The sequence below is a fragment of the Flavobacterium sp. UGB4466 genome (genome assembly GCF_903469665.1).
GTDB lineage: Bacteria > Bacteroidota > Bacteroidia > Flavobacteriales > Flavobacteriaceae > Flavobacterium > Flavobacterium lipolyticum.
Map to the genome: position 1 here is coordinate 1 of NZ_CAGKLC010000026.1, position 55,181 is coordinate 55,181.

The following is a 55,181-nucleotide window of genomic DNA, read 5'->3' on the forward strand; positions in this document are numbered from 1 at the left end:
AAACTAGATGGGGAGATTAAAAAATTTTGCGTAGTCGAACTAAAGTTGTCACAAAGATCTGCAAGGTAATTCCAATTACTATTTTCAATTAAAATTTCTTCATCAATCTGCATATTATTAATACCATCCATTAATTCTTGAGGCAGATTAGTCAATAGCTTTTCTTCCCAAAACCAGGTTATTATTTTTTTAAAAATTATGATACAATAATGTATATCATGTTCACTAGGTATCGAATTACACCCTGTCGTATCATGCGAACCTTTATTTGTATATTTTCTTAAATCTTCAAATTTATGATATAGATTCTCGTTCAATTTCACTTGGTTATTAAACCACTTATGAAATTTACAAGTTTCTATTAATTTAAAAAGATCTAAAGACTTTGCCCCACTACTAACTATGGAAAAATTTGTATTATTCAAAGCTCCATTAATAATTTTCATACCATCACTTCCACCTTTTCGTTGCATAATAATAATCTTGCACATCGCTTCGCATCCTTTTCTAATATAAGTCAATGCACTATCATCATTAGATTTAGCATGCTTAAATGCTTTTAAAATATGTACTATTAAATCACTCGTTTTCTCAGCTACTTTTGATGCCATAATTTTTTTTTATTTATTTATTTTACTTTTAATACAAGCTTTTTTCTGTCTTGATCGTTTCAAATGTAATTAAACAAAAAGCCTTTAAACCAAGTAAAAACACCTGATTTAAACAAGAGTTTTTTCTCAAGTTCCAAAATAAAAACACTGCTACGCAATTATTTTGCGCAGCAGTGTTTTTTGTCAAATTATTAGGCTTTATAATTAAAGTTTATTTAACTTGAGATCACCATTTGCATCCGAATTTCCAAAATTATAAGTAACATTCAAAAAACCAAGAAAATTAGATTTCTCAATATCATACTTGATCGTTAAAGGAATCCAAATATCTTTAGTTACACGAATTCTGAAATCGGAACTCGCTAAAAAAGTATTCTTTTTTTCATTAGCTAATTTATTTTTCAAAATCGAATTATACTCCATATATAATTTTATTTCAAATACACTTTGGTCATTTCTTTTAAGCATTTTATAGTTAAGACCGGCAGAATTTCTCGATTCTAATCTTTGAACACTCTTCTCTATTAAAGTGTCGGAGTAAATTAAATTTGATCTAATATCTAATTCCAGGTTTTTAAAACCTTGCAAAAAAACAGTCCCGAAAGTAAGTTTCTTATTATTTCCCTTATCGTTAGTAGTTCCATTTAAAGAAACCGTCCATAATGCCTTTTTTTCAAGATCGGAATATTTATCTTTTCTTAATTCATGAATTCTATCAATATAATCTTGCAATTTTATCGATTTGTTTCGGTTTTCAAACTCAGTAATGATTTTATTAAAATAAATATTTGATTTACTTAATTCCTCTATTTTATCAAATTCTTTATTTGTCAGTATAGTGCTTGCTATACTTATAGCTTTTATATTTGCACTTAACTTCTCGTCATCTGTTTTATCTAATTCATCAATAAATTTGTTTCTTATTTCAGATAATTGACTCCTCCAAAATTCATATTTAAGTTCAAGTGCAGTTTTTGCAAAATAAGCAACTTCTTTTTCTCTCTGATTAATTAAAGCGTAAGTAATTCCGCCAGAAAATCCTTTGTAATTAAATTGTTCATCAAAATTAAGCTTTGTATTGAACTCAAAATTTCTTGAAAATTTCTGTTTAGAAAAAACTATATCTGTTGTGATATTCTCGCAAAAAATAGATTTGATACCGTATAAGGTAGAATTAAATTCGACACTTTTGTTTGGCCCCGTTAAATTACTAGTTCCTAATTGAAATAAATTAGATAAAACTTCTTTGTAATTTCCCGATTGTGAATCACCTACTTCTTTTCTGATTTTTTGTACTTCTTTATCTTGCGCAAACACAACATGAACAGACATTAAAAGTAGCAAGCTTATAAAATATTTTTTCATGATCTGTTTATTTAAATTTCGAAATAAAATAATTCAGTAATGAATGGCTTCGTTGTCACTCTTTTAGCATTATAAAATGGCCCTCTGGTAAAACTACCCACTACCTCAATTTCTGTTTTTCCATTTATAGAGTTCATTCCAAATAATTGAAGGGTATATCGACCGCTTTCTATATTAAAATCTTGATTAAAAGAAGTTGGAGATTCATACTCAATTTCTTTACGAGTGTCTATATTTTTGATTTCAACTCTAATTGGCAAGGGGGCTAATCCACCACTAATTCTAACTTTTACCTTAATTGTTTTCATGATTCCTATGTTTTTAGTTAACCTTTCAAAAGTACCCTGATAACAGTATATCAATCAATTACCCTTTTGGGTGATATTTTATTTTTTACAATTCTCACTTTATTTTTTGTAAGTTTATTCTATAAATACCATTTGTCTTTTTTGAGTTAATTTCTAATATCACCCAAAAGGGTAATTGCGGTCAATGAACTTATTGTACAACTTTGTAAAAGAAAATGTAACGCCATGAAGATACAAGTAGCCATAGTAGAGGATGATAAGAATTACAATCAGGCCTTAAAAAATATCATCGATTTCCAGCAGGATATGGAATGTGTGGCTCAGTTTTTTAACGGTAAAAATGCTTTGCAAAAACTGGAAGCCCTGGAACCAGACGTGGTTTTAATGGATATTCAGCTGCAGGATTTATCAGGTATTGATCTTGTTTTTAAATTAACAGACGTAATGCCAGGCACCACCTTTGTTATGTGCACCAGTTTTGAAAATGACGAAAAAATATTTTCGGCATTACGTGCAGGTGCAAGTGGCTATCTGGTAAAAGGAGATCCGCTGGACAAGATAATTCAGGCGATTCAGGAAGCTCACAAAGGCGGTGCCCCTATGAGTTTTGCGATTGCAAAGCGCGTTTTACAACATTTTCAGGAAACAAAAGTACAAGTACAAACCTTATCGTTACTGACTGTAACCGAAAAAGAAGTTCTTGACTTGCTGGCGCAGGGACTTCTCTACAAAGAAATTGCCGATAAAAAAAATGTCACCATCGACACCATTAAAAAACACATTGGCAATATCTACCGAAAACTACAGGTTAGTAACAAAATTGAAGCAATTAACAAGTTTAACACCAAAAACTAGAAACCATGAATGAAATCGACACTATTAAAGAAAAAGAAACTTTAAATTTTTCAGAAGTTTACAACGACCTGTTAACAGAATTATCGGAAAATCTTGAAAATAAGGGTTTGAAGTTTGGACCAATCCCTGAAATACTAAAAAACAGCCTTACGAATAATTTTAAAAAATCAATTCTGGCGGCTAATGAAAAGCTTAACCAAACGTATTCAATGAACAAGGCAGTTATTAATTTTATAAGGGAACAAGACTTTACCTTCCTTCGTTTAGAATTAGTAGAGTTTGATGATGCTTTTAGAAATAATTCATTACAACTTAGAAAAGCAAGATTAGAATTTGCCTGCTCTTTTGATGATCAAAAAGAGAAATATCTGCTAATGGATGTACAAAAAGAAATATTATTAACTGATAGAACAACCGGAAATTTTAGGTTTAACAATCTATTTAGTTGTAGTTTACAGCCAATATTAGATGAGTATGTAAAGGAATATGATGAGCAATTAGGAAGTAAAACTTCAAACACAAAAATTATCAGCATAAAGAAAAGTGATTTCACCGGTTTATTGAGAAATGTAGATCCCTCTGCGGAAGATTTTCAAATTGTTTTTCATCCCGCTATAGTAAAAGACAGAGATCTTGTGCTTTATGAAGAACAACGTCGCCAAAATCGCACTACTGCTACCAATTTCAGGGATTATAAAGATCAGTTTAGTTTATTTATGATAGCTGGAAATTCAACTAAACTCGGAGAACCAGGTGCATACGACACTTTCTGCTTAAACCCGCCTACTGTTACATGTCCTACTATTGATAAAACTAAACTTGAATAATTTAATTCAGTCAACTGCACAGGACACTTTTTGTTTAAACTCACCTGATCACTGTTAATCTATGTTTTTAATCCATTTATATCTTTTTACAATAGCAGTTTGTCTTGCCTTTTCTATTCAAAATAGACTGGCAAGACAACGCTATTTATGGCTTTATTTCGGTGTAGTTCTTATTATTGAAACCACTAAAATTTTTGGCTGGGGAAATTTCTCCTCAGAAATTTACACCTATAGTTCTTTAGCCTATATTTTATATTTTTCAAATTATTATCGAATCGTAAAAGTCAATACCACTTTAATTGGTGTTTTAGCCATAACCTCAATTGTATTATACTTTTATTTTGTGGCAAGTTCTAAAAATGATTATCCAACGGCTGTGGGTATTTTAATGAGTACAATATACATCATACTGTCATTAATATGGTTTGTAAACCAGTTATTACATACAGATTCGGTTCGGATATCTCAAAAACAGACTTTTTGGATTAGCTTTTCTTTATTGATTTGGTCAACATTTTTCTTGTTCAGATTGATTCCTATGTACTGGCTCGATCTTCATGATAAAGAGTTTCTAAAAGATATAAATTTTGGATACCAAATAATTACGATCCTGTCTTATTTTATTTTTATAAGAGGTTTATTCTGTAAATTTTAAACCAATGAGAGAGCTTCCCCCCGAAATAAAACTAACCTATATTATCGCCATTATTATAATGCTGTTGTTTGTATGCTTCATTATTATGATAGTTTTTATTTACAACAAAAAACAGCTTATTCAGCAACAGGAAAACCAAATCAAAGAAACCGAGTTTCAAAACCAGTTGCTGCAGAAAGAATTAGAACGTCAGAAAGCGATTCAAGTAGAAAGAGAGCGTATTTCGCAAGATATGCATGATGATTTGGGTGCCGGAATTTCGGCCATAAAACTTCAGGCAGAATTTTTAAAATATAAAATGCCTGAAGAAAGTTTTTCGGAAGATCTGGAAGTTATTATAGCTACTTCAGAAGATATGAATTTAGCCATGAGAGAAATTCTCTGGAGTCTGAATTCTCAAAATGATACTATTGGTAATTTTATAGAATATGTGAGTCTCTATGTCAAACGTTTTTTAGACAAAACGACTGTAACATTTCAGCTAGATTCGAATATCATTGAAAAAGAAACCAATTTATCTGTAAAAGCCAGAAGAAATCTCTTTTTGGTAGTAAAAGAAGCCGTTCACAATGTATACAAACACAGTGAGGCAAGTACTCTGCAAATTCAATTTGAACAGACTGAGAATGATCTTAAAATTACAGTGAATGATAACGGAATTGGATTTTCTGATACGATTCAAAAAGGAAATGGTATCAACAATATGTCGCTTCGAATGGAAGCCATACGTGGAACTTTTAAAATTGTTCCTGCTCAAAAAGGGACACATTTATTGTTTGTGTGCCCCTTAGAAGATCAAATTTTAGAACAGTACAGTAAAGAATCTTTTTAATACATCAAAAGCAGGCTTTTCCTTATTTATACAATTCTTCTCTGATTTTGATTAGAGTTCGAAGGGCCTTTTCTTCATCAGGTTTTTCAGGAAGATTTGAAGTTACGTAATGACTTTCGATTGAAGCAATTAATTGATCGGCCATTTCTAATAAATCATCGTATTCTTTATTTCCTGCTTTTATATCTAATAATTCGTCCCGATTAGAAACTCTGATATTTAATTTTCCAGTGGACAAAATCTGTTCCGCAGTTTGTAAAAGCCTGATAGTATGCATCATGTTTTTACTGTCATAATTTTTCCCGTGTTGTTGGTTCGTATTGTAACGATCTTCGTTGCGCTTCTCAATCCAATTCCAGTATTCAGTATATTCTTTGCAATACTTTGAATAGCCATCCTGATTACAAGACAAGTAACCCATTAGCTTTTCATCTTTTGGAATTGATGAAAGCGAAACTTCATTGGAGGTTTCTTTCTGAATAATTCCTTTATAACCCAAAATTTTATTTTCGTCATAAAACATGGCAAACATTCCTTTTGAATTAGGAAGATTTACTAAACCTATTTGTTCCTGATTCCAGTTATTCTCTTTTAAAAATGCCAATAAAGAAACTGTTTCATATCCATTTAAAACATAACAAAAGTCCAAAAGGTTTTTCTTTTCCTTTGGCATTGGATTTACAATTTTCTTGTTTAAACCTCTCGCCTTTTTGATCTGAGTTATGGCATAACCTGCAAAAGAATCCTTGCAGAGTTTAGACAAAAAATCTCCTAATTGTAAACGCTCCATCAGCGGATGTTTGTACAAAATACAATCTTCCGGTGAAGCTAAAATTTCCAAAATATTAGGATTATTTTTAAGCAATAATTCTACAAAACGCCCTATTTCGTAATAAACCTCATCATTCGTCTCATTACTAACCTGCGGAATATAATCTAACCCAAAGAATTTTTCTTTTGGCAGATAATAGACCCCTTTAATATCGGTATCGGATGTTGGTGTATTTAACCCAAAAGATCTACTACCCGAAATAACTTCGAATAGGATTAGGTTTTGGGATTTTAAATTTTGGATGGTCATTTTACTGAAATTTTAAACTAAACTATTCTTAAATGTTTCTCTTCTAAAAAACAAATCCAACTCTTCATTTATCTTATTCCCACTTCCTAACTTACTAGCATTCTCTTGATTAAATTGTATTGTTTCCAATAAAAAATCGGTTATTAAAGTTTCTTTAGGGTGCAAATATTTTTCATCCTGACCGGCTTTTATATTTTGCAACTCTATTATTTTCTCTTGTATATTTTGTGGTGCAATTGGCAATAAATCGGCAAAAGCAACGGGTGGAAAAGTATTCTTTTCTATAATCCATTTTCCTGCTAAAGCTGTTCTTAAAGCGTAGAAATAATTCTTTAGTTTTACTTCTTCCATTTCGCATACTTCCATAAAGTTTTTCGTTGTTCCTAAATAGTGGTGTAAAACCGCTATTGGTGAAAAACATTCAACGGCTAAATCTTGCATTTGTTTTACAAAATCATCCTCCTGAAAATATACAACTGGCGAAAACAACCACTCAATCAAAGCTGTATTAGATTTTGCTAATAACTTTACAGATTTACGTAAATCCCAGCCAGAACCATCAAGGTCATCTTCGGTCATGAACTCGATAACGTCCGGTTGTTCCCAAAGCGACAAATAGTATTCTGGTTTGTGTTTGTATATAAAACGAATATCATAATCGCTGTCCGGAGAAGCAAATCCCCACGCACGACTTCCAGATTCTACTGCAAAAAGTACCTCTACATCTTTCTGCTTTTCTATTTCTTTTAATTTTTCTAATATTTTTTCTTTCATGATTGTTTTCAATGTAAATAAACAAAAAGCCTTCAAATCAAGTACGAATACCTAACTTTTTTTACTACAAAGACGTGTGATTACATTTTTTCTCGTGATGTTTGTCATTTCGACCGAAGGGAGAAATCACATTAGAAACTCCGCACAGAATGTCTCCAATCTTTGTCGAATCCTGTGTGTGATTTCTCCCTTCGGTCGAAATGACAAAAACAGTTCTTTGTCTCTTTACAACTAAATTCCAAAAAAGCTCTTAGAATTTCGAGTCGTTTCTTCCGCCACTTGAGCTAAAGTAATTCCTTTAAACTGGGCAATGGTGCCGGCCACATACGGCAGAAATGCAGGTTCGCAACGGCGTTCGTGGTATTTCTTCAAAAGGCTGTTCGGCACATTTTTAGGAAGCATAAAGGGCGCATCGGTTTCGATCATCAGGCGGTCGAGCGGTACGTACTGGATCACTTCTTTTAAATGAGCAAAACGTTTGGTGTCAGAAATCGCTCCGGTAAAACCCAGATAAAAACCGTTATCGAGATAGGTTTTGACTTCTTGTAAACTTCCTGTAAAACAATGCACCACGGCTTTGGGCAATTGCGGTAAATAATCTTTGGTAATGTCCATAAACTTGGTAAAAGCAGCTCTTTCGTGCAAGAACAAAGGTTTCTGTACTTCAATCGCCAATTCTAGTTGGGCTTTATAACAGGTTTCCTGTACATTTCTGGGCGAAAAGTCACGATCAAAATCGAGTCCGCATTCGCCAACAGCCACTACGTGTTTTAGTTCTAATAGTTTTCGAAGTTTCGAAATACTTTGTGCATCGAAGTTCTTCGCATCATGCGGGTGTATTCCCGCCGTTGCATACAGCACACCCGGGTACTGCCTCGCCATCTTCGCGGATTCTTCGCTGTTTCGTATGCTTGTGCCCGTGAGGATCATCTGCGATACGTCGGTATCAATTGCGTCTTGTACGACATCGTCTGTGTCGTTTTGGAATTGTTTATTCGTTAAATTAATTCCTATGTCTATATATGTCATTTTTTTTTAAGGTGCTAAGGTTCTGAGAGGCTAAGGTTTCTTCCTCTTTGGAACCGATTATTTTTTTTTAAGGGGCTAAGGTTCTGAGAGGCTAAGGTGCTAAGGTTTTCTTCCTCTTTGGAACCGATTATTTTTTTTTAAGGGGCTAAGGTTCTGAGAGGCTAAGGTGCTAAGGTTTTCTTTCTCTCTGTTGCCTTAAATTATTATTGTTTTTTTGCCCCTAAGGCACAAGGACGCTAAGTTTTTTGTTTCACGCAGATTTTACAGATTCTAGCAGATTCAAAATGATTTTTATAAATAATCCGCTAAAATCTTTTTAAATCTGCATTAAAAAATTCTTTGCTACCTACGCGTAAATCTTAGCGTTCTTTGCGGTTAAAATCACCACAAAGTTTGTCATTTCGACGTAAGGAGACTCGAGCGATAGCGACTGACGAGGTAAATCTTCGCGAGAAACTCCGTATAGAATGTCATCAATCTTTGTCGAATCCCGCGTGTGATCCTTCGTTCCTCAGGATGACATAAAATGCGGAAAAAACCTTTGCGAACCTTGCGTAAATCTTAGCGTTCTTTGCGGTTAAAATTACCACAAATCGCTAGACACACTACTGTGCGCCCCTACACTGAAAACTGTGACCGAGACTGATCACTAAAAACATGCCTCCACACTGAAAACCGTGACCGAGACTGATCACTAAAAACACGCTTCCACACTGAAAACCGTGACCGAGACTGATCACTAAAAACACGCCTCCACACTGAAAACTGCGACTGCGACTGAACACTAAAAACTGATCACTGACCACTAATCCTCCTTACTCCCATCATCCGCCATTCTCACTAATTTCGGTGTAAATTTAGCCACTACATCTACTAAATCCTCCTGCGCTTTCATCACCTGATGAATGTCTTTATAGGCCATTGGCGCCTCGTCCAGACCTGCTCCGATAAGCGTAACGCCATGATCGCTCAGGATTGATTTCATCTCGGATGGTGTAATGTTTTTAATCGCCTGAGTTCGGCTCATTTGTCTTCCCGCTCCGTGCGAAGCCGAATTGATCGCATTCTCCTCACCTTTTCCTCTCACCAAAAATCCCGGTGCGGTCATACTTCCCGGAATGATTCCCATAACGCCTTTCCCGGCCGGAGTTGCTCCTTTTCTATGCACGATGACTTCTTCGCCGTTCCAGATTTCTTTCCAGGCAAAATTATGATGGTTCTCGACTTTGGCTAAAATCGTCGCTCCCAAAGCGCGTTCCATTTTATTATGAATGATCTCGTGACAAGCCGAAGCGTAATCTCCCGCCAAATTCATCGCCATCCAGTATTCCTGACCCAATTGGGTGTTCATATCCAGATAGGCTAAGTTTTTCGCTACTTCCGGAAGTTTACAAACCTCTTTGGCTATTCTAGTATAATGTCCGGCGATTGTAGCTCCCATTCCGCGTGAACCCGAATGTGTTAACAAAGCGACATATTTTCCTTTTGGAATGTTCAAAACAGCATCGTCCTGAGCAAATTCCATGATTCCGAATTCCACAAAGTGATTTCCACCACCTGAAGATCCTAATTGTGACCAGGCTTTATCTTTTAAGTTTTTCACAAACGGATTCCTATTGAAAGTCTCGTTCTCCAAAACCGCATGATCCGATTTGTACTGACCATGAAATCCGTGGCCCGCTCCAAAAATAGAATTCTTAATCAATTCTTTTTTGAATTTGGCTTCGTTTTCAAAGTAAAAAGCTTCCGGAATATCATAAACCGACAACGCCATTCTACACCCAATATCAACCCCAACACCATACGGAATAATGGCATTTTTTGTGGCCAGAACTCCACCAATCGGTAATCCGTAACCTTGGTGCGCGTCGGGCATTAAGGCTCCGGCAACGGTAACCGGTAATTTCATGGCTACTTCCATTTGTTTTCTGGCTCCGTCTTCGATATGATCCAGTCCGTAAGCCGAATACGCATTTGGATTTTGATTTAAAGCAATGAAATCTTCCGGTTTCTCGTTTGATTTTTCGATTAAAGCAACAGCCAGTTTGCTGAACACTTTATCGTCTATATAATTCTCCGGAGTTTCTAAGACGTTTTTGTAATAAGCGATCATTTCGTCTCTTGTAAATCCGTTTCTTTTGCTGTTTATTTTTAAGGCAATCCCGATTATTTTCCCTTCTGGAAATCCTAATTCTAATATTTCTGTACCGTTTATTTGTGTTTTCATTGTTTCTTTTTTTAAGGGACATAGGTCCAGAGGTTCATAGGTGCAAAGGTTTTTTACTGCTGCGCAGTTATTTTAAAATCGACCACCATTTTCTTGTTGGAGTAACAGCATTTCATGAATTCTATTAATTTCTGCTATTATTGGTTCTATTTCAAATTCCACATTTAGCATCTTAAAAATATGTTTATCATAAAAATATGCTCTGAAAAATGTTCTAAAATCATTTACATAACTTATCGGTCCCACATATTTTGGCATGACCGTTCCACTATTAAATTCTTTCAAAAAATTATCTAGTTTCTCATCAAAATGTTCGATAAGATTTCGCATATCTCTATTTTTTAAAATACTTGAATCACTAACATCATAAATTTTACGAAGTTTTTCTCCTCTAATTCTATAATATCCTTTATCCTTTGAAGGCCAAAAAAATCGAGAAATTGCTCCTACATTCCCAATGATATTTTGAAGTATATCTAAAATTGCATCGTCATTTTTACAATGATGAATTCCATTTTTCCAAAATTTATTTAATGACTTAACATCATTCAAAATTGAGCGTGTTTTATTTAATAAAGATTCTATGTAGAAAACTTCATTAAAAGGATGGATTTCAAATTCTGAATTTTTCATATCTATTAATTTGTTTTTCAAAGATTCAAATAGTAATGCGCAATTATTTTGCGTAGATGAATTTAATTCTAAGTTTTTTGCTCAGCAAAGACATATTTCTCGCAAAATCGAAGAGTTTTATAGGTGCTAATTGTCATTTCGACGTAAGGAGAAATCACACTAGAAACCCCGCAAAGAATGTCATCAATCTTTGTCAAATCCTGCATGTGATTTCTCCTTACGTCGAAATGACAAACAATGTGATCAATCATTGCTCTCTATAAACCTTTGAACCTTTGCCTCTCTGAACCTCTGTACCTCTGTACCTCTGTACCTACAAACATTAATCAATTAATAATTGTGTCACTGCAGCTGCGTTCATTGCCCATTGTGCGGTATAAACCTCATCGGCAAATTTATCTTCGGTGATTGTTAGACCTTGAGCTTCCGCTTTAAGCTGTAACAAACTACCTATATTCAATTTACTGTTCAATTTGGCAAGCAAAGCCTGAACTCCTTTAAAGTCCAAACCTTGTACGACCTGACCTCCGAAAGTCATTTCCAGCCAAACGATTTCTCTTTTGGCTACATCCAAAACTCCAAAGACCAAACCTTTCGCCACATTCTGCGTCACACGAACCTGATGATCCACGCAAGACGGATCGTAAGCAACTCCTGTTTTCTCCGAAATTTTCATCGGGTATTTGCTGTTCATCCAACCTACTATCAAATTTGGCGTGATACTCCCGTTGCTGTAGGCATTGCAGGTAAAAGTCACAAACTTAGCTTTGGCTTTTGCCAATTCGTCGATATTGATGTTGATATATTCGGCAGTTCCAATTTTATTCGGAATACTTCTGATATCTCCACTATGCTGACAGCCCGTAGTCGTCAATCGGCTGAACGAACAAATATCAGAACGGTCTTCGTAGGCAATATGGCAGCTTAAATCCATATCCAGATGTTGAGCCGGTAAACCTGCACCCCACTGCATAAACAATCGCACTTCGTTGCCTTCAATCGGGAAACGCGTTCCCATCAAAGCCACCGGTAAATCCTGAACCGTATCGCTACGATCTCCTATTGAAACCGGAATGTTAAACAATTGCGGATCAATGTAGATAGTTTTATTGGTATTTTTAACCGCTGCGAATCTTTTTCTCATCGCCAAAAGACACAAATCCTCAATCTGATTTTTCATCTCCTCTAACTGTGATTCGTCATACAAATTCAACAATGCGTTTGGATTCACTCTTTTATTGGTTCCTCCTAAAGGTTTTACACTTCTTTGTATGTTTTTATCAAAATAATTTGATGCATACATGTTCAGCGTAAAGATCAGTCTAGCCGGAACTTTATCGATAATTTCAGAAAAATGAGCAATGGTTTCATCAGCCCCAAACCAAAGCATATTCGAAAATAACGAACGGGCAAACAACCCCGGACGTTGCTTTAACAACGCAAATGTTTTATCGGCATCAAACTTTAACCTTGACGAATTTACTTTCCCCTGCCAAACGTCATATACCTGATTGTAAAATACATCCAATAAAAAATTCAATTTCTCAAATCCTTTTCTTTTGCTGTATTCTGCCAAACGCAAGGCACGGATAAAACGAACCCACATTCCTCTTTTTGGATGCATCGTTTCGCACATGGCTTCAACTTCCATATCCATATTATTCAACCAGTTGGCAACCATCAAACATCCTTTTCTTGAATATTTCAATTTCAAATCTTTCTGAGACGCCATTCTCGCCTGCACACTTGTATCCAAAACAGTATAAAAATGCTGTCCATTTTTAGCGGCTCTTTTAACAATGGTTTTTGGCTCAATGATCTGAAGCATTCCCGTATTCTTAAACCATAAATATCTTAAAATATCTGTTGGTGTTTTCAAAAATTGCGATACTTCTTCTTCTTTACCGTTTTCAATCAAAAGATCGATTACAAGCATTAAAGTTTCCTTCATTGCTACCTCAGTTTTTCGTAAAGGCAAGTACTGCATAACCATTTTTAAGCTATCTGTCTGAGTAGCATCTAAAGCAGTTTTGGATTGCAATAAGGATATATAGAAATCATTTAAATCTTTTTCGGACCACAATTCCAGCATTTTTAATTTGCTTCCCTGTCCCACTTTTTCGATTTTACCAAATTCAAAAGGAGTTCCACAAAATGGACAACCGTTGTATCTTTCTAACGGAAAAGTATTATCAGGAATGATATGTCCACAGGATAAAGTTGTTCCGTTTTTAGTTTTAAAAACATTTCCGAAATATGTAATAATATGATCCAAAACAGATTCTCCAGTTGGAACATTCCATTCTTTCACCAATGGAGTCCAGTTTTTATCCGTTCCTAAAACTTCTCTCAAAACTTCTAAAACCTCAACTTTGTAAGTCGGGCTTACGTTGTTTAAAGCCTGAAGCAATGACTCCGAAAATGTAAATCCCAATTTTGAAACATTGGCTAACAAAACGGATGTTGTTCCTGATAAATTTTTAACGTCATTCGCAATCATTTCTGATGGAATAAAAATAGCGTTCTGACGTAAACTGATTTTTAATAATGCTGTTGTTTTCATTTTTTTAATTTTTAAAATTTAGATAATGGTGCTTCTGATTCTACCTAAAAGATTTTGAAGTAAGAAGCACTTGACCTGAAATTGGAGTGTAATAGACTAACTAAGCTAAAATGGAGCGGGCGACCGCGAAGAAGTAAGTTAATCTTGACCCTCATTTTATTAATGATGATTTTAAAACTTGCCGGACTCGAACCGGAGTAACCTATTGTCTGAAGTAAGTTTTAATTGATCATCAATAGTGAAACAGATGGGATTCGAACCCACGACCCGGACATTAGAAGTGTACGAAGTAAGTTTTGATTGACCTTTTACCGATAATCTCAAAACTACCTGCTCTACCGCTGAGCTACTGCTTCATAATAATTGAATAAAAAGGTAATGGTGTAAGTGTGTACGTTGGAAAGTTTTCTGAAGTAACTCAAACTTGACCTGTTTTATTCTTTATTTAATTTATATGAACGTTTGTTTTTATTTCTGAACAAAGATTTTAAAACCAGTGCGCAGTTATTCTGCGTAGTAATTTTTTTGTTTCATTTTTTAGAAATACTATTCGTTTTATTTCCTGAGCAAAGATTTTAAAACTACTACGCAATTATTTTGCGCAGTTAAAAAAGAATTTTAAATTTGAGTAAATATTGATTTGAAAAAAGTCTATAAGTCCCGGAGAGACGTTATAACTATAGTTTTTTCAGATTACAAAAGTATAAGTCCCAGAGGGACGACATATTTGTACATTTTTTTCACATGCATTTGAAGAGCCCCAGCGGGGTGACATATTCTATTAATGAAAGGAAAATAAAGGTATCGCTCCGCTGGAGCTTTTGATTCTCTGTTATAATTTGGCCATAAATATTCAGCTCTTATAGAGCTTTTCATTAGATTAAAATAAAAAATACCATATGAATTTAGAAAAAATCTATTCTGAATTACTCTTGAACATTGGCTTTCCATTAAATGAAATTCAGCAAAACTGGATGGTTTTAGAAAAGGCCTATTCTAAAAAATCAAGACATTATCACAATCTCACGCATTTAAAACAAATGATGGAGAGTTTTGAGGTCTATCGGGATAAACTTGAAAATCCGAATGAAGTATTGTTCTCCATTTTTTATCATGATATTGTTTACTCTTCTTCCAGAAAAGACAATGAACTTAAAAGTGCCAAATTCGCTTTGTCAATTCTTCCCGAAAATATCACCCTAAACAAACCATTCATTTTTGATGCGATCTGTGCTACACAACAGCACCTTCATCATCACAATGAAGATATTAACTGGTTAATCGATTTTGACTTGAAGATTTTGGCCTGTGATTGGGAAGCATATCAAATCTATTATGAACAAATTAGAAAAGAATACCACATTTATCCTGATTTTCTCTACAAACCCGGACGTGCTAAGGCGCTGAAACATTTTCTGGAAAACGACTTTATTTTTCAAACGGATGAGTTTAGGAATTTATATGAAAAGAAAGCCAGATTGAATATTGAGAAAGAGATTTCCCTATTAACGTAAACGCGCGTAAGGGATTGAGGCGGTATCCTTTTGTGAAGAGAAACGGAACAAAAGATATAGCCGAAAGCCCGACCCGGAGGGACACGCCCAAAAACACGAACCATGTCACAAAACAAAAACGCCCTAATTCGGTACAAAACGATAGACAAATGTCTTCAAAACAAATATCGGCAATGGACTTTAGACGACTTAATCGAATGCTGCTCTGATGCTTTGTTTGAATACGAAGGTCGAGCCAACCCCATCAGCAAGCGAACCATTCAGATGGATATTCAGCTCATGCGAAGTGAGAAACTGGGGTACAATGCCCCAATTGTAGTATATGATAAAAAGTACTATAAATATGAAGACGACGAATTCACCATAACCGATATACCCCTAACCGAAACAGACATGAATGTGCTCACCGAAACTGTTTCGATGTTAAAACAGTTTAAAGATTTCTCCCTCTTTAATGATGTATCGGATATTCTACAGCGTTTGGAGGATAAAATCTACGCCGAAAAATCGCATACCAAACCCGTTATCTATCTCGACAAAAATGAAAAACTAAAAGGACTTCATTATCTGGATGAGATTTATCAGGCCATCATCAAAAAGGTGACCTTGGTTATTACCTACAAATCGTTTAAATCTCAGGAAGAAACCAAATTTCATTTTCACCCTTTTATTTTAAAGGAATTCAATAACCGATGGTTTTTGGTAGGAAAGAAAAAAAGTTCACAACCGATTACCAATTTAGCCCTGGACAGAATCATTGCCATAGATTACGATTTCAACATTCCCTATTTAGAAGAAAACTTTGATGCAGAGCTCTTTTATAAAAACGTAATTGGGGTAACCGTTAATACAGGTTTACAACCCAAAAAGATCGAACTTTGGGTAGACGCAACTAATGCACCTTATGTGTTAACCAAACCTCTGCATCACACACAGCGGCTCATTAAAGAAAATGACGACAAAAGTATTATCGTTCATTTGTTCATTTCTCCAAATTACGAAATGGAACGTTTGCTTTTAGGATTTGGCCACGGCATCGAAATTATCAAACCTGAAGATCTGAGAAATAGGGTAAAAGCTATACTTCAAAAGGCAGTTTCAAGATATGAACACAAAAATACCATTGAATTAAAGCCATAATTTTTTACAAAATGCAGAATTTTATCTTATTTTAAAACCATAAAACAATTTTTACAGCATTAATTTTGTTAAAACATCAAAAAAGAATAGTATATTTCAATTAAATTTTAACCGTAAACCCCTATAAATCAAAGGGATTTTTTAACTAACCAAAAAATTATTAAAAAATAATATGCATGCATAGTATTTTTTAATTATATTTGAAATCGATATAGTTACATATGAAAGAGAAAACAATAGATTATATTCTGCGTGCTACATGGCAAGCTGTATCAAGAATGTACAATGAAGAGGCTGCTAAGTACGATGCCACAATGGCTACCGGGTTTGCCCTTTTGAGTATAGATAAGGAAGAAGGAACCCCATCGACAGCTTTGGGTCCCCGAATGGGCATGGAGGCCACAAGTCTTACCAGAACATTGAAATCTATGGAAGATAAAGGTTTGATTGTTCGCAAAAAAAACCCAACTGATGGTCGTGGTGTTTTAATTTACCTGACCGAATTTGGAAAAGAAAAAAGAGATTTATCTAAAAATACGGTTCTGAAATTTAATGAAACGGTAAGAAAACATGTTTCTGATGAGAAACTAAACCATTTTATAGAGGTTTCTGAAATCATAAACGAATTAATTCAGGATAAAAACATATTCAATCAAACAGAAAAATCAGAAAATGAATAACCTTAATTCATAAGGAACATTCAAATCAAATAAAAAACAAAATATTAACTATGAAACGCACAATTAAAAAAGTCGCTGTAATTGGATCCGGAATTATGGGTTCGGGAATAGCTTGCCATTTTGCCAATATTGGTGTTGAAGTTTTACTGCTTGACATCGTACCCCGCGAGTTGACAGAAGCTGAAGCTAAAAAAGGATTAACGCTTGAAAGTAAAGCTGTTCGCAACCGAGTAGTAAATGAGCATCTGGCGAATTCATTAAAATCAAAACCATCTCCTATTTACAGTCAAAAATTCGCAAACCGAATTACCACTGGAAATACGACTGATGATATGGCAAAAATTGCCAATGTTGATTGGATTATTGAAGTTGTTGTGGAGCGTTTGGATATTAAAAAACTAGTATTCGAACAAATCGAAAAATTCCGTAAACCGGGAACTTTGGTTACATCAAATACATCTGGTATTCCAATTCATTTTATGAGTGAAGGAAGAAGCGAAGATTTCCAACAACACTTCTGCGGAACTCACTTTTTTAACCCTGCGCGTTACTTAAAGTTATTTGAAATTATTCCTGGTCCAAAAACTTCAACTGAAGTATTGGATTTCTTAAACGAATACGGATCTAAATTCTTAGGAAAAACTTCGGTTGTTGCTAAAGATACTCCAGCGTTTATTGGAAACAGAATTGGTATTTACGGAATCCAAAGTTTATTCCACCTGGTAAAAGAAATGGGATTAACGATTGAAGAAGTAGATAAATTAACCGGACCGGTAATTGGCCGTCCAAAATCGGCTACTTTCCGTACGGTTGACGTGGTTGGATTGGATACTTTGGTACACGTTGCCAACGGTATTTACGAAAACTGCCCAACAGACGAACAACACGAATTGTTTAAACTTCCGGATTTCATCAACAAAATGATGGAAAATAACTGGTTAGGAAGTAAAACAGGTCAAGGTTTCTACAAAAAAGTAGACAAAGATATTCTTTCTCTTGACTTAGACACCTTAGAATACCGTGCTGCCAAAAAAGCAAATTTTGCGACTCTTGAACTGACAAAAACTATCGATAAACCGATCAATCGTTTTAAAGTTTTAGTAAAAGGAACTGACAAAGCAGGAGAATTCTACCGTAAAAGTTTCGCCGGAATGTTTGCTTACGTATCCAACAGAATTCCTGAAATCTCAGACGAATTATACAAAATTGACGATGCCATGAAAGCTGGTTTTGGATGGGAAAATGGTCCATTCGAAATCTGGGATGCTATTGGTGTTGCAAAAGGAATCGAAATCATGAAAGCCGAAGGTTTAGCGCCTGCTGCCTGGGTTACTGAAATGTTAGCTTCCGGAAGCGATAGTTTCTATTCTGTAAAAGAAGGAGCTACTTTCTTCTATAATATTCCAACAAAATCACAAACTAAAGTTCCTGGACAAGATTCATTCATTATCCTGAACAACATTCGTGAAAGCAAAAAAGTTTGGAGTAATAGTGGCGCTATTATCGAAGATTTAGGAGACGGAATCTTAAACTTAGAATTCCAGTCTAAAATGAATACCATTGGTGGCGATGTACTTCAGGCCATCAATAAAGCCATCGACTTATCTGAAAAAGAATACCAAGGTTTAGTGATTGGAAATCAGGCAGCGAATTTCTCTGTTGGAGCCAATATCGGAATGATTTTCATGATGGCAGTGGAACAAGAGTACGATGAATTAAACATGGCGATCAAATTGTTTCAGGACACCATGATGCGCGTTCGTTATTCTTCGATTCCGGTTATTGTAGCGCCTCACGGAATGACTTTTGGCGGTGGATGCGAAATGAGCTTACACGCTGATAAAGTAGTTGCTGCTGCTGAAACTTATATGGGATTAGTGGAATTTGGTGTTGGTGTACTTCCTGGTGGTGGTGGATCTAAAGAAATGGCTTTAAGAGCTTCTGATTTGTTCCGTAAAAATGACGTTGAATTAAACGTTCTTCAGGAGTATTTCCTGACTATCGCTATGGCTAAAGTTTCGACTTCCGGTTATGAAGCTTTTGATACCGGACTTTTACAACACGGAAAAGATATTATCGTAGTCAACAAAGACCGTCAGATTGCAGAAGCTAAAAAACATGCCTTGTTAATGGCTGAAGCGGGTTATACACAACCTATCAGAAGAACGGATGTAAAAGTATTAGGAAAACAGGCTCTTGGAATGTTCTTAGTTGGAACTGACCAAATGCAAGCTGGAAAATACATTTCTGAGCACGATAGAAAAATCGCAAACAAACTGGCTTACGTAATGGCTGGTGGTGATTTATCTGAAGCTACTTTAGTATCTGAACAATATTTATTAGATATCGAACGTGAAGCTTTCTTGAGTTTATGTACAGAAAGAAAAACTCTGGAGCGTATTCAATATATGTTAACTAAAGGAAAACCGCTTAGAAATTAGAAAATAGAACAAAGATAATAGAATATAGATTTCAGACTTGGTAAAGTCAATTTTCTATACTCTATCTTCTATACTCTTAAAAAATAGAATAAAGAAAAAAGAATAAAGATTTTGAGACAAAGTAACAGTCTATTTTCTATGATCTATTTTCTATAATCTTAAAAACACAAAAACAAATGAAAACAGCATATATAGTAAAAGCATACAGAACCGCAGTTGGAAAAGCTCCAAAAGGGGTTTTCAGATTCAAAAGACCTGATGAATTAGCGGCTGAAACCATTCAGTTTATGATGGATGAACTGCCTGATTTTGACAAAAAGCGCATCGATGACGTTATGGTAGGAAATGCCATGCCGGAAGCAGAGCAAGGTCTTAACGTTGGACGTTTAATCTCGTTAATGGGATTAAAAGTAGAAGACGTTCCCGGAGTTACAGTAAACCGTTATTGTGCATCCGGATTAGAAACTATCGGAATGGCAACTGCCAAAATTCAATCCGGAATGGCAGATTGTATCATCGCTGGTGGTGCAGAAAGTATGAGTTATATTCCGATGGGAGGTTACAAACCAACTCCGGATTATAAAGTAGCTGCTGCCGGTCATGAGGATTACTACTGGGGAATGGGTTTAACTGCCGAAGCGGTTGCCAATCAATATAAAATCTCCAGAGAAGATCAGGATGAGTTTGCTTACAACTCTCATATGAAAGCGTTGAAAGCACAAGCAGAAGGGAAATTTGACAAACAAATCGTTCCAATTACTGTTGAACAGACTTTTATCAATGAAAATGGTAAAAAAGAAACAAAATCATACGTTGTAAATAAAGACGAAGGTCCAAGAGCAGGAACTACTAAAGAAGCTTTAGCAGGTTTAAGACCCGTTTTCGCAGCAGACGGAAGTGTAACTGCCGGTAACTCTTCTCAAATGAGTGACGGTGCTGCTTTTGTTTTAATCATGAGCGAAGAAATGGTAAAAGAATTAAACCTGGAGCCAATCGCACGTTTAGTAAACTTTGCTTCTTCTGGTGTTGAACCAAGAATCATGGGTATCGGACCTGTAAAAGCAATTCCGAAAGCCTTGAAACAAGCAGGATTAACATTAAATGATATCGAATTAATCGAGTTGAATGAAGCTTTTGCTTCTCAGGCTTTGGCTGTTACCCGCGAATTAAACATCAACCCGGAAATCGTAAACGTAAACGGTGGAGCTATCTCTTTAGGACACCCACTGGGTTGTACAGGAGCTAAACTTTCTGTTCAGTTATTCGACGAAATGAAACGCAGAGGTAACAAATACGGAATCGTAAGTATGTGTGTAGGTACCGGACAAGGTTCTGCAGGGATTTACGAAGTGTTGTAAAAAGAAAATAGAATATAGAATAAAGAGAATAGATGTTTTTTTTTAGAGTAAAGAGAAAAGAACAAAGATTATAAAAAGTAATAAAAAACTTACTTTACGTTTGTAATTTCTTATCTTGGCTCGAAAAACATGAGACATAATTATAAGAACTTAAAAATTTGGCAGCTCGGAATTACAATAGCCAATGAAATTTCAGATGTATTAATAGAATTTCCGAAACACGAAAGATACGATTTGAGTTCTCAGATTAGCAGATGTTCAGTTTCTATGCCTAGTAATATTGCTGAAGGTTCTTCAAGAACTGATAAATCTTTCAGTCATTTTTTAGACATTTCTCTCGGTTCTTCATTTGAATTAATTACGCAACTATTAATTGCAACACATAGAAAGTATATAAACGAAAAACAATTTAACCAATTAGAAATTAAAATAGAAGAATTTCAAAGAATGACAATGAGTTTTCAAAACGGACTGAAGTAAAAGTCTATTTTCTTTACTCTATATTCTATTTTCTTTCATAAAAAACAAAAACAAAATGGCAGATACTATCGAAAAAAACGTGACTCGTGGTGGTCAGTTTTTAGTTAAAGAAACAAAATGCGAAGATATCTTCACACCGGAAGATTTTTCGGAAGAGCAATTGATGATGCGTGACTCTGTAAAAGAGTTCGTAGACAAAGAATTATGGGCGCATAAAGATCGTTTCGAGAAGAAAGATTATGCTTATACAGAATCTTCTATGCGTAAAGCTGGAGAACTAGGACTTTTAGGAGTTGCTGTTCCGGAAGAATACGGTGGATTAGGAATGGGATTTGTTTCTACAATGTTGGTTTGTGACTACATTTCAGGAGCAACGGGTTCTTTCTCTACAGCTTTTGGTGCACATACCGGAATTGGAACTATGCCAATTACGCTTTATGGTTCTGAAGAACAAAAGAAAAAATACGTTCCTAAATTGGCTTCAGGGGAATGGTTCGGAGCTTATTGCCTGACAGAGCCTGGAGCAGGATCTGATGCTAACTCAGGAAAAACGAAAGCCGTTTTATCTGAAGATGGAAAATACTACTCGATCACAGGTCAAAAAATGTGGATTTCGAATGCAGGTTTCTGCAGCGTTTTCATCGTTTTTGCCCGTATCGGAGAGGATAAAAACATTACTGGTTTCATCGTAGAAAATGATCCGTCTAACGGAATTTCTATGAACGAAGAAGAGCATAAATTAGGAATCCGTGCTTCTTCTACACGTCAGGTTTTCTTCAACGATACAAAAGTTCCTGTTGAAAACATGTTGTCTGAAAGAGGAAACGGTTTCAAAATTGCGATGAACGCTTTAAACGTAGGTCGTATTAAATTAGCGGCTGCTTGTTTAGATGCTCAACGTAGAGTTACTACAGGAGCTGTAAAATATGCTAACGAAAGAATTCAGTTTAATACTCCAATTTCAAGCTTCGGTGCTATTCGTTCTAAACTGGCTGAAATGGCAACTAATGCTTACGCTGGAGAAAGTGCTTCTTACCGTGCCGCAAAAGATATCGAAGACAGAATCGCTGCCCGTGAAGCAGAAGGAACTTCTCATCAGGAAGCTGAATTGAAAGGTGTTGAAGAATATGCTATCGAGTGTTCTATACTGAAAGTAGCTGTTTCTGAAGACGTTCAAAGCTGTTCGGATGAAGGAATTCAGATTTTTGGCGGAATGGGATTCTCTGAAGACACTCCAATGGAAAGCGCCTGGAGAGATGCTCGTATTGCACGTATCTACGAAGGAACAAATGAAATTAACAGAATGCTTTCAGTGGGTATGTTGATCAAAAAGGCTATGAAAGGTCATGTTGATTTATTAGGACCAGCTATGAAAGTTCAGGAAGAATTAATGGGAATTCCATCTTTTGATACTCCTGATTTCTCTGAATTATTTGCGGAAGAAAAAGGAATCATCGCTAACCTGAAAAAAGTTTTCTTAATGGTTGCCGGAAGCGCTGTTCAAAAATACGGACCGGATTTAGATTCTCACCAACAATTATTGATGGCAGCTTCTAACATCTTAATCGAGATCTACATGGCTGAAAGTACTATTTTAAGAACTGAAAAATTAGCCAAAAAAGAAGGAGAAGCTAAAGTACAAGAGCAAATTGCAATGGCAAAATTATACTTGTACAAAGCAGTAGATATCGTTAACCTAAATGGTAAAGAAGGAATCATTTCTTTTGCAGAAGGTGACGAACAACGTATGATGTTAATGGGACTTAAACGTTTCACAAAATACACAAACAATCCAAATGTGGTAGCCTTAAGAGAGGTTATTACTTCTAAATTAGTTGCAGAAAACGAATACTGCTTCTAATACAAAAATAGTTTTTAGCTTTTAATTTGTTTAAACCCGCACTAATCCGAAACAGTGCGGGTTTATTTATTTATTTTTTTGACTAAATCGAAGGAGTGGGCTTTCGCAATATTTTTGCAACGATTTGCAAAATATTCGTTAAAATTAACTCTTAGACCCCTATAGAATAGTTAAATATTGATGGTATTACTTTATATTTAGCATTCTAAAAACTTTAAAAAACATAAAATGAAACAAATTAACCTGTTTGCCCTGATTCTATTGTGCAACTTTACCACAAGTACATTTGGGCAAAAAAGCAAAAAAATGGACATCATAGCCTATTATACAGGTGATGACAAGCTAATTAACGAATACGAGCTAAGTAAACTAAACCAAATCATCTTTAGTTTTTGCCATTTAAAAGAGGGCAAACTAAGCGTTGATTCGGCAAAAGATTCTACCACGATTAAACATTTGGTTTCGCTAAAAGCATCCAATCCACAATTAAAAATTATTCTTTCACTTGGTGGCTGGGGAGGTTGTGAACCTTGTTCTGCTGCATTTTCGACAGCCGAAGGAAGACTTACTTTTGCCAAATCGGTAAAAGAAGTAAGCCATTATTTTAAAGTAGACGGTTTAGATTTAGATTGGGAATATCCGGCAATTGAGGGACTGCCAGGACATTTGTTTCAACCGGCTGACAAGCCAAATTTCACCGAACTAATCAAAATTTTACGTTCAACTTTAGGTAAAAAATACGAATTGAGCTTTGCTGCCGGAGGTTTTCAAAAAGCCTTAGACGAATCGATTGACTGGAAAAAAGTAATGCCTCTAGTAAACCGTGTAAACATTATGAGTTATGATTTAGTGAACGGATACTCAAAAGTTACCGGACACCATACGCCTTTATACAGCACTAATCCAAAAGAAGAATCTACAGACAGAGCGGTTGAATATTTATTGAAACTGGGAATTCCTGCTGAAAAACTAGTTATAGGAGGTGCTTTCTATACCAGAACCTGGAAAAACGTAGAAAACATCAACAATGGTTTGTATCAGGCAGGTGAGCATGTTCAGGGAGTTTCTTTTAAAGATTATAGCACTTTTTATACAGAAGCCAATGGATGGAAATACTTTTGGGATGAAAAAGCCAAAGCACCTCACTGGTACAATGAAAAAGAAAAAACATTTGCCACAGGAGACAATCTCGCCTCAATAAAAGCAAAAGCAGAATATGCTAAAGCTAAAAACTTAGGCGGAATCATGTTTTGGGAATTGCCTCTGGATGCCACACGTAACGGAATGGTCCATACAATTTACGACGTTAAAACCGCTAAATAAAAAACTTTACATCATAAAAAAAACGGCAGCTGTTCAAAAAATAGCTGCCGTTTTGCTTATCGTAAAAATTTAAAACTAAATTTTAACTTTACTCTTATCCAGTTCGCCTATAAAAGGAATTGTCTCCAGAATTTCAACTCTGATTATCGTTTGTAAATACACTTCTAACTGAATGAACTTCGCTGCATTGATGGCACCTATCACTTTTTTTGCCTGCGTATAGGTTTTTGAGTATAACTTTTCATATCCAATATGATTTCTTAAAGTTCCCTTTGCCAGCTCATCCGCTTTTTCATCGGTAAGCGTTGCATAATTCACCGCATAATCATTAATCAATTGAAATTTCGTTTGCCCGAGGCCTTTGCGATCCGCTTCATAACTATCATAAACTTTTGCAAATGCCACAGCCTGACTATCCGATAAATTCATATACTCTTTCACGAGATCTCCTTTTGATTTTCCGTAAATGATTTGTAAAACATCCACATCCTCTTTAAATGATGATTGAGCATAAGAAGAAAATGAGACAATTGCCATAACAAGAATAAGGCCTATTTTTTTCATAGTTCTGGTTTTAAATTTGTTTCTATAAATACATCCGTTGTAAAAAATACCCCTAAGGTTCTAAAAAAGTAAGACTACTTATTCTCCACCGCTTTTGGCGCTCTAATTACACCATCATAAGAAATGGACGCCCTATTGTTACTGTTGACTGAAAGCGTTGTACTTCCGTTATTGAAAATAGTGAAAAGCAAATTATACACATCATCTTTTCCCCTAACAGTAGTTCTTAAAATGTAACTCTTCTTTTTCTTTTCGACTTTAATATCTTCCGGTGTTCCTTCAAATTTTATTCCGCCGTCTCCCCCATAGGCAACGTTGAATGCACGTCCAAAAAAAGGCAGATCACAAATAATTTTATCGCTGCTAAATCTTAAAAAATAAATATTATAATCCAAAATAATGAGCCTTCCTCCTTGCGGATTTAATTTCTGCGCTTCAAAATCGAACTTTTTAGAATCAATCAATGCTTCCGTTTCTTTCTGTTGCTGTAAATCTTTTTCTGCCCTTAGCTCCTTCTTCGTCTTTTCCTGTGCAAAAACCGAAACATTCAAAAAACAGCACAGCAACAATAAAATGAATAATTTAGTCTTCATAAAGTGCAAATTTAAATTAAAAAAGAAGCGTACTATTTTCTGGTAAATCGCATCAATGCAATGTCTCCTGAGATAAAATGCAGCGTTTTCCCTTCATCTGTAATATCATAGGATGTAATTTTGGGCAAAGTACCCATAAAAAGACGTTCCCCTTCCTGTGCTTGTGGACACATCTTTTTGGTTACAGCCATTGGACCTGTCAGATCGATTTTATGCCCCGTTACCACAAGTGCTCCGTTGAAAGAATTACATCCGTTATTTCCGGATACTCTTTTTTCAGGCAGATTAAAATTAATGGTTGGCTTAGTATTGGGATACAAAGCGTCAAAATCAACACTTGAACCGGAGATGTAATTAAGCTCCCAGCTTCCTTCAAGTTTAGAAGCACCGTCCCCTTTTGCTACTTTAGAACAATTACAGGAAGTGAGAACAATTCCTAAAAAAACGAAAGATAAAATACTTTTGATCATAATATTTAAAATTAAGTTAAAAATAAAACCATTGATTTTCAAGTAAATAAATTCATAATTACACGAATTTACGCAATATTTTTTGGTTCATCAGCTAAAGTTGCTTTAAATTCCGATCCATAGTTTTAGTTTTTTTTAACGATCGGCACTAATCCATGTCAGTATTTTATGTTAATTTTACTTAAACTATAATAATAAAGACTCTTCTATGAAAAAAATAATCGTTTCTTTCGCCATAATTACAGCTTTAATCATTGGCTGTAAAACCAGTACAAAATCAAATGATGCCAAAACCTTAAGGGTAGCTTTAGAGCCAAAAAGCAAAAGTACAGTAGCAGGAACAGCCACTTTTACCGAGAGAAAAGGAAAAGTAACTTTTGCTGCAAAAATAACGGGTTTACAGCCGGGAGTACATGCAATTCACATTCATGAAAAGGCAGATTGTAGTGCTGCAGACGGAAGTTCGGCCGGAGGACACTGGAATCCAACTTTTAAAAAACATGGAAAATGGGGTGTTGCCGAGTACCACAAAGGAGATATCGGAAACTTTACCGCTGATGCAAATGGTAACGGGACTATAACACTAACTACTGATGAATGGTGCATTGGCTGCGGAGATGAAAGTAAAGATATACTGGGAAAAGGATTAATTGTTCATCAGGGATCTGATGATTTCACCACACAGCCTACAGGAAATGCGGGCGGAAGAGTTGCCTGCGCCGGAATCATTAAATAAAAAACATAAAACAGTAATAACCACTACATTTTCACAAAATCTAGTGGTTATTTCATTTTAAATTTACACTAAAACAAGAAAAAGATATAGCTTTGCAGCTATAAATTATAAAGTTAATGATCAACCCATCGGCACCAGGCTGGATAGATAAGTTTTTTAGCGAACAAAAGTTTTCAGAAGCTATTCCTTTTGAGACTGCTGAGTCGTTTTACCATAAAGTCAGAGAAACCGGTTTTATTTACGGCCACATCATCGCTATAGATTCTCAGATTCCAATCCCTATAAAAGGCTGGTTCAAAACCGAAATCTCCAAAGTAGCTTTATTAAATACTTTATATGGTGTTTTTTGTTTGGAAAAAAGAAGCTCTGAACCTAATAATTTTATTTCTGAAGTTTTAAAATTCTATAAGGAAATGAGTCCGGAAGGTTTTAATATATTTAAAATTCTGCTTCCAAAGGACACTCCTTCCCTTTCTTTAGAAAACATTATAGATCAGCGCGTTCAGACGAATGACAGTATTATCAGTAAAAACTTTTCGCACTTAGTAACCAATGCGCTTTTGTTTATTGATGTCCTGGCTTTCAGACAATATTTAGAACACGGAACAATTCCTGAAAAATACTTAAAACGAATCGAAGAAACCGTTATGGGTATTGTGGCTCTGGCTTTAAAAACCAAAACCATAAAATCTCAGCACGACGATTTACTGATTAAACTTTTTGAAGCTTCCATCCGATACTCCAAATTTTCAAAAGTTACGGTTGATACTTTAGAAACTTTACAATTGGACTATTACAACTATAAACTGGAACACTACTATTTGATCGATATGGCCGGAATGGCTTTATGGAGCGATGGAGTTGTCGAAAATGAAGAGGCCTACTTTTTGTACTCTTTAGGATCGATGATGGGAATTTCTGATGCTTTTGTAACCAAAAGTATTGAAACCACCAACACGTTCATCACTACTCACAAAAAGAAGATTCCTTATTTTAATTACTCCAATCCTGTAAAACACTTTTACGACCAAATGACCCACAGTGTGGTAAAGCTGATTGTAAGAAACAAAAACAGATTAGTGAAGGAAATCATTCAAAGCAAAGAGTTAATGGTTCTGCTGGCTTATTCCACCACCAGAGATCTGGATGCTAAAGAAAAGAAAAAGGTGAAAAAACAACTTTTAGACATCTGTAAAACGATTCCGTCACTCACCATCTTTTTACTGCCCGGAGGAAGTTTATTATTACCAATTCTTATCAAATTTATTCCAACTTTACTCCCGTCTGCTTTTAATGAAAACCTGGACGAAAACGAATAAAAAAAATCGCCCTTTTGAGGCGATTTCTTTTTTATATTATAGATCTAACTGATAAACTTCATCAAGCTCCTCATTTGAAGCAATATTCACATTTAAATCGGTTACAAAACCGGAATTTAAACCGTAAACCCATCCGTGAAGCATCAAATCCTGTCCGTTTTTCCAGGCTCCCTGAACGATAGATGTTTTAGCTAAATTGTAAACCTGCTCTTTTGCATTGATTTCAACAAAAGCATTGAAACGTTCTGTCTCATCTTCAATTGAATTCAGGTACTTATCGTGTAGACGGTATTCATCTTTAATGTGACGAATCCAGTTGTCGATAATTCCAACAGACTGATTCCCCATAGCAGCTTTAACACCACCACAGCCGTAATGTCCGCAAACAATAACATGTTTTACTTTCAATACATTTACCGCATAATCTAAAACACTCAACATATTCATATCAGAGTGTACTACCATATTAGCAATATTACGGTGTACAAAAACTTCACCCGGTTTAGCTCCAATAATTTCATTTGCCGGAACACGACTGTCTGAACATCCAATCCACAATAATGGCGGTGTTTGTCCTTTTGCAAGATCCGCAAAATAATTAGGATCTAATGCTAATGATTTTTCAACCCACTGCCTGTTATTTTCAAGTAACTGCTTATAAAACTCTCTCATTTTTTTTGTTTTTTGTATGGTAATCCCGTTTGCTAAAATCTACTAAAAAAAACTTCTCGTAAAGTTATCTAATTTTAATACTTCTCACAATCAAGAAATACCTTAATTAATTATAATTTATTTAAAATTCTCTTTTACCTTTTCTTTTTGAACTAAAGTTCTTTTCGCAACATCATAATAATGCTCTATTGATACATGATTATTAATGTCCGGTGAATTCTCCAGTTCATATGCTTTCTTGAATCCTTTAAGCTTTACTTTAATATTTTCGTCAATGGCTCGTGTCTCTTTAAACTCACGGATCAAATCTAAAACATCATGGGCAATATACTCTGTATCTGCAGCATTGATAATTACTTTAGAGTTTTCCGGAATTTCACTTAAAGTCGACTTAATCGCAGCCTTATTCAAAAATGAAACTTCCTGTGCTAAATCGATATGGATGACATCACCATCTTCGTATTCTTCTTTTTTGAAACTGTACGCTCTTTTCAGATTTCCTCTCAATACAAAAATAATACTGATAACAATTCCTAAAGCAACTCCTTTAAGTAAATCTGTTGCTACAACAAATACTAAAGTAGCAATAAACGGTACGAACTGATATTTTCCTTTTTCCCAGAAATGTTTGAAAGTTGCAGGTTTCGCCAGTTTATATCCTACTAAAATTAAAACCGTTGCTAAAGTTGCCAATGGTATTTTGTTTAATAATGCCGGAATAGACAAAACACTAATTAGCAAAAGCACCCCATGAATAATGGCGGACATTTTTGATTTTGCTCCTGCATTATTATTGGCAGATGATCTTACCACAACGGATGTCATCGGCAAACCGCCCAAAAGCGAACTTATTACATTACCAATTCCCTGCGCTCTAAGCTCAACATTGGTATCGGTATAACGTTTTTGAACATCCATTCTGTCAGACGCCTCTATACACAGCAACGTCTCAATAGAGGCAACTATCGCGATTGTAATTGCCACCACCCAAACTTGCGGGTTTGTAACCGCAGCAAAATTGGGCAAAATTATGATTGATTTAAACTCATCAAAAGATTTCGGAACCGGCAAAGAAACTAAGTGCTCATTTGCAATTGCCAGTGAACTTCCTGTTGAAGTAAAAAACTCATTTAAAATTATTCCGATAATAACGGCAACAAGTGCTCCCGGAATTAATTTCATTCTTTTTAAGAAGGGAACTTTCTCCCACGAAATTAAAATCACGAAAGAAACAAGTGAAACCACAACCGCTCCTAAGTGTATGTGATTTAAAACATCAAATAGAAAAGAAAAAGAGTTGCTTCCGTCATTTTGAATAAATGCCTGATCTCCTTCAAAATCGGCATCGTAACCAAAAGCATGGGGTAATTGTTTCAGAATAATAATAATTCCGATACCGGCCAACATTCCTTCAATAACGTTGGTAGGAAAATAATTGGAGATACTTCCGGCCTTTAAAAATCCTAATGCTAATTGAATTAATCCAGCAATAAAAACAGACATTAAAAACACATCGAAAGCACCTAAATCTGTAATAGCGGTTAAAATGATAGCGGTCAGTCCAGCCGCTGGTCCGGAGACACTAATATGAGACTGGCTTAAGTAACCTACCACAATACCTCCAACAACACCTGCGATAATTCCCGAAAATAAAGGTGCTCCGGAAGCCATTGCAATACCTAAACACAATGGAAGAGCTACCAAGAAAACCACTAAACCTGAAGCAAAATCAGATTTAAGGTTGGCAAAAAGATTGATTTTTTTTGTCATAGCACAATACTAAAAAAATTATTCATTAAAGACTTACTGCAATTATCAAAATGCAGTTCAATTCAAAATAATCGGAAGTATTATGCCAAGTTAGGAGGTGGAGCAAAAATGCTCGGAGAAATATTGTCTAATTTTACAATATTCTCAGACACAATGGTCTTTTTTTCAATATAAACTGGCATAACAACTTCATGTTGAAGTATTGCCGGATAAACAGCAGCCTTAAGTTCTTTATGTGAATGTTCCTCTTCAGAAAAACTGAAAAATATCGACGCATCGTTGCTTTTCTTCATTACCGTCACAATAGTTGGGGTAGATAAGAAGGCAATAAAGATGAATAATAATATGCGAGCGACTAATTTCATTGGAACAAAAATAGTGTTAAACAGCTAAAATCAAAGCGAGAGGCCAAAAAATTTAAACAAATTTAACAATCATAAAAAACAGAATGGCCAAACCCGACCATTCCGCTATAGTAATCACTTTAGAAACAACACATTAAAGCTCTTCTTCAAGCCATGCATTCATCATCCAAATTGTTTTTTCCTGCTCTGCAATGAAGTCACTCATCATCGAATTTGTCCCTTCATCGTTAATTTCATCCGATTGTTTTAAAATTCCTCTTTCGATTTTCAATAAATCCGTTAAAGAGCTCACAATTAAATGAACCGCTTTTTCATCATTTGAAATGTTCTTTCCGACAGCTAATTTGTTATTTTTAATGTAATCTTCAAAAGTATGTAAAGGAGTTCCGCCGATAGTTAAAACCCTTTCTGCAATCAAATCAATTTTCAATTGGGAATCTGTGTACAATTCTTCAAACTTTACATGCAAATCAAAAAAACGTTTCCCACGAATATTCCAATGCAACCCCCTTAAATTCTGGTAATATACCTGAAAATTTGACAACAGAACATTTAATTCTTTCACTAACAATTCTGACTCCTTTACCGGTAAACCTAAAATATTTGTTTTCATAGTTCTCATTTTATAATGTGATTACTACAAATTTAAAATAAGTTCTCTGAAAATAATATAAAAAAAAATTATATTTCCTTATTTTTGCATCAAAAATTACTATCAAGATGACTATAACTCAATTGCAATATGTATTAGCCGTTGCCGAGCATAAAAATTTTACCCTTGCTGCCGAAAAATGTTTCGTTACCCAGCCTACACTGAGTATGCAGATTCAAAAGATCGAGGAAGAACTTAGCATTCAAATTTTTGACAGAAGTAAAAAACCCATTCAACTTACAGATATTGGTCAGAAAATTGTAAACCAGGCCAAGAATATTGTAAATGAAGCTGATCGTATTAAGGATATTGTAGAACAGCAAAAAGGTTTTATCGGAGGAGAATTCCGTCTGGGAATTATTCCAACCATTATGCCAACGCTTTTACCAATGTTTCTAAACAATTTCATCAAGAAATACCCAAAAGTAAAACTCTTAATCGAAGAGCTTAACACGGATGAAATTATCCTGAAGTTAAAAAATGGTCATTTGGATGCTGCTATTGCCGCAACTCCGCTTGAAGATGAAAAAATAAAAGAAATCGTTTTGTACTTTGAACCTTTTGTGGCTTATATACCGGAACATCATGCCAGTTTTCAAAAAGAGGAAATTGAAGTTGCCGACTTAAACATCAACGAAATCCTGTTGCTTCAGGACGGACATTGTTTTAGAGACGGAATTTTAAATTTGTGTAAAAATGCCAGCGACCTTGATCAGAATAATTTTCAGATACAAAGCGGAAGTTTTGAGACCCTGATAAAATTAGCCGACGAAGGGTTGGGCACAACACTACTTCCGTACTTGCACACCTTAGACTTAAAAGATTCCGACAAACAGAAACTGCGTAACTTTAAGGAACCAAAACCTGCTCGTGAGGTAAGCTTGATTTACCCGAAGAGCGAATTAAAAATACAAATCATTGACGCCCTAAGATCTACAATTGCAGGAGTTGTTAAAGGAGCAATTGTTTTTCAGAACGTTCAGATCATCAGTCCGCTACAACAAAAGAAATAAAAATAAAAAAGGAGCCAATTTGGCTCCTTTTCTTTTATACTTTAATTAGTAGTAGACTTTGCTTTAATTCTGGTTTTTCAATAATGAAATTTAATAACCATTCTTGTAATTGTTCCATTTCGTACGGTAACAGTGTTTTGATAGCTTTTTCTAATTCTTTGCAGAAAAGTATCGGGTCGAAACTCACTCTCTCAAGTATTGATTTCGTGTAATCAAACATCATTTTTGACATAATAAAATAAGATTTTTTGGGGTTATCTATATTTTTAAACTCGCAACAAATTTAAACAAATATCAATCACTAGTATTGATTTTAACTTATTTTTTTAAAAACTTTAGCAGCGAATACGATTTCTTAATGCATATAAATCAATATAGAATCATTCTAAACAACTCATTTAAACCTTTTTAAAGGCTCTAAACATTTCTCTTTTTCCGGGAGGTCCTGCCAATTTTTCAACTGTAAAACCAACCTCTATCATACTTCTTTTAACAACTCCGCGAGCGGCATACGTTACCAAAACTCCATTTGGCTTTAAACTTTGGTACATTTTTCGAAAAATTTCAGTACTCCATAGCTCCGGCTGCACCCGATATCCAAAGGCATCAAAGTAAATCAAATCAAAAATTTCAAAATCATCAATTTCATCAAAAAATTGTTTCCTTTTGGTTAACATGAAATCGGCACGGATAACCACTTTCTGATTCCACTCGCATTCGTGCATTTTTTCGAAAACATCCTTATAATTGTCTGCCTCCAATTCAGCAACATAATTCATTTCAAGTACCTCTTTCGCATCAACCGGATAAGCTTCTACTCCCACATAATCAATTTGCTGCTGTTTTGACCTGGATTCCAAAAAAGTAATAAACGCATTCAACCCCGTTCCGAAACCTATTTCAAGAATACTCACCGGAGCAGCATCAAATAGGGAAAGACCATTTTTTATAAATACATGTTTGGCTTCCTGAATCGCTCCGTGTTTGGAATGGTAAGACTCATTCCATTCCTGCAAATGAATTGTCGTTGAGCCATCTAGCGTTTTAATTATTTCTCTTTTCACCTTATTTCAGAATTAGCCCTCTTTTTCTATTGATAAATAGGGCATTTTAAGTGCCAAATTTAGTCAAAACAAATGCGTAAAGCCTTAAAAAACGGTTTGTTTTTCATAAATTCTTTATAAAAATGTCTTAATTTTTTCACTTTATTATAAGATATATAAATCTCAGTTAAAGGGCGTAAATAATGCAGTTTTACTAAGCAAATTATATATTTTTACTTAATTTTGCATTGAGAAAAATCTATCACTCACCAAATCATAGCTTTAGATTTTCTTTATTATTAATGCTAATTACATAAAAAAAACTTTACATATTAATTATGAGTACAACTCAAACCAACAAAATTGAAATCAGAAAAGCAACTTCGTCAAAAATAAGCGGAGTAGACTTTCAAAATTTAAGCTTTGGTTCTGTTTTTACAGACCATTTATTCGAGTGTGATTTTAAAAATGGAGAATGGCAAAATCCTGTCATTAAGCCTTATGCTCCAATTTTAATGGATCCTTCTTCAAAAGTCTTCCACTACGGACAAGCTATTTTTGAAGGAATGAAAGCTTATAAAGATGACAATAATGATGTTTGGTTGTTCAGACCGGATGAAAACTTCAAACGTTTTAACAATTCAGCAGTTCGTATGGCTATGCCGGAAGTTCCTGAAGCTGTTTTTATGGACGGTTTGAACGAATTATTGAAAATTGATCAGGAATGGATTCAAAAAGGAAACGGAAGCAGTATGTACATCCGTCCTTTTATGATTGCAACCGGTGCTGGTGTTGTAGCAAATCCTTCTGACGAATATAAATTCATGATTTTACTTTCTCCTGCACAGTCTTATTACGCAGGTGAAGTGAAAGTAATTATCGCAGAACATTACAGTAGAGCCGCAAACGGAGGAATTGGAGCTGCTAAAGCTGCCGGAAACTATGCAGCACAATTTTACCCAACCAATCTGGCAAACAAAGATGGTTTCCAACAGGTAATCTGGACAGATGATGCCACACATACTAAATTGGAAGAAGCCGGAACTATGAACGTTTTCTTCAGAATCAATGATACTTTATTAACAGCTCCAACAAGCGAGAGAATCTTAGACGGTATTACCAGAAAAAGTTTAATCGCTATGGCAGAAAAAGAAGGTCTTAAAGTTGAAGTTCGCCCTGTTATTGTATCAGAATTGGTAGAAGCAGCTAAAAACGGATCTTTAAAAGAAATCTTCGGAGCAGGAACTGCCGCTGTAGTAAGTGTAATTAAAGGTTTCTCTTATCAGGATGTCTATTACGAAATGGCGCCTCTTGAGAATTCTTACGCTTCTCTATTAAAAGAAAAACTAACAAGTCTTCAAAACAAACTTTCTGAAGATACTTTTGGCTGGACTGTAAAAGTACAGTAATCCAAAAATATAAATTCATACAAACCCGACAAGTTTTAAAAAACCTGTCGGGTTTGTTATTTTATACCACTCTTCTCACTGATAAGCTACGCCCAAAATCGAAACAACAGATTAAAAAATTAAATCTGTATAAATCTGCGTGAAAAAAATCTCAACACATAGAAACATAGATTTAACTGAATATTTCAAAAAGAAACCTGTTTCTTACACATAGCTATGTGAATTTTAAAAAAGTAAAACGTCTTTTTCCCACATTAAAAGCTATGTTTCTATGTGTTAAAACAATTTTCTTTACAAAAGTTTAGAAAAATCAGGTTTAAAATAATTCGGACCTTTCATCACTTTTCCGTCTTCTCTGTAAATTGGGTTCCCGTCTTCTCCTAATTTACTCATATTACTGCGTTGAATCTCATCAAAAACAGCTTCGATTTTGTCCTGCAAACCGTGCTCGATAATAGTTCCACACAAAATATACATCATGTCTCCCAAAGCATCAGCAATTTCAACTAAATCGTTGTTCTGAACCGCCTCCAGATATTCTTCGTTTTCCTCCTTCATTAAATTATAACGAAGCAGCTTTTTTGTCTCTCCCAAATCAGCAATCGGTTCCAGACTATGACCTATTCTAAAAGCAGTATGAAACTCAGTCACCGCATCAAGTTGTTTCTTCATGATATTATTTTGATTAAATGAAATACCAAATTAGCAACAATTCGTATACAATTCTCTAAATTTGCCAAAAATAATTTTTAACTATGTTTAGTCAAGGACAATTAATATTCGGACTCTGTTTTTTTATTGCATTCGTAATCGTAATGATATTCGCTTATCGAAAAGATCTCGCTTTACACAAGGTTTTTTACAAAGGCAATTATAAAGTATTACTCGTATTTTTACTTTTTATTGCCATTTTATTTGTAATTAAATTTTTCTTCAAAAGATAGAACCGTAAAGAAAGCTTTCGATTTCAAATACAATCATTTTCAGTACGTTTTATTTGATTTTCTCTTCCGATAATGGCATAAAATGTACTTTTAGCAAAGTGTTATTAGTGCGACTAGTAATAAATTTATAACTTTACGACTCCAAATAAACCATTCCAATGAAGATTCTTAAATATCTATTCCTTCTATTATTACTAAGCCTTGTTGCCCTTACCGTTTTTGTTGCCACACAAAAAGGGATCTTTTCTGTAGAAAGAAGCAAAGTGATCAATTCACCAAAAGCTACGGTATACAATTATCTTAATGATTTTAGAAATTATGAAGATTTTGAATCCTGGTCTGTTGAAGATCCTACGATGAAAATGACATTTCCTAACAAAACGGTCGGAAATGGGGCTTCTTTTTATTGGACAGGATCTGAAGGAAATGGAAACGCAATCACTCTAAAAACAAAGGACGGAGAAAGCATACAACAAAAAATGAAGTATGACGGAACCGAAGCTGATGTAAACTGGACTTTTAAAGATACGTTAGCCGGAAAAACAAAAGTAACCTGGAAAGCATCCGGAACGATGAGTTTTTTATTTAAAGTTTACGCCGCTCTAAACGGAGGCTCGGACAAAGTAATTGGAACTATCTACGAAAAAAGTCTTGCCAATATTGACAAAAACTTAGATTACGAAACCAAAACATACGCTATAAAAGTTAACGGATTAGTAAGAAAGACTGAAACTCCTTACATCAGACAAACCTTCACGAGTGAAATTGGAAAAGTTGGTAAAAATGCCAAAATCGTCATTCCGAAACTGATCGAATTTAGCAAAAACAATGGGTTAGCTACGAATGGAAAACCATTTATCATTTACCACACTTACGACATTACAACAGGACTGGCTAAAATCTCAATCTGTTTACCAACCAGCCGAGAAATCGTAACTACTTCTGGAAGCGATATTTCAGGAGGAAAATTAAACGGATTTGAAGCCGTAAAAACCACTTTAAAAGGCGATTATTCGCACCTTAACGAAGCCTTTAAAAAAACAACTGCTTTCATCAACAACGAAAAAATCACACCTGATTTAAGCTGGTCACATCTTGAAATCCTAGCCATGAGCAAACTGGATGTAAAAAGCCCGTCTAAGTTAATGACTGAAATTTACTATCCAACAAAACCTAAAGTAGTTCCGGTAGCTAAAATTCCTGTTTACAGGCCTGCCACTACCGATCCGACAGTAGCAAAACCTGCTGAAACGCCTAAAACGCCTACAGAAGAAGAACAGTCAGAATTCTAAAATAATCGAGGTTAATTAAACCTTTTGTTCAAAATTCATTCTAACACCATAAATAACGGAATTTGGCAGACGAGAAGGAATTTATTCAACTATTATTAAATCCTGCAACGCAAAATACCGCGTTTCAAAAGCTCGTATCTGATTATCAAAAACCGCTGTATTCCCATATTCGAAACATTGTTCTGAATCACGACGATACAGATGATGTTTTACAGAATACTTTTGTAAAAGTCTTTCAGTATTTAAAAAACTTCAAGGGAGAAAGCAAGCTTTTTTCCTGGATGTATCGAATTGCAACCAACGAAGCTTTGACCTTTTTAAGTCAAAAAGCTAAACTGAACGGAATAACTTCTGAAGCACTACAAAATAAAGCCATCGACAATTTAAAGGCCGATGTTTATTTTGAAGGAGACGAAATTCAGATCAAACTTCAAAAAGCGATTGTAACCTTACCGGAAAAACAGCAATTGGTTTTTAAAATGAAATATTTTGAAGAATTAAAATACGAAGAAATCGCTGAAATTCTGGGAACTTCAGTCGGCGCTTTGAAGGCATCCTATCATCACGCAGTAAAAAAAATTGAAATATATGTTACCTCAAATTAAACCTTTTGTAACAACAACTGTCTTATAGCTACTATGAAAACATTTAAATTAGAAAACGAACCGAAAATAAAAACCGGGTTTAAAACTCCGGAGAATTATTTTGATGCTTTTTCAACAAAGGTTTTACAGCAAATAAACGAAGAGAAAGAAGTAAAAGTAATACCGCTTTACAAGCGTAAAAAAACACTTTCGATTGCGGCTGCCGCAGTTGTTTTTGCAGCTTTACTGATTCCTGTTATCAACCATTACAATACATCCAAAGATCTTGACGAGGATACTCTGGAAACCTACTTATCCTATCAGTCCAACTTAAATCAATACGATTTGATTCGTGAACTGGACACAAAAGACATTGATAAACTTGGTAAAAATGTTGCTCTTGAACAGGAAACTCTTGAAGACATCTTAGCTACCAACCCTAATATTGAAAATTTAATTTCAGAATAAAACTAAAATTTCAAAAGATGAAAATTAAAAATATACTTCCGATACTTCTATTCTTTATTACATTCTCCTTTTATGCACAGAATGACAAAACAGACGAAAAGCGGGAAAAGATTAAAGCTTATAAAGTTTCTTTTTTAACAACAGAACTGGAGCTCACCTCGACAGAAGCCGAGAAATTCTGGCCCATTTACAATACATACGATGACAAACAATATGAATTGCGTCACGAAAAAATGAAAATGTATTTGCGCAAACTAGATGACGATAACATTAGTACCATGTCTGAAAAAGAAGCAGCTTCACTCTTGTCACAAATGGAAAGCGCAGACAAAGAATTATATACCCTGAGAGACAAATACAACAGCAACTTAAAGAAGATCCTTTCTGCTAAGAAAATCTTAAAGCTTAAAAAATCAGAAGACGACTTTAACCGTAAATTACTAAAACAATACAGGGACAAAGCCAATAAAAGCTAATCCTCTATCAAACAACAGCAACAAGAACCCTAAAAAATAATACTTACTTTATTATTTTATTTAGGGTTCTTGTTATTTTAAACAATTAGCATAAGTGGCAAAAGCTAAACATACCCTTTCTTTACTAGTCTACCAAAGGAAAAAAACTTTATAGAACAGTAAAACTAGGCTGATAACTGGAGGTTCTAAAAAAAAACAACTCTTGTGCTCCTACTCCATTCGTTTTCTTTAGTGTAAAAATAATTCCATACCTCCCTCCTACTACAACACCAGCTGGTACTCTAACGGAAAAACGACTGTACTCATCGATTATTACACCAGAATCAGCTACAACAGACGGTAAACTAGGGCTTATAAATGTAACTTCATAAATATCCATGGAACCTGGTCTAATGTTCTCCTTATAAGGATTGTTATTCGCCGAGAATGTTATTGTTGTTCCAACCTGACCCTGACTCGGCCAAAAAGAACTAAAAATTACTTCATCATCATTCATCTCTTTTATATTGTTCTTTAAAGACTTACTATACCATGATAACATAAGTCAATTATTATTACTATTCAAGCATTACATTTTACAATATTGTTTGTTAAAAATTTGGTTATCTAATAAACTGGGAGATTAAAGCTGTTCTGACAATATGAACAAACTTTTTTTCCTTGTGCCAAAAAACAAGAAATGCAAACGAAAAGTATATCATCCATTACTTCATTTAGTACTATTCTAACTTATTATTAAAACCATATTCAAAAACAATATTCTTTATACAACGGTGAAAAAAAAATTATGAGGAGAGGTTCTAAACAAAAGCGGTACACCCGCTCCTGTGGTCTTTACCAGGGTAAAAACAATAACATACCGCACTCCCGCAAATAAACCCGGAGGAACTACAACAGAAAAACGACTATAACCTACAGCATCCAATATCAAAGCTGAATGAGTAACAACAACAACGTATGGCAGCCCGATAGTTATAAACCGCACATCAACAATGGTCAAAGACCCCGGGCGAATATTCTCTTTATAAGGGTTTTCATCGGCCGAAAGCACAACTGTTGTTCCAATCTGGCCCTGAAGAGGCCAAATCGAAGTAAAAATTACATCATCATCCATGGTATTACAGTGCTGTTTTCCCAAGACTTTCTACAAATACTATAAGCCTTTCATTACTAGTATTCAAACCTACAATTTATAACCTTGTTAGCTTGAAAATTTGGTTCTCTCTTAAGTTCGGGAGATTAAAGTTGCTTTGGATGGATGTACAAACATACTTTTTTCTTTCAGAATAAAAAAATAAATCATAAAAAAAACCTTACAATTCAACAACTGTAAGGCTACCTCTTTATTCCTTAGACCGGCTTTCTACTACAAACGTACCTTATTTATAAAAACGATCATGCGTATTTTATCGAAAATTCAATCGTACCAATTTATTATAACCGGCAGCAATTGCCGTATTTCTATTCAAAAAACGAATGGTAAACAATTTTGTATCCGTTGATAATTGCATCCAGTTCTCTCCACCATTTTGCGAATACTGGATTCCTTCAGAACCTACACAAATAATTTCTTTACCATTTCCACCCGGAACGTATTGCACACACGAAGCATATCCAAATCCCATACCCTGCCCAATTAGCTGCCAGGTTTTTCCTCCGTCAGTAGTAAAGGCTTTATTATCCCTTTTTTGTTCCGGAAATTCATAATCACCACCAGCGATAAATCCGTGTTTTGAATCGTAAAAATCGGCTGTAAAAATACCGGTCATTGTTTTTCCCTGTACAATTGGTGTTTCAACTGCTTTCCAGGTTCTTCCTTTGTCCGGCGAATAAAAAACACGTGCCTTTTTTCCCCCTGAAACCAGCCAGGTATCATTTCCTTTTATTACTATATTAGAATTACTGGCTGCAAAAGCGGCTTCACCCTCTGCATTGGTTGGTAATTTATCCGATAAAATTTTCGTCCAGGTCTCGCCACCGTCACGCGTAACGATAATAGAAAAAGTATCTTCTGTAGGATCGCCAATCGCAATTCCTTCTTTATCGTTCCAAAACTGCATACTATCGTAAAACACCTTCGAATTTACTTCTTTGTATACTAATTTTACTTTCTGAGTTTTTTTAGACACCTGATAAAGCAATGCAGGATTTCCTACACTCAACAAAAAAATATTGTTTGCATTCTGAGCAATACTTCTAAATTCCAGATTCAAAGTATCACGGTAAATATGGTCTTCAAATTTTTCTTTTTTATTCAAATCATAAAACCCAAAACGGGAGTTATCAGCTCCATACCAAATTTTATTTTTATCGATTGAGATCGCTCTGATGCTAATTTTATCCTGAAACAAAGTATCTATCTGAATTGATGTAAAACCCGTGTTAAAAATCCCATTACCATTATGATTCAAGGTTTTAAAAGACATTAACAAAATAAAAGCACCAAAAAAGAATATTACTTTTCTCATAAAATTAGTTTTTTAGCGCTAAAATACAATTATTTATAACACTTGAAATAAGTTTCGCTTTTTTTTCTGGCACAGTAATTGGATACCTCAAAATAGTAATCATAATACGATTTAAAAATGAAAACGAAACTACTTTTTATAGCCCTCCTGGCAATAGGCTTGAGTTCTGTACCCGTACAAAGCCAAACTACCGTTTATGCAAAAAATTCAGATATAAGCGATAACCTAGATTTAAGAGCTGTTGCTTCTATCTTCGGAGAATCGGCTAATCTACAGGATTTTGAAAGACGTTTAAATGACTCGAAATATCAAATTTCAAATCTTGATTTAAACGATGACAACCAGGTGGATTATTTACGTGTAATCGAATCTGTAGAAAACAGAACTCACGTAGTAATTATTCAGGCGGTTTTAGATCGTGATGTTTTTCAGGACATCGCTACAATCGATGTAGAAAGAGACAATTACAACAGGGTGAATGTACAAATTGTTGGGAACAGCTACTTGTATGGTGCCAACTATATTTACGAGCCTGTTTACAATGTAGCTCCAGTAATTTACACTTCGTTTTGGGTAACCAATTACAGACCGTATTACTCTAGCTGGAGTTGGAATTACTATCCTAGATATTACTATGCCTGGAGACCTTACCCAATTTACAGATACAGAAACAACATCAATCTTTGTATTAATGTGAACAATAGCTACAACTATGTAAATACAAGAAGAAGTTACAGAGCTCCGGTTATCTATGAAACAAGACGCACGTACGGTTACGAAACCAGACGTCCTGATTATAGTTTTGCGCAAAGAAATTCGAATGTTACTAACAGATATGATTTAGATCAAAGACGTGTTACTACCAGAGATTATGGAAGAAATCAAAATACATACACGACAAACAGATCCAATTCGGATAGAGTATCTACTACAGACAACAGAACCTCAACCAGAAATTATGGAGAGAACCGAACAACATCTGACAGAAATTACACTACAAACAGAACCTCTTCTAACAACAGAGATAATTCAGGCATAAGCACAAATCCTGTAAGAGTTGAAAATACAGGCAGAAGAGATTATGGTCAAAACAATTCGAATGTTTCCAGAGGAAATTCGCAAAACTATGGAACTACAGAAAGGGTTTCGACTCCTTCAAGAAATGAGTCTTCCAGAAGTTATTCAGAAAACAGAGGAAATTCAGAGAGACAGAGTTCGCAAAACACACAACGTTCCGAATCTCCAAGAGCAAGTCAGGAATCCAGAAGCAGTGAGCCACAAAGAGAGAGTGGTTCCAGCGGAAGAAGTTACGGTGGTAGACGAATTTAATCCCCAGTTTCCAATCTTATATAAAATGAAAAGCACAATTTAACGATTGTGCTTTTTTTTATCTTTTTAGTTATAATTGAGGTTAGTTTATTATAAAACGCTAAATTTGCAACCGTCTTTTATAAAAATATACATGAGCGCATCGCATAAAAACTTACATAGTAAGTTGTCTATAGGGGGTTTACTGATAACATTAGGAATTATTTATGGAGATATTGGTACTTCTCCATTGTATGTAATGAAAGCCATTCTTGGCGATTACGCCATTAATTCTGATATCGTTCTTGGTGGAATTTCATGCGTTTTCTGGACTTTGACGCTTCAGACTACAATAAAATATGTACTGATCACGTTAAGTGCCGACAATCATGGTGAAGGCGGGATTTTTGCCTTATATGCACTGGTTAAAAAGACTAAAATTCAATGGCTCATTGTCCCCGCAATTATTGGAGGAAGTGCCTTATTAGCTGATGGAATTATAACCCCTCCAATTTCTATTTCTTCGGCTGTAGAGGGAATCCGGGCATTTTATCCGACTATGCAAACGGAGACTATTGTTTATATTGTTATCGCAATTTTATTCATTCTTTTCACCATACAACAATTTGGAACCAAACTAGTTGGAAAGTTCTTTGCTCCAATGATGCTGATCTGGTTTGCAATGTTGGGAACTCTGGGAACAATTCAAATTCTAAAATTTCCTGAAGTAATTAAAGCGGTAAATCCGTATTATGCTTATCATTTACTATCCATTCATCCTGACGGTTTCTTTGTACTTGGTTTCGTGTTTTTATGTACAACGGGTGCCGAAGCTTTGTACTCTGATATGGGACATTGCGGAAGAAAAAATATCAGAATTAGCTGGGTATTTGTAAAAACCACTTTGGTTTTAAACTATTTCGGACAGGCTGCTTACTTAATCCATCATGAAGGAAGTACACTGCAACAACTGGGTGGAGAAAATGGAAATCCCTTTTATTTGATTATGCCACACTGGTTCCTTCCATTCGGAATTGTGGTAGCTACTTTGGCAGCGGTAATTGCTTCTCAGGCACTTATAAGCGGATCATTTACTTTGATCAACGAGGCTATGCGACTGAACTTCTGGCCAAAAGTTAAAATTAAATACCCTACCGAAGTAAAAGGACAGTTATATATTCCATCGATCAACTGGTTATTGTTTTTTGGTTGTGTTGGAATTGTTTTACACTTTGAGAAATCAGGAAATATGGAGCATGCCTATGGTCTTGCCATTATTCTGTGTATGATCATGACAACCATTTTACTGAATTACTATCTCATCATGAAACGTGTAAAATTGTACCTGATGGTGCCGTTAATCACTATCTATTTACTGATTGAGTTTAGTTTCCTGATTGCTAACATTACTAAATTTGCCGAAGGCGGTTACGTAACTTTAATTATTGCGATTGCCTTAATCTCTATCATGACAATATGGTACCTGGCTAAGAAAATCAACAAAAGCTACACCAAAATCATCAAAATTGATGACTATAAAAAGGTATTGATGGAACTAAGCGAAGACTTATCGATACCAAAATACGCTACTCATCTGGTTTATATGACTAACGCTAATCGTGTTGATGAATTAGAGGAAAAAGTAATCTACTCTATTCTACAAAAGCGTCCAAAAAGAGCTGATATTTACTGGTTTGTACACGTAAACATTTTGACGGAACCTTACAAAACACAATACAAAGTTACCGAAATCGCTAAGGACGACATTTACAGAATCGATTTTAATTTAGGATTCAGAGAGCCTACAAAAATCAATTTAATGTTTAGAGAAGTAATTCGCGATATGGTAAAACGTGGCGAAGTAGACATCACCAGCCGTTACGAGTCTTTGAACAAAAACAATATTATTGGAGACTTTAAATTTGTTTTATCAGAGAAATTCTTATCTAACGACAACGATCTAAGATGGCATGAAAACATTATCATGAGTTCTTATTTCTTCATTAAAAAACTGAGTTTATCTGAAGAAAGAGCTTTTGGTTTAGACAGTAGCTCCGTAAAAATTGAGAAATTCCCGATGGTGCTTCACGCTCCTGAAAATATTGGACTGACACGTATTACGAAATAAATCATTCCAAAACATCATTAAGAAACACTCTTTTAAACTTTATTAGAGTGTTTTTTCTTTTAAAAAGAAGTTAAATCAACAATCAAAATTAAAAATTTAACTTTCAATCAATTAATAGTACCTTTGCAACTCAAATAATTAAAATGAGATTACACAGAAATTTAGTTTATACTACCATCGATTCTTTAAATGCTATTTTCAATGAAGGAGAATATGCAGACAAAGTGGTAGCCAGAGCCTTAAAAAAAGACAAACGTTGGGGAAGTTCCGACAGGAAGTTTGTTGCTGAAACGATATACGAAATTGTTCGCTGGAAGCGACTATATGCAGAAATTGCAGAAGTAAAAGAACCATACGACAGAGATAACTTATGGAGAATGTTTGCGGTTTGGGCAGTTTTGAGAGGATATCCTATTCCGGATTGGAGACAATTGGAAGGAACTCCTGAGAGAAAAATAAAAGGCCGTTTCGATGAGCTTTCTAAAGTTAGAGCTCTAAAAGAATCTATTCCGGACTGGATGGATGAATTAGGAGTAAAAGAATTAGGAGAGAAAGTTTGGGCAAAAGAAATTGCTGCTCAAAATCAGCCGGCTAAAGTTATCTTAAGAACCAATACGCTTAAAGGTACCAAGGAAAACTTGAGAAACACGTTGATGGATTTAAATATTGAAACGGAATATTTAAAAGATCAGCCTGAAGCTTTAGTTTTAAAAGAAAGAGCCAACGTATTCTTAACAGACGCTTTTAAACAAGGACTTTTTGAAGTTCAGGATGCCAACTCACAATTAGTAGCCGGTTTTCTGGATGTAAAACCCGGAATGCGCGTGGTAGATACCTGTGCAGGAGCGGGAGGAAAAACATTGCACATTGCTTCTTTAATGGAAAACAAAGGGCAGTTAATTGCAATGGATTTGTACGAAAGCAAACTGAAACAATTGAAATTAAGAGCCAAAAGAAATGGTGCTTTTAATATCGAATACCGTATTATTGATACTACAAAAGTGATCAAAAAATTACATGAAAAAGCAGACCGTGTTTTAATCGATGCGCCTTGTAGTGGTTTGGGAGTTTTAAAACGAAATCCTGACTCTAAATGGAAACTGCAGCCTGAATTTATTGATAACATTCGAAAAGTACAGGCAGAAGTTCTGGAAAGCTATTCGAAAATTGTGAAACCGGGTGGAAAATTGGTCTATGCCACTTGCTCCGTTTTACCATCGGAAAATCAGGAACAGGTAGAAAAATTCTTAAAGACAGAAATCGGAAAGCAATTTACTTTTATTAAAGACCGCAAAATACTAGCGTCAGAATCTGGATTTGATGGATTCTATATGGCTTTATTGGAACGAAAAGTAACTAATTAATTTTTTTCACATTCCAAAAAATAAAATCCCAAATTCCAAAAGCTACTGTTGGAATTTGGATTTTTTTCTATTGTTTAAGACTGGTCAATTGGACACATATCTGGTGAAATCAAACAAAATGATGGAATATTGCCACATGTTGGCGGTTGTGTTAACTGCTTAGCACATCGCAATTGATAGCCATTTAAATAATAAATAAAATCACCGCCTTTAATTTGCTTTAATTCGCTTTTACTTAATTGCTCAACATTTGTTAGATTTAAGATAAATTTCATAATTATTAGGTTTTAAAGTTAATACCTTATAAATATAGCCAATTTTTCTTACTTTCAGCAAAGTATTTTTTTACACCAAACTAGGCTTACGCAACAGTTTTCCGTTCTCATTTTCTTTGAATTTCGGAACAAAAACAATTTCCTTTGGCTTTTCGTATTTACCTAATACATCAAAAAAATCAGAAGCAAACTCTTGTTTTTCTCCTTCAATCACCAAAATTAGTTTTTCTCCTAAAGTAGTATCCGGAACTCCGGTTACAAAAAACCTGCTGTTTATCTTCCCTATCAGTTTACTTTCGATTTGCTCCGGAATTAACTTTACTCCTCCACTATTCACTACATTGTCAATTCTTCCTAAAAATACAAACTGATTTTCATTAACCAGCTCCACCAGGTCATTTGTAACGATAGGCTCATTAGAAACAGAAGCCAGATGAATTACCAAACAGTCACGATCATCCTTGTCGATTTTCACATTTGGAAGAATCGAGAATTCCTTTTCTCCCACTCTTTTGGCAGCGATGTGTGTAATGGTTTCCGTCATCCCATAGGTCTCATAAATCTCGGTCTTTAGCGGAAGTAATTGTTCTTCAAGCGCACTATCGATCTTAGCACCACCGATAATGAGTTTCTTCACATTTTTCAATTCTTCAACAGAATTTTGAACCTGTAAAGGAACCATGGCAACAAAATCATACTTAGTTTTGTTTAAAGCCAAAGGGGCCGTGCTTGGCGAAACGACATCAATATCCAACCCCAAAATCAGGCTTCGAACCAACATCATTTTTCCGGCTATAAATTGCACAGGCAAACAAAGCAGTGCTTTATCTCCGGGCTTCAATCCGAAAAAATCACCTGTTGCCAAAGCGGACTGAATCATCGCCTGTTTTTCGAGTCGTACTAATTTTGGAAGTCCGGTCGTGCCAGAAGTTGTCATTTCAATAAACTCTTTCTTATCGAACCAATCCAGCAAAAACTCACCAATAGCTTTTTCATATACATCTCCTTCTTTGATGTAACTGTAACCTATGCGGCATAAATCTTTCCCATTTAAATGATAACCATTTAACTTAAAGTAATTATGGACATTTTTATGTGTTAATTTTGACATGACTGTGTGTTTTAATTTAAAGATTTTACAACATTTATTTCCCCCGTTAATTTTTCTTTCCAGTTACTCCAATTGTACTTCTTACTAAAAATAAAAAGCAGAACAGGATAAACTACAACTACCGGTAATAGCACATCTACACCGGCCGAAGGCTCTGATATATCAATAAAAAGTGAATGCGTTTGAAAAACCGACCAATCGGACGTTACCAACAAAGCTCCTACTAAATTATTAGCAGCATGAAAACCCAATGCCAGTTCCATTCCCTCATCCATTAAGGTAATCACTCCGAGAAACAAACCGGTTCCGATATAGTACACCATCACGATATACCCCATCTTTACCACTTCAGGATTAAAGACGTGCATCGAACCAAATATAACCGAAGTCATCAGTAAAGGAAACCACCTGTTTCGTGCTAAATTAGCAAATCCCTGCATAAGATACCCTCTAAAGACATATTCTTCGGTAGAGGTTTGTATCGGTATTAACACCGTTCCGATTACCACTAAAATTAAAAAAGGTATCCATTTAAAATTCCACACGAAACTCTCGGGAGAACTAAAATACAATACCACAAAACTCAAAACAGAGAACAAAGACCATAATAAAAAAGAAAAACCAACTCGTCTCCAATCTACTTCTGCCCTTGAAGTAGTGACGGATAAAAGAGTCTGACGGTGCATATATTTCACCACATAATAAATCCCCACAAAAGCAAAAGCAAAGGAAATCATCACCAGAAACAAGGTCAAATTGGGTTCAAACATTTTCATAACCGTCGCATCATTAGAAGGAAACCCCTTGCCGGAAATCCAACTCTTATAAAACACTGCAAGAGAAAAAGGAATCTGACCAATAAAAGATGCTATAATAATTACAACGGACCCTAAAAGATACAACCAGAACTTATTATGAGGTTTAATTCCTTGTTCTAAAAACATATTGATAATAATTTAAAAAATGAGAATTCGATTTAATAACTAAATCTTATTTTTGGCACTGCTAAAATACCTATTTCGGTTTAATTATCTTACAACATTCTAAATATAACAAAATGATACAAATTTATCACAACCCACGTTGCGGAAAATCAAGAAATTGCCTGGCTTTTATTGAAAACACAAAACAGGAATATCAAATTATCCCTTATCTGACCGAAACGCCGAACTTTAATGATTTAAAAAAACTTCTTGAAAAACTAAACCTTAAACCGCTGCAATTGATTAGAATTAAGGAAAAAATCTGGATTGAAAATTACAAAGGAAAAGAACTGACCGATGATCAGATTATTGAAGCTATGGCCGAAAATCCTATTTTGATCGAACGTCCGATTGTTATAAAAGATGACAAAGCAATCATTGGCAGAGATCCGGATTTAGTGGCTTCTTTTTTAGATCAATTATAAAGAACCGTATTAACAAATTTTTGTGATTTTTCTCTTTAAACCAAAAGTTACATTTGCCGTCTAAAGAACAAAAGAAACCAAAAATCACAATGAAGAAAATCAAATTTGCTGTATTGCTTGTATGCCTATTTACAAGTTTGTACAACTATGCACAACAGGCACCTCCTGCCAGAAACAAGGTAAAAGTTACCGGGAAAGTTCTCGAAAAAGTAAGCAAACAACCTCTTGAGTACGCTACTATTTCGATCACAGCCCCAAATGACACCAAAGTTATAGCTGGCGGAATCACCAATCCAAAAGGAGAGTTTGATGTGGCTATTGCCCCGGGTACTTACGATATAAAAGTTGAATTTATTTCGTTTAAACCTACTTTTATTAAAGGAAAAACAATTTCCGGAGACACTGCTTTAGGTGTCGTAAGTTTATCCGAAGACGCTGCGCAATTAAGTGAAGTTGTCGTTCGTGCCGAAAAATCAAGTGTCGAAATAAAACTGGACAAAAAAGTTTACAATGTTGGACAGGATATGATGGTCAAAGGCGGAACAGTAAGTGATGTTTTAGACAATGTTCCTTCTGTTTCTGTTGATTCTGAAGGAAATGTAAGCTTACGAGGCAGTGACAATATCCGAATTTTAATTGACGGACGTCCTTCAAATGCGATCAATGTAGCTGAGGCTTTACGTCAGCTTCCTGCAGATGCTATCGACAAAGTAGAAGTAATTACTAATCCATCAGCACGTTATGATGCAGAGGGAGGATCAGGAATCATCAATATCATTCTTAAAAAAGGAAAAAATCAGGGGTTCAACGGAACTTTTATTGCTTCAACAGGACTTCCTGAAACTTATGGTTTGAGTGCCAACCTAAATTATAAAACCGAAAAACTAAACTATTTCACCACTGCAGGTTACAACTACAGAACCAATGAAGGTATGGGTTTAACCAATACTTCTTATTATAATGCCGATGGATCTCCAAAAGGTTATTTAGATGAAGATCGTGATACCAAAAGAATCCGAAACGGTTTTAATGCCAGAGCGGGTATGGAATGGACAGTTGCTCCTAACACCTTCTGGACAAATGCCATTAATTATCAAAAGAACTCGGGTGAGGATAAAGATTATATTAACTACAATAATTTTGATGCCGCTCATGCTTTTACAGGAACTACCAATCGTTTCAATAATGCCGATACCAAAAGTGAAAACGTAGAATTTACTTCGAACTTAATCAAAAATTTCAACGATAAAGGACACAAACTGACTGCCGATTTATCGGTTTCCAGAAATACAGACGATAGCGACGGGCTTATTACCGCTCTACCTACTTCTAATACCACATTGAATGATCAGGTGCAAAAACAAATACTACTTCAGGCAGATTATGTACTTCCACTAGGAAAAGGAAGTCAGTTTGAGGCAGGGTACAAAGGAAGTTTTGGAGATTTAAACAACGAGTACAACGTTACAAATCTTATCAATGGAAACTATGTTATAGATCCAAAAAAATCAAATACTTTAGAATACAAAGAGAACATCAATGCACTTTATGCACAGTACGGACTGAAAGTCAATAAATTCTCTTATTTATTTGGTTTACGTTGGGAAGACACGAATATTCAAGTAAACTTATTAGACAATAGTATTTTTAACACCAAAAAGTACAACAACTTGTTTCCAAGTGCTTTTGTTAGTTATGAAATTTCAGATCAGAGTAACTTCACTGCCAGTTATAGTAAACGTTTATCCAGACCGAGAGGACGTTTCATGAATCCGGCTCTTAATTACGCCAGTAACATTAACATTTTCCAGGGTAATCCTGACTTAGATCCATCATTAACCGATAAATTTGATGTAGGATATATCAAAAGATGGGAAAAAGTGACCTTTAGTTCTTCTGCTTATTTCGAAAATACAAAAGATGTTTTCAGCTTTGTCAGAACTCCAAATGGAGATAAAGTAGACGGAATTCCTGTTATTTTAAGCCGTCCTATCAACTTAGGAAAAGAGCAAAAATATGGTTTCGAATTCACCTTCAATTACAGTCCGTATAAATGGTGGAAAATAAACAGTAACTTCAACCTTTACAATGTAAAAACAACCGGAGAGAACACGTATACAGACACTAATAATCAAGTGATTGTACAAAATCTGAACAATCAGGCCAACACCTGGTTTGCCAGAATCAGCTCAAAAGTTACATTGCCATATAAAATTGACTGGCAGTTAAGTGGTACCTACAATGGCGCACAAAAAACAGCACAGGGTAAGATTCTAGACCAATTTGGAATGAATACCGCTTTCAGTAAAGATGTATTGAAAGACAAAGCCACAATTGCGTTTAATATAAGCGACATTTTTAACTCAAGAATCATGAGATCGTATACTTACCTTCAAAATGACACCACTCTAGAAAGTCAAACATCTTACGGCGAAATGCAATTCCGTAAACGTCAATTCAATCTATCGTTTACGTACCGTTTCAACAAACCAAAAAGTGACAGAGAAAAACCGGGCGCACCTAAAAATGACGGTGACGGCGGAGGAGAATTTCCTGGATAATCTCACTTAAAATCCAAACTAAAAAATCCAAATTCCAATTAAGTTTTACAAAATTGGAATTTGGATTTTTTTTGATTTTGGAATTTGAATATTGCTTATTAAAATTTCATTTTTTAGCATAAAAAAAGGACTCGCAAAACGAGTCCTTTTTATTGAAATCAACTAAAATTTAAGCTGATTGTTCTTGCTTTTTCTTTGCTCTTTTCTCTTTGAACATTTCCCAGCTAGCACCCGTAACCCAATAAGATACGAAACCAACTAAGAAAAACATCAACCAAAACCCTATAGTTAGTATGGTCAAGAAAAGTAAAAAACCTAAGTACTGTGAAAATTCAAACATGTTTTCCGGAATTTTTGAATGTAAGGACAAATGTAAGCCTTATATTTTTCGTTACCAATAAAATCCAAATCAATTTTCTGGAAATAACATTTATGCTTATATTTATACTCATTTTAAATAAGCTTTTTTTCTTATGGATAACCGCCATTTTACTGAACAATCTCATGCACAAGAACATGAGAATCTTCAGAAGCTAATTCCTGCTGTCCGCTGTATCTTTTGTCCCGAACCCCGGTACAAAAGGATGCCGCTCCCATCAGGGCTAGTCCATTCCTTTTCATAAGAAATTTCAGTTTTCAGCAAACATTTTACATTTTACAGATAACTTTTTACACTTTACAAATAACTTTTTACATACAACATAATGAAATACAGAATAGAAAAAGACACGATGGGTGAAGTTCAGGTTCCGGCAGATAAGTACTGGGGAGCACAAACGGAACGTTCCAGAAACAACTTCAAAATTGGTGCAGCGGGATCTATGCCACAGGAAATCATTGAAGGCTTTGCTTATCTTAAAAAAGCAGCTGCTTATGCCAATTACGATCTGGGCGTTTTACCAATCGAAAAAAGAGATGCCATAGCAGCCGTTTGTGACGAAATTCTTGAAGGAAAACTAGACGATCAATTTCCTCTTGTCATCTGGCAAACTGGTTCGGGAACACAAAGCAATATGAATGTGAATGAAGTAATTGCCAATCGCGCACAAGTACTGAAAGGATTTAACATTGGAGAAGGCGAACAATTTATAAAAGCAAACGACGACGTCAATAAATCACAGTCTTCTAACGATACTTTTCCAACCGGAATGCATATTGCTGCTTACAAGATGATTGTTGAAACCACCATTCCGGGAGTTGAAAAACTACACGCTACTTTGGTAAAAAAAGCAACCGAATTTAAGGATGTGGTAAAAATCGGTCGTACACATCTTATGGATGCTACCCCCCTAACTCTTGGGCAGGAAATTTCAGGTTACGCCGCTCAATTGTCTTTTGGATTAAAAGCCCTGAAAAACACCTTAGCGCATTTATCTGAAATCGCTTTAGGCGGTACAGCAGTTGGTACCGGATTGAACACTCCAAAAGGATATGATGTAAAAGTAGCTGAATATATTGCAACATTTACGAATCATCCCTTTGTTACTGCCGAAAACAAATTTGAAGCTTTGGCTGCACACGATGCAATTGTGGAGACTCACGGGGCTTTAAAACAATTGGCAGTTGCTCTGAACAAAATTGCAAACGATGTGAGAATGTTAGCATCAGGACCACGTTCAGGTATTGGTGAAATTCATATTCCGGAAAACGAACCAGGATCGTCTATCATGCCCGGAAAAGTAAATCCCACCCAATGTGAAGCTCTAACCATGGTTTGCGCTCAGGTGATTGGAAATGATATGGCAATCGCTGTTGGCGGAATGCAAGGACACTATGAACTAAATGTTTTCAAACCGGTTATGGCAGCCAACTTTCTGCAATCGGCAAGATTATTAGGAGATGCCTGTGTTTCGTTTGATGAGCATTGTGCACAGGGAATCGAACCCAACTACAAACGTATTAAAGAACTGGTAGACAATTCACTGATGCTGGTTACAGCTTTAAACACCAAAATAGGCTACTACAAAGCTGCCGAAATTGCTCAGACCGCTCACAAAAACGGAACTACACTTAAAGAAGAAGCCGTTCGTTTAGGATACGTTAGCCCGGAAGATTTTGATGCCTGGGTAAAACCGGAGGAGATGGTCTAGATTTTAGATTTTAGATTTTAGATTTTAGATTTTAGATTTTAGATTTTAGATTTTAGATTTTAGATTTTAGATTTTCTCTATAAAAAAATCCATTCGCTGTGCGAATGGATTTTTTTTTAGAGAACTGAATACTGTGACTGTATACTAATTCCTCTTTCTATTTTCCGTCTACATAATCCTGCAGGTAGCTAAATCGCTCTGTTAGTTTTCCTTTCTCAGTTATTTTAGCACGTTTTAAGATTCCGTCCTTATCACCATTGAAGAAAGCCGGAATTACATGTTCCATAAATTGCTCTCCAAAACCTTCACTTGCATCTTTCGGAATTTCACACGGTAAATTATCAACCGCCATCACTGCTACTGCCGCTGGATGAAAAAGATCCACTTCTATATCTTCTAAAGGAAAATAACCGTACAAAGGATCGGCAATTGTCGAAGATCTCAACGTACAGGCAATTGGTCCGTTAACATCACAAGAAATATCAGCAACAACTTTTAACTTGCAGTCGTTCGCATTCAGCATTTCACGTGTTAAAATCATTGGTGCTCCCGTTGCATAAAAATGACCTGCGAAATAAATATCCGTTACTTTTGTAAATTTTTCAAAATCAGAAACATATTCCTCCGGATACGCTACAAAATCTTTAAAATCAACCACCTGACCATCAATACGCTTATTGTATTCTAAAACATCTAACTGTACATAAATAGCCTGTGCATAATTTTTAGTCAGATAATTATCAACTGTAACCTCTTTTACTTTTATGGCATCCAAAATCTCTTTGGCACCACTCCCTACTTTACCCGTTCCGGTAATCACAAATTTCAAAGCGGGCATGGTAATGCGCTTCAAATGTTTAATTAAAGCCTCTTTTCCGTCAAGTGTTTCTGCTTTCGGCAGCTTAAACAACTCAAACTTTATCCCAAAAGCACGAATTCCGTTGTAAACGCCAACCATTCCGGCATACCTTCCAAAACCAATTAAACGGCGGTTGTGAGCATCTACTATAGTTTCATGATCGTATAAATCTATATTTTTTTCCAAAATAGCCTGTAACAGTTTTCGGTTATAAGGCTGTTTCTTAATAGTATGCGAAAAGAAGAAGTAAGCCTTATTCGGAATCAAATTCTCAACCGGAACTTCTTTTACTCCAAATAATACATCACAATTAGAAAGATCTTCCGTAACTGTGATTCCCATACTCTTATATTGTATATCCGAAAAAATCCTGATATCAGAGCTCTCTACCTCCACTACTGCTTCGTGATACAGCTGTTTCAATTTTGTAAGTTCATTAGGAGCAAAAACAACTCTGCGATCCGGCGGGTTTTTTCTTTCTTTTATGATTCCAAATTTCATTTAAACGGGTTTAAAATAATTATTAATATAACTTTTTACATCTTATTTGTTTCAAATATAACAAATTTAGTTAAAATTTTGTTGAAAAAATACAATTTAGAATGTTTAAAAACCGTTAAAAGCTGACAAACAACCAAATAAATAAACAAATTATAAATTTTTTGTTAAATCTTGATTTTAA

53 protein-coding genes and 1 tRNA gene are annotated in these 55,181 nt (G+C 35.1%); 26 read left to right on the forward strand and 28 right to left on the reverse strand.

All coding sequences use genetic code 11. The features are described from left to right. The 3 genes from JO950_RS09100 to JO950_RS09110 form a co-directional block, all read right to left on the reverse strand. Positions 1-611, reverse strand: a 611-nt coding sequence (locus JO950_RS09100) for a hypothetical protein (protein WP_202702352.1), incomplete at its 3' end; no start/stop codon positions are given. A gap of 204 nt (positions 612-815) precedes the next feature. Continuing rightward, complete coding sequence (locus JO950_RS09105) at positions 816-1,976, reverse strand: hypothetical protein (protein WP_202702353.1); 1,161 nt, start codon at positions 1,974-1,976, stop codon at positions 816-818. Between the two features lie 11 nt (positions 1,977-1,987). Then, positions 1,988-2,284, reverse strand: coding sequence for a hypothetical protein (locus JO950_RS09110; RefSeq protein WP_202702354.1), 297 nt, complete (start codon positions 2,282-2,284; stop codon positions 1,988-1,990). Positions 2,285-2,509: 225 nt separating this feature from the next. Between JO950_RS09110 and JO950_RS09115 the strand changes: the two genes are divergently transcribed. From JO950_RS09115 to JO950_RS09130, 4 genes are all read left to right on the forward strand, one after another. Continuing rightward, positions 2,510-3,139: a response regulator transcription factor gene (locus JO950_RS09115; protein WP_017496092.1), complete on the forward strand. Its 630-nt coding sequence runs from the start codon at positions 2,510-2,512 to the stop codon at positions 3,137-3,139. 5 nt (positions 3,140-3,144) lie between these two features. Further along, complete coding sequence (locus JO950_RS09120; RefSeq protein ID WP_202702355.1) at positions 3,145-3,966, forward strand: hypothetical protein; 822 nt, start codon at positions 3,145-3,147, stop codon at positions 3,964-3,966. A gap of 61 nt (positions 3,967-4,027) precedes the next feature. After that, a complete protein-coding gene (locus JO950_RS09125; protein WP_202702356.1) occupies positions 4,028-4,621 on the forward strand; it encodes a hypothetical protein in 594 nt (197 codons plus the stop codon). Positions 4,622-4,625: 4 nt separating this feature from the next. Continuing rightward, positions 4,626-5,453 carry a sensor histidine kinase gene (locus tag JO950_RS09130; RefSeq protein WP_202702357.1) on the forward strand — a complete coding sequence of 276 codons (828 nt, stop codon included), beginning with the start codon at positions 4,626-4,628 and terminating at the stop codon, positions 5,451-5,453. Positions 5,454-5,475: 22 nt separating this feature from the next. On the opposite strand, the gene JO950_RS09135 is transcribed toward JO950_RS09130, so the two are convergent. The 7 genes from JO950_RS09135 to JO950_RS09165 form a co-directional block, all read right to left on the reverse strand. Continuing rightward, the gene (locus JO950_RS09135; protein ID WP_202702358.1) at positions 5,476-6,534 is read right to left on the reverse strand and encodes a DNA polymerase beta superfamily protein; all 1,059 of its coding nucleotides are present in this window, start codon (positions 6,532-6,534) and stop codon (positions 5,476-5,478) included. Positions 6,535-6,546: 12 nt separating this feature from the next. Then, positions 6,547-7,308, reverse strand: coding sequence for a nucleotidyltransferase domain-containing protein (locus JO950_RS09140; RefSeq protein WP_202702359.1), 762 nt, complete (start codon positions 7,306-7,308; stop codon positions 6,547-6,549). 231 nt (positions 7,309-7,539) lie between these two features. Further along, positions 7,540-8,337, reverse strand: a complete 798-nt coding sequence (locus tag JO950_RS09145) for a TatD family hydrolase (protein ID WP_202702360.1) — start codon at positions 8,335-8,337, stop codon at positions 7,540-7,542. Positions 8,338-9,142: 805 nt separating this feature from the next. Beyond that, entirely contained in the window at positions 9,143-10,564 is a 1,422-nt protein-coding gene (locus JO950_RS09150) for an RtcB family protein (RefSeq protein WP_202702361.1), read from the reverse strand. Between the two features lie 72 nt (positions 10,565-10,636). Further along, positions 10,637-11,197, reverse strand: a complete 561-nt coding sequence (locus JO950_RS09155) for a hypothetical protein (RefSeq protein WP_202702362.1) — start codon at positions 11,195-11,197, stop codon at positions 10,637-10,639. Positions 11,198-11,519: 322 nt separating this feature from the next. After that, a complete protein-coding gene (locus JO950_RS09160; protein ID WP_202702363.1) occupies positions 11,520-13,760 on the reverse strand; it encodes a hypothetical protein in 2,241 nt (746 codons plus the stop codon). A 239-nt stretch (positions 13,761-13,999) separates the two neighbouring features. Next, a tRNA-OTHER gene (locus tag JO950_RS09165) sits at positions 14,000-14,116 on the reverse strand. A gap of 543 nt (positions 14,117-14,659) precedes the next feature. On the opposite strand from JO950_RS09165, the gene JO950_RS09170 reads away from it, so the two are divergent. From JO950_RS09170 to JO950_RS09205, 8 genes are all read left to right on the forward strand, one after another. Beyond that, entirely contained in the window at positions 14,660-15,274 is a 615-nt protein-coding gene (locus JO950_RS09170; RefSeq protein WP_202702364.1) for a hypothetical protein, read from the forward strand. Between the two features lie 102 nt (positions 15,275-15,376). After that, positions 15,377-16,414, forward strand: a complete 1,038-nt coding sequence (locus JO950_RS09175; protein ID WP_202702365.1) for a YafY family protein — start codon at positions 15,377-15,379, stop codon at positions 16,412-16,414. A 221-nt stretch (positions 16,415-16,635) separates the two neighbouring features. Then, complete coding sequence (locus JO950_RS09180) at positions 16,636-17,094, forward strand: MarR family winged helix-turn-helix transcriptional regulator (RefSeq protein ID WP_017496101.1); 459 nt, start codon at positions 16,636-16,638, stop codon at positions 17,092-17,094. 50 nt (positions 17,095-17,144) lie between these two features. Further along, positions 17,145-19,535 carry a 3-hydroxyacyl-CoA dehydrogenase/enoyl-CoA hydratase family protein gene (locus JO950_RS09185; protein ID WP_202702366.1) on the forward strand — a complete coding sequence of 797 codons (2,391 nt, stop codon included), beginning with the start codon at positions 17,145-17,147 and terminating at the stop codon, positions 19,533-19,535. Between the two features lie 176 nt (positions 19,536-19,711). Next, a complete protein-coding gene (locus tag JO950_RS09190; protein ID WP_017496103.1) occupies positions 19,712-20,893 on the forward strand; it encodes an acetyl-CoA C-acyltransferase in 1,182 nt (393 codons plus the stop codon). A 129-nt stretch (positions 20,894-21,022) separates the two neighbouring features. Beyond that, positions 21,023-21,373 (forward strand): four helix bundle protein, encoded by a 351-nt coding sequence (locus JO950_RS09195; RefSeq protein WP_202702367.1) that lies wholly within the window; start codon positions 21,023-21,025, stop codon positions 21,371-21,373. 55 nt (positions 21,374-21,428) lie between these two features. After that, positions 21,429-23,234, forward strand: coding sequence for an acyl-CoA dehydrogenase family protein (locus JO950_RS09200; RefSeq protein ID WP_202702368.1), 1,806 nt, complete (start codon positions 21,429-21,431; stop codon positions 23,232-23,234). Between the two features lie 228 nt (positions 23,235-23,462). Further along, positions 23,463-24,557: a glycoside hydrolase family 18 protein gene (locus JO950_RS09205; RefSeq protein ID WP_202702369.1), complete on the forward strand. Its 1,095-nt coding sequence runs from the start codon at positions 23,463-23,465 to the stop codon at positions 24,555-24,557. 75 nt (positions 24,558-24,632) lie between these two features. Here JO950_RS09205 and JO950_RS09210 read toward each other — a convergent pair whose 3' ends face one another. From JO950_RS09210 to JO950_RS09220, 3 genes are all read right to left on the reverse strand, one after another. Next, the gene (locus tag JO950_RS09210) at positions 24,633-25,121 is read right to left on the reverse strand and encodes a hypothetical protein (RefSeq protein WP_202702370.1); all 489 of its coding nucleotides are present in this window, start codon (positions 25,119-25,121) and stop codon (positions 24,633-24,635) included. 74 nt (positions 25,122-25,195) lie between these two features. Next, positions 25,196-25,714 (reverse strand): DUF4251 domain-containing protein, encoded by a 519-nt coding sequence (locus JO950_RS09215; protein WP_202702371.1) that lies wholly within the window; start codon positions 25,712-25,714, stop codon positions 25,196-25,198. Positions 25,715-25,746: 32 nt separating this feature from the next. Continuing rightward, positions 25,747-26,184 (reverse strand): META domain-containing protein, encoded by a 438-nt coding sequence (locus JO950_RS09220; protein WP_202702372.1) that lies wholly within the window; start codon positions 26,182-26,184, stop codon positions 25,747-25,749. 208 nt (positions 26,185-26,392) lie between these two features. Here JO950_RS09220 and JO950_RS09225 point away from each other — a divergent pair, with 208 nt between their 5' ends. Both JO950_RS09225 and JO950_RS09230 read left to right on the forward strand, forming a co-directional pair. Then, positions 26,393-26,920, forward strand: a complete 528-nt coding sequence (locus JO950_RS09225) for a superoxide dismutase family protein (RefSeq protein ID WP_070907271.1) — start codon at positions 26,393-26,395, stop codon at positions 26,918-26,920. A 116-nt stretch (positions 26,921-27,036) separates the two neighbouring features. Then, entirely contained in the window at positions 27,037-28,239 is a 1,203-nt protein-coding gene (locus JO950_RS09230) for an LETM1-related biofilm-associated protein (protein ID WP_202702373.1), read from the forward strand. Positions 28,240-28,275: 36 nt separating this feature from the next. On the opposite strand, the gene can is transcribed toward JO950_RS09230, so the two are convergent. From can to JO950_RS09250, 4 genes are all read right to left on the reverse strand, one after another. Next, positions 28,276-28,911, reverse strand: a complete 636-nt coding sequence (gene can / locus JO950_RS09235) for a carbonate dehydratase (protein ID WP_017496112.1) — start codon at positions 28,909-28,911, stop codon at positions 28,276-28,278. Between the two features lie 117 nt (positions 28,912-29,028). Then, the gene (locus JO950_RS09240) at positions 29,029-30,681 is read right to left on the reverse strand and encodes a SulP family inorganic anion transporter (protein ID WP_202702374.1); all 1,653 of its coding nucleotides are present in this window, start codon (positions 30,679-30,681) and stop codon (positions 29,029-29,031) included. A gap of 80 nt (positions 30,682-30,761) precedes the next feature. After that, positions 30,762-31,046: a hypothetical protein gene (locus JO950_RS09245; protein ID WP_070907274.1), complete on the reverse strand. Its 285-nt coding sequence runs from the start codon at positions 31,044-31,046 to the stop codon at positions 30,762-30,764. A 133-nt stretch (positions 31,047-31,179) separates the two neighbouring features. Beyond that, positions 31,180-31,659 (reverse strand): Dps family protein, encoded by a 480-nt coding sequence (locus tag JO950_RS09250; RefSeq protein ID WP_089076315.1) that lies wholly within the window; start codon positions 31,657-31,659, stop codon positions 31,180-31,182. A gap of 107 nt (positions 31,660-31,766) precedes the next feature. Here JO950_RS09250 and JO950_RS09255 point away from each other — a divergent pair, with 107 nt between their 5' ends. Then, entirely contained in the window at positions 31,767-32,711 is a 945-nt protein-coding gene (locus tag JO950_RS09255) for a LysR substrate-binding domain-containing protein (RefSeq protein ID WP_202702375.1), read from the forward strand. A gap of 34 nt (positions 32,712-32,745) precedes the next feature. On the opposite strand, the gene JO950_RS22255 is transcribed toward JO950_RS09255, so the two are convergent. Continuing rightward, positions 32,746-32,943, reverse strand: a complete 198-nt coding sequence (locus tag JO950_RS22255) for a hypothetical protein (RefSeq protein ID WP_017496117.1) — start codon at positions 32,941-32,943, stop codon at positions 32,746-32,748. A gap of 166 nt (positions 32,944-33,109) precedes the next feature. Next, on the reverse strand, positions 33,110-33,775 hold the full coding sequence (gene mnmD, locus JO950_RS09260; RefSeq protein WP_202702376.1) for a tRNA (5-methylaminomethyl-2-thiouridine)(34)-methyltransferase MnmD: 666 nt from the start codon (positions 33,773-33,775) through the stop codon (positions 33,110-33,112). Positions 33,776-34,092: 317 nt separating this feature from the next. Between mnmD and JO950_RS09265 the strand changes: the two genes are divergently transcribed. Next, positions 34,093-35,163 carry a branched-chain amino acid aminotransferase gene (locus tag JO950_RS09265; RefSeq protein ID WP_202702377.1) on the forward strand — a complete coding sequence of 357 codons (1,071 nt, stop codon included), beginning with the start codon at positions 34,093-34,095 and terminating at the stop codon, positions 35,161-35,163. Between the two features lie 291 nt (positions 35,164-35,454). Here the strand turns inward: JO950_RS09265 and JO950_RS09270 are convergent, their stop codons facing one another. Then, positions 35,455-35,835, reverse strand: coding sequence for a nucleoside triphosphate pyrophosphohydrolase family protein (locus tag JO950_RS09270; RefSeq protein WP_202702378.1), 381 nt, complete (start codon positions 35,833-35,835; stop codon positions 35,455-35,457). Positions 35,836-36,265: 430 nt separating this feature from the next. Here JO950_RS09270 and JO950_RS09275 point away from each other — a divergent pair, with 430 nt between their 5' ends. The 4 genes from JO950_RS09275 to JO950_RS09290 all read left to right on the forward strand — a co-directional run bounded on the left by JO950_RS09275 (position 36,266) and on the right by JO950_RS09290 (position 38,927). Beyond that, on the forward strand, positions 36,266-37,399 hold the full coding sequence (locus tag JO950_RS09275; protein WP_202702379.1) for an SRPBCC family protein: 1,134 nt from the start codon (positions 36,266-36,268) through the stop codon (positions 37,397-37,399). A 62-nt stretch (positions 37,400-37,461) separates the two neighbouring features. Continuing rightward, positions 37,462-38,004, forward strand: a complete 543-nt coding sequence (locus JO950_RS09280; RefSeq protein ID WP_202702380.1) for an RNA polymerase sigma factor — start codon at positions 37,462-37,464, stop codon at positions 38,002-38,004. A 33-nt stretch (positions 38,005-38,037) separates the two neighbouring features. Further along, on the forward strand, positions 38,038-38,451 hold the full coding sequence (locus tag JO950_RS09285; protein ID WP_202702381.1) for a hypothetical protein: 414 nt from the start codon (positions 38,038-38,040) through the stop codon (positions 38,449-38,451). Between the two features lie 17 nt (positions 38,452-38,468). Further along, on the forward strand, positions 38,469-38,927 hold the full coding sequence (locus JO950_RS09290) for a sensor of ECF-type sigma factor (protein ID WP_202702382.1): 459 nt from the start codon (positions 38,469-38,471) through the stop codon (positions 38,925-38,927). Between the two features lie 148 nt (positions 38,928-39,075). Here the strand turns inward: JO950_RS09290 and JO950_RS09295 are convergent, their stop codons facing one another. The 3 genes from JO950_RS09295 to JO950_RS09305 form a co-directional block, all read right to left on the reverse strand. Then, complete coding sequence (locus JO950_RS09295; RefSeq protein ID WP_202702383.1) at positions 39,076-39,468, reverse strand: hypothetical protein; 393 nt, start codon at positions 39,466-39,468, stop codon at positions 39,076-39,078. Positions 39,469-39,690: 222 nt separating this feature from the next. Next, the gene (locus JO950_RS09300; protein WP_229998401.1) at positions 39,691-40,065 is read right to left on the reverse strand and encodes a hypothetical protein; all 375 of its coding nucleotides are present in this window, start codon (positions 40,063-40,065) and stop codon (positions 39,691-39,693) included. 268 nt (positions 40,066-40,333) lie between these two features. Next, positions 40,334-41,395 (reverse strand): oxidoreductase, encoded by a 1,062-nt coding sequence (locus tag JO950_RS09305; RefSeq protein ID WP_202702385.1) that lies wholly within the window; start codon positions 41,393-41,395, stop codon positions 40,334-40,336. Positions 41,396-41,512: 117 nt separating this feature from the next. Here JO950_RS09305 and JO950_RS09310 point away from each other — a divergent pair, with 117 nt between their 5' ends. The 3 genes from JO950_RS09310 to JO950_RS09320 all read left to right on the forward strand — a co-directional run bounded on the left by JO950_RS09310 (position 41,513) and on the right by JO950_RS09320 (position 46,195). After that, entirely contained in the window at positions 41,513-42,724 is a 1,212-nt protein-coding gene (locus JO950_RS09310; protein WP_202702386.1) for a hypothetical protein, read from the forward strand. A 133-nt stretch (positions 42,725-42,857) separates the two neighbouring features. Beyond that, positions 42,858-44,831 (forward strand): KUP/HAK/KT family potassium transporter, encoded by a 1,974-nt coding sequence (locus JO950_RS09315; protein WP_017496128.1) that lies wholly within the window; start codon positions 42,858-42,860, stop codon positions 44,829-44,831. 143 nt (positions 44,832-44,974) lie between these two features. Further along, a complete protein-coding gene (locus tag JO950_RS09320) occupies positions 44,975-46,195 on the forward strand; it encodes an RsmB/NOP family class I SAM-dependent RNA methyltransferase (protein WP_202702387.1) in 1,221 nt (406 codons plus the stop codon). Between the two features lie 74 nt (positions 46,196-46,269). Here the strand turns inward: JO950_RS09320 and JO950_RS09325 are convergent, their stop codons facing one another. From JO950_RS09325 to JO950_RS09335, 3 genes are all read right to left on the reverse strand, one after another. Further along, on the reverse strand, positions 46,270-46,470 hold the full coding sequence (locus JO950_RS09325; protein WP_202702388.1) for a bacteriocin: 201 nt from the start codon (positions 46,468-46,470) through the stop codon (positions 46,270-46,272). 70 nt (positions 46,471-46,540) lie between these two features. Next, entirely contained in the window at positions 46,541-47,581 is a 1,041-nt protein-coding gene (locus JO950_RS09330; protein ID WP_202702389.1) for an AMP-binding protein, read from the reverse strand. Positions 47,582-47,592: 11 nt separating this feature from the next. Further along, positions 47,593-48,525: a CPBP family intramembrane glutamic endopeptidase gene (locus JO950_RS09335; protein ID WP_202702390.1), complete on the reverse strand. Its 933-nt coding sequence runs from the start codon at positions 48,523-48,525 to the stop codon at positions 47,593-47,595. 113 nt (positions 48,526-48,638) lie between these two features. Here JO950_RS09335 and arsC point away from each other — a divergent pair, with 113 nt between their 5' ends. Both arsC and JO950_RS09345 read left to right on the forward strand, forming a co-directional pair. After that, positions 48,639-48,989, forward strand: a complete 351-nt coding sequence (gene arsC / locus JO950_RS09340; protein ID WP_202702391.1) for an arsenate reductase (glutaredoxin) — start codon at positions 48,639-48,641, stop codon at positions 48,987-48,989. An 89-nt stretch (positions 48,990-49,078) separates the two neighbouring features. Further along, complete coding sequence (locus JO950_RS09345) at positions 49,079-51,550, forward strand: outer membrane beta-barrel family protein (protein WP_202702392.1); 2,472 nt, start codon at positions 49,079-49,081, stop codon at positions 51,548-51,550. Positions 51,551-52,039: 489 nt separating this feature from the next. Here the strand turns inward: JO950_RS09345 and JO950_RS22430 are convergent, their stop codons facing one another. Further along, positions 52,040-52,171 (reverse strand): hypothetical protein, encoded by a 132-nt coding sequence (locus JO950_RS22430; protein ID WP_255567823.1) that lies wholly within the window; start codon positions 52,169-52,171, stop codon positions 52,040-52,042. An 83-nt stretch (positions 52,172-52,254) separates the two neighbouring features. Between JO950_RS22430 and fumC the strand changes: the two genes are divergently transcribed. After that, entirely contained in the window at positions 52,255-53,640 is a 1,386-nt protein-coding gene (gene fumC / locus JO950_RS09350; RefSeq protein ID WP_202702393.1) for a class II fumarate hydratase, read from the forward strand. A 157-nt stretch (positions 53,641-53,797) separates the two neighbouring features. Here the strand turns inward: fumC and JO950_RS09355 are convergent, their stop codons facing one another. Then, a complete protein-coding gene (locus JO950_RS09355; RefSeq protein WP_202702394.1) occupies positions 53,798-55,000 on the reverse strand; it encodes an NAD(P)-dependent oxidoreductase in 1,203 nt (400 codons plus the stop codon). Positions 55,001-55,181: the final 181 nt, after the last annotated feature.

Coding starts and splice junctions, on each gene's coding strand:
- JO950_RS09105 (WP_202702353.1), bottom strand. CDS start 1,976: ATGAAAAAATATTTTATAAGCTTGCTACTTTTAATGTCTGTTCATGTT.
- JO950_RS09110 (WP_202702354.1), bottom strand. CDS start 2,284: ATGAAAACAATTAAGGTAAAAGTTAGAATTAGTGGTGGATTAGCCCCC.
- JO950_RS09115 (WP_017496092.1), top strand. CDS start 2,510: ATGAAGATACAAGTAGCCATAGTAGAGGATGATAAGAATTACAATCAG.
- JO950_RS09120 (WP_202702355.1), top strand. CDS start 3,145: ATGAATGAAATCGACACTATTAAAGAAAAAGAAACTTTAAATTTTTCA.
- JO950_RS09125 (WP_202702356.1), top strand. CDS start 4,028: ATGTTTTTAATCCATTTATATCTTTTTACAATAGCAGTTTGTCTTGCC.
- JO950_RS09130 (WP_202702357.1), top strand. CDS start 4,626: ATGAGAGAGCTTCCCCCCGAAATAAAACTAACCTATATTATCGCCATT.
- JO950_RS09135 (WP_202702358.1), bottom strand. CDS start 6,534: ATGACCATCCAAAATTTAAAATCCCAAAACCTAATCCTATTCGAAGTT.
- JO950_RS09140 (WP_202702359.1), bottom strand. CDS start 7,308: ATGAAAGAAAAAATATTAGAAAAATTAAAAGAAATAGAAAAGCAGAAA.
- JO950_RS09145 (WP_202702360.1), bottom strand. CDS start 8,337: ATGACATATATAGACATAGGAATTAATTTAACGAATAAACAATTCCAA.
- JO950_RS09150 (WP_202702361.1), bottom strand. CDS start 10,564: ATGAAAACACAAATAAACGGTACAGAAATATTAGAATTAGGATTTCCA.
- JO950_RS09155 (WP_202702362.1), bottom strand. CDS start 11,197: ATGAAAAATTCAGAATTTGAAATCCATCCTTTTAATGAAGTTTTCTAC.
- JO950_RS09160 (WP_202702363.1), bottom strand. CDS start 13,760: ATGAAAACAACAGCATTATTAAAAATCAGTTTACGTCAGAACGCTATT.
- JO950_RS09170 (WP_202702364.1), top strand. CDS start 14,660: ATGAATTTAGAAAAAATCTATTCTGAATTACTCTTGAACATTGGCTTT.
- JO950_RS09175 (WP_202702365.1), top strand. CDS start 15,377: ATGTCACAAAACAAAAACGCCCTAATTCGGTACAAAACGATAGACAAA.
- JO950_RS09180 (WP_017496101.1), top strand. CDS start 16,636: ATGAAAGAGAAAACAATAGATTATATTCTGCGTGCTACATGGCAAGCT.
- JO950_RS09185 (WP_202702366.1), top strand. CDS start 17,145: ATGAAACGCACAATTAAAAAAGTCGCTGTAATTGGATCCGGAATTATG.
- JO950_RS09190 (WP_017496103.1), top strand. CDS start 19,712: ATGAAAACAGCATATATAGTAAAAGCATACAGAACCGCAGTTGGAAAA.
- JO950_RS09195 (WP_202702367.1), top strand. CDS start 21,023: ATGAGACATAATTATAAGAACTTAAAAATTTGGCAGCTCGGAATTACA.
- JO950_RS09200 (WP_202702368.1), top strand. CDS start 21,429: ATGGCAGATACTATCGAAAAAAACGTGACTCGTGGTGGTCAGTTTTTA.
- JO950_RS09205 (WP_202702369.1), top strand. CDS start 23,463: ATGAAACAAATTAACCTGTTTGCCCTGATTCTATTGTGCAACTTTACC.
- JO950_RS09210 (WP_202702370.1), bottom strand. CDS start 25,121: ATGAAAAAAATAGGCCTTATTCTTGTTATGGCAATTGTCTCATTTTCT.
- JO950_RS09215 (WP_202702371.1), bottom strand. CDS start 25,714: ATGAAGACTAAATTATTCATTTTATTGTTGCTGTGCTGTTTTTTGAAT.
- JO950_RS09220 (WP_202702372.1), bottom strand. CDS start 26,184: ATGATCAAAAGTATTTTATCTTTCGTTTTTTTAGGAATTGTTCTCACT.
- JO950_RS09225 (WP_070907271.1), top strand. CDS start 26,393: ATGAAAAAAATAATCGTTTCTTTCGCCATAATTACAGCTTTAATCATT.
- JO950_RS09230 (WP_202702373.1), top strand. CDS start 27,037: ATGATCAACCCATCGGCACCAGGCTGGATAGATAAGTTTTTTAGCGAA.
- can (WP_017496112.1), bottom strand. CDS start 28,911: ATGAGAGAGTTTTATAAGCAGTTACTTGAAAATAACAGGCAGTGGGTT.
- JO950_RS09240 (WP_202702374.1), bottom strand. CDS start 30,681: ATGACAAAAAAAATCAATCTTTTTGCCAACCTTAAATCTGATTTTGCT.
- JO950_RS09245 (WP_070907274.1), bottom strand. CDS start 31,046: ATGAAATTAGTCGCTCGCATATTATTATTCATCTTTATTGCCTTCTTA.
- JO950_RS09250 (WP_089076315.1), bottom strand. CDS start 31,659: ATGAAAACAAATATTTTAGGTTTACCGGTAAAGGAGTCAGAATTGTTA.
- JO950_RS09255 (WP_202702375.1), top strand. CDS start 31,767: ATGACTATAACTCAATTGCAATATGTATTAGCCGTTGCCGAGCATAAA.
- JO950_RS22255 (WP_017496117.1), bottom strand. CDS start 32,943: ATGTCAAAAATGATGTTTGATTACACGAAATCAATACTTGAGAGAGTG.
- JO950_RS09265 (WP_202702377.1), top strand. CDS start 34,093: ATGAGTACAACTCAAACCAACAAAATTGAAATCAGAAAAGCAACTTCG.
- JO950_RS09270 (WP_202702378.1), bottom strand. CDS start 35,835: ATGAAGAAACAACTTGATGCGGTGACTGAGTTTCATACTGCTTTTAGA.
- JO950_RS09275 (WP_202702379.1), top strand. CDS start 36,266: ATGAAGATTCTTAAATATCTATTCCTTCTATTATTACTAAGCCTTGTT.
- JO950_RS09285 (WP_202702381.1), top strand. CDS start 38,038: ATGAAAACATTTAAATTAGAAAACGAACCGAAAATAAAAACCGGGTTT.
- JO950_RS09290 (WP_202702382.1), top strand. CDS start 38,469: ATGAAAATTAAAAATATACTTCCGATACTTCTATTCTTTATTACATTC.
- JO950_RS09295 (WP_202702383.1), bottom strand. CDS start 39,468: ATGTTATCATGGTATAGTAAGTCTTTAAAGAACAATATAAAAGAGATG.
- JO950_RS09305 (WP_202702385.1), bottom strand. CDS start 41,395: ATGAGAAAAGTAATATTCTTTTTTGGTGCTTTTATTTTGTTAATGTCT.
- JO950_RS09310 (WP_202702386.1), top strand. CDS start 41,513: ATGAAAACGAAACTACTTTTTATAGCCCTCCTGGCAATAGGCTTGAGT.
- JO950_RS09315 (WP_017496128.1), top strand. CDS start 42,858: ATGAGCGCATCGCATAAAAACTTACATAGTAAGTTGTCTATAGGGGGT.
- JO950_RS09320 (WP_202702387.1), top strand. CDS start 44,975: ATGAGATTACACAGAAATTTAGTTTATACTACCATCGATTCTTTAAAT.
- JO950_RS09325 (WP_202702388.1), bottom strand. CDS start 46,470: ATGAAATTTATCTTAAATCTAACAAATGTTGAGCAATTAAGTAAAAGC.
- JO950_RS09330 (WP_202702389.1), bottom strand. CDS start 47,581: ATGTCAAAATTAACACATAAAAATGTCCATAATTACTTTAAGTTAAAT.
- JO950_RS09335 (WP_202702390.1), bottom strand. CDS start 48,525: ATGTTTTTAGAACAAGGAATTAAACCTCATAATAAGTTCTGGTTGTAT.
- arsC (WP_202702391.1), top strand. CDS start 48,639: ATGATACAAATTTATCACAACCCACGTTGCGGAAAATCAAGAAATTGC.
- JO950_RS09345 (WP_202702392.1), top strand. CDS start 49,079: ATGAAGAAAATCAAATTTGCTGTATTGCTTGTATGCCTATTTACAAGT.
- JO950_RS22430 (WP_255567823.1), bottom strand. CDS start 52,171: ATGAAAAGGAATGGACTAGCCCTGATGGGAGCGGCATCCTTTTGTACC.
- fumC (WP_202702393.1), top strand. CDS start 52,255: ATGAAATACAGAATAGAAAAAGACACGATGGGTGAAGTTCAGGTTCCG.
- JO950_RS09355 (WP_202702394.1), bottom strand. CDS start 55,000: ATGAAATTTGGAATCATAAAAGAAAGAAAAAACCCGCCGGATCGCAGA.